Source organism: Paenibacillus vulneris (genome assembly GCF_039543185.1).
GTDB classification, from domain to species: domain Bacteria; phylum Bacillota; class Bacilli; order Paenibacillales; family NBRC-103111; genus Paenibacillus_S; species Paenibacillus_S vulneris.
Genome location: NZ_BAABJG010000002.1, coordinates 1 through 55117, shown reverse-complemented (window position 1 = coordinate 55117; position 55117 = coordinate 1). Strand labels below are relative to the sequence as shown.

Sequence of the window (55117 nt, the reverse complement as noted above, 5' to 3'; positions counted from 1 at the left end):
CCTTGCAAATCTTCTGTAGTGCCCCAACGACCAGCAGGAATACGAACCAAAATTTGCGAGCTGCGCTCTTCGTCTGCACGCAATGCAGCCGTGTTGTCTGTAGACATATATCCAGGTGCAATCGCGTTTACTTGAACGCCTTTGCTTGCCCATTCGTTTGCCAATGCTTTCGTAACACCTGCGATCGCATGCTTGGAAGCTGTATATCCAGGAACGTTGATACCGCCTTGGAAGCTCAACATGGAAGCGATGTTAATGATTTTACCGGAGCCTTGCTTGATCATCTCGCGGCCTACCAGTTGACACAAGAAGAACGATGCATTTAGGTTCAGGTTAATCACATCGTGCCAATCTTGAGCGGAATGATCTGCAGCAGGAGTACGACGAATAATCCCTGCATTGTTAACCAAAATATCAATTTTACCGAACGCGTTCAGCGCTTCGCTGACAACGCGCGGATATTCTTTTTCATCGGACAGGTTCGCAACGATAGTGTGTACTTTGCGGCCCATAGCCTCGATTTTTTGTTGAGTCTCTCTATTGCGGTCATTGCTTGTAACAATCACGATATCGGCGCCCGCTTGCGCTAATCCCAAAGAGATTCCGCCACCAAGACCTACGGCTCCACCCGTTACAATAGCAACTTTGCCGGTCAAATCAAATAAATTCATCTCTACACCTCGTTTAAACGTTTTATATAATAACAAAACCCCAGTTCCTAGGGTTGTCCACACTTCTTATTATAAGTGAAGTACCCCTAATGTGCCATAGCGCCTATGAAAATTTAAGACTCATTCTTTCATAATTGGCAATTTTGCAATAATTTGTTCACTAATAAAGATATCCCTAATTACAACGCGCATATCTCAATTTCAAACCCAAGATCTTCAATCATTCTATGATCTTCAGAAGCCTCCTGACCAGCGGTCGTCAAGTAATCTCCAACAAATATGGAATTCGCCGCATACAACCCGAGTGCCTGCAATGAGCGGAGGTTCAGCTCACGCCCCCCAGCAATTCGAATCTCCTTGGATGGATTCATAAATCGCATCAGAGCCAGCACCTTCAAGCATTGGCGAGGATTCAGCCCCTTCTGCCCCTCCAACGGGGTTCCGGGAATCGGATTCAAAAAGTTCACCGGAATCGAGTCCGCCTCCAATTCACGTAATGCATACGCCATTTCTACGATCTCCTCGTTCGTCTCTCCCATGCCGATGATACACCCTGAGCAAGGCGACATTCCTGCCGCTTTTGCCTTCTGTACCGTCTCCTGCCGGTCCTCATAGGTATGTGTCGTAGTAATGCTGGGAAAGTGGCGGCGGCTTGTATTCAAATTATGATTGTACCGGTCTACTCCTGCCTCCTTAAGCCGTACAGCCTGATCTTCCGTCAAAATCCCGAGACATGCGCATATTTTCAAAGGCATCTCTGCTTTTATCTCCCGTACAGCTTCGATGACCTGATCCAGCTCTTTGCTTGTCGGGCCCTTTCCGCTGGCTACAATGCAGTATGTTCCAACCTTCATCTCCAACGCTTTGCGTGCGCCTTCTATCAGCGTTTCCTTTTCAAGCAGCGGGTACTTGGATATGGGCGCCTTCGATACGATCGATTGCGAACAGTACCCGCAGTCCTCCGGACATAGCCCGCTCTTCGCGTTAATAATCAGGTTCAGCTTTACTTTGTTCCCGTAATGATGATGTCTTACTTTGTACGCGCTGTTCATGATGGCCAGTAGTTCCTTATCTTCAGCCTCCAACACGGACAGTCCTTCCTCCATCGTTAACGGCTGTCCCCTCAGTGCTTTCTCCGCCAGTTCGTTCCAATCTGTATGTATTGTTTTCATAGGGTTCTTCCTTTTATCGAATTCTTTTTTTATATAGGTCCAATACGGTTTGCCTCATACTCTATTTATTTTTAAATAGTCCAGGTAAATTGTCAACCATATTATTATGTTTTAGGTTTACAATTAATTTGTAAGTATACTCCAATCCCCAAAAGCTCTATTCAAGCCCCCGTTCTGAATCGCTCTAAACCTACTGAGAGGACCCTAGAAGGTCCTTTTAAATGCGGTGAATAACCCCTTTATATTGGCTTACTATACTCACCCTTATGAGCGCTTTAACGCCTCTTAGTCAGTACATAAAAGTCACAATGGTTATCAGATTGTAAACCATCCAACCAAACTATCCATATTACCCCATTCTATACACTAATGAAGGCTGAATGCGTCGGTGGATACTGGCTTTCGAAACCTTATCCGATCCTGTATAGGCTGGTAAGTTTATAACTGATTATAGATCATTCATAACCTCATGATGTTCCCCGTTTGATTTAACAGCATCCGGCCCCATAACTCCAGATTACCTATACAATATAAAAAAACAGCACTTAAATCTCGTCTCCCTAAATGAAAGGAAAAGAATTTAAGGCTGCTAAATGTTAAGCTAGAGGTTTATTAAGAGCTGCAAACAAAATAAAAAACCATCCGCAATGGATGGCTGTGGTTTTATAAGAAGCGTCCCAGGAGGACGTTATATATGGGTCAAAAATCATTGGTATATCAATGCTTTTCACATCCATTGTGTAAAATATGTGTAAAACGCTATGAACAAGTAAAAAGCCTCGGATCATTCTCCGGGGCTTTCCACTTTCATTATATCCATAAACGGTACCTTCGTTGTTTCCCCATGCCGCTGAATGTGAACCTTACCAGTACGCGAGTCCATTTCAGTGATCATGCCTCGCACGTGTTCATCTCGACCCCAGACAGTCAGCAGGACTTCTTCGCCTTCTTGTTTAGCTTCAACTAGTTGATTCCCTAATTCCTCTAATACGAATTCGTCTCGTGTCGGTCGTTTAGCTATTTTAGCCTTAGCCACCTATGTACCTCCTCAATTTTCCCCGTATGTATCATAAACAAAGGTGTACTTTTTTTGATATGTGGTTCTTTCCCAAGCCTCCAATATAACAATGCGATTTGGAGCCGAAGGACTCCACTCAATATATCGTTCTTGCACTAAGAGAGTCAACACTTCCATTATTCCTTCACGGCTGCGTCCAGTTTTAATCTCGAGCTCCTGAATGCTTGGAGTCCTTTTGTGCAGAATGAAATAGTTACCAATGATCCTCAGTATCTTACGTTCAATATCCTTGAGCATGCATCTCAACCCCGACGATATCCTTAAACTCAATTAGCTTCCAATCACCTAACCATTCCAGCTTTACAAGATAGTACCGTGGATCCAACCCTCCAACAATGCCGGTATATTTCTCGTAACCATTTTCTTTATAAACCGTTATTGTTACCTCGATTGTATTAACCAGAGATGCTTTTAACCGGCCAAAAAGCTCCTGCTGTTCTTCTTCGGTCAGTTCTGGTCTCGTCATCCTACTTGCCTGGTTATTCTGCTGAACGCTACGCTCCCGGTGCTGCGGTAGCATCATTCTGCTCGATTCCCAAAGACCATTTCCCGCGAGTTTTTTCATGATGCCCTCCTTACCGGCTGGACGGCAAGAATGTTCTCTATCCGGAATACCCGTGGCGCATTCCGTTGCAAACAACGCGCCCTTATAGTGTCATTAGAAACGGAATAAACCTCGATTTGCCGTTGCGTGATCTTGTCATCGCTACCTAGATAAATGATTTCAATGATGTGTCCAATGTATTTTTCCATTCTGCTCACCGCCTATATTTATATAGAAATTATTCGTCTCTTCTTGGTTTGAATAATCTCTCTTAATGCATCCCTCATATCTTCCAATTCCTCAGCAGTAGCTGTTCGACCGCCACAAATATGATAATTACTAACAACCACATCAGTACCTAGTAGCCTTTCTATTGTCACTTCATAATAAGCTGCAAACAATTCCAGATGTGCCCTAGTTGGTTCTACTCCTTCATTCTCATAACTCAGGATTGTTTCCCGAGGAATTCCTGTAGCACTAACGACCTTATCTACTGTTACCTTCTTGCGTTCTGTCCTGAGTTTACTTAATCGATACCCAACCATAAAAAATTCTGCCTCCACAATAAGAACGTTTGTTCCTATTTTATACGAACATAACACGAACATGCAAGAGTCCATTTTTTTGAATTGGAATAAAATGCTTGCAAAATGGTTCCATATATGGTATCATAAATATAGAAAGGAGGTGCACAATGGCAGGGGTTGAAAAACTCATTGAAAAAATGAGAAACCGCCCCAACGGAATTCGGTTCTCCGAGATAACAAAAGTCCTAAAACATAGCGGATACCGTGAGGTAAGAGTTGAAGGCTCCCATCATCAGTACCGAAATGAAAAAGGCGATGTTATCACCGTAAAATTCCGAAATCCAGTCAAGGCGGTTTGCGTAAAAGATGTACTAAGCAGGATTGGGGGTTAGGGCCCCCTCTCCTTACTAAACAGTATATCATATCAACCCTTTGCCAAAACATATGTCAAATGAAAAAAAGGATTTGGAGTACTATCTAAAACTCCCCTATACGCTGATCATTAAGGAAATGAATGACGAAAGCGGCCATTATTATTATGGCAAGTATTTGGAATTGGACGGCTGCCAATCTAATGGAGAAACCATACAAGAACTAATTGAGTGTATGGAGGAAGCCAAGCGAGGATGGCTAGGAGTCAAATTAGAGTATGGCGATCCTATCCCTGAACCACAAGAAGAATATAGCGGCAGCATTCGCTTACGTATGCCTAAGTCCCTTCATCGCGACTTGGCGGCAGCAGCCGAGCTTGAGGGAGTATCATTGAACCAGTATATGCTGTACAAATTAAGCAAGTGACCCATAGTGCCAAAGAAAGTACTGGCCTGATGTATCGTGCCGCAGAAACAAAAAAGCCCTCGATCCTATCGGAAAGAGGGCTAATTTAAATTAATTTATTACGCAGGCTTCATAATATGATTTTTTAACATTTCGATAAATGACGGTCCTTCATTTTCGCTTTTTGTTTTATCCTCTTCCAAGTAGAGGAGACCATACTTGCTTTTATCCGATACAATCTTATTAAATAAGTAATCTATATAGTCACATTTTACATGATCCGCATTGATATAATTTTGTGGAATTTCCCCAAAGTTTATACTTTTCTTTACTACATATAATTGTTGACCAAGTAATAGAATTGACATCTTCTTTAGACAGTATTCTAAAGTTTTACTATTAAAATTAAATGAAAAGTTCATTTTTGCGAACTTCTCTCTTTGCTTAAGGTAAGGGTTATTTACACCGCCATTTTTAATAAATACAGAATACGTCTGATTTACTAATGAACTCCGGAATGAAGTTACCATGAACTTAATAAGAAACCCAGTACAAGAATAGTGTGACAATTCTATACTTTTAAGAATTGCCTGCAGTAGAATAAATATTACACATTTCATAAACTGATCCGTTTTATCATTCTTAGGCCCAACAGTAATCCTGCTCTTTATTTGCAGTAGCTTTAGGCCTGGGTCCAGATTCAACTTGGTTTTATCAAAATGATCAACGCATTTAAACATAGAATAAGAAATTGAGGAGAGCATTTTGACATCATTCTTTTCAGTGGCTTTATTTAACAAACATTTGTAAATTAAATTTATTCCGTTTTGGTCTACTCCACCATCATCTGAAGCCAGATTTTCTAGTCCATCCAAAATAGGCTTTAGACCTATTGAATCGTTAGAGTACATAAGAAGAGATAATTCTTGAATCACATTTAAAAAAATAAATCGCAATTTCACTTCGCTCGGATTAAGTTCAAATAATAACTCAATAGCTTCTTGAGCTTCTTCGATTTTATGATTCTTTATTAGAACCATTATTAGGGACACCGTATTCTTCAGAATAGATGTATACAATTTTTCGGTTTCATCTTCGTTTTTTTCCAACAAATATTCTATTATGACCCTGCTGTCCATATCAATCAAGCGAGGAGACATCATTAAATCAGCTAATAGAGCGACCCACTTTTTATAACTTGATCTGTACGCCTCATCCATATTTTTTTCAACTATCATAAACAGAAGCTGATGCAGGCTTTCCACACTAGAATACAAATTCTCGAATATTTGCCTCCTATGTTTATTGATTACAGCAAATCTTAAGTAGAATATTTGATTTTGGATATGCGGAATTGTATCTCCAATCATGTTCCTAACATTCAAGTTTTTAATCAATTGTATTATCATGCGGATACCTGTCAGTAGTGATACAAAAAATAAAAAAGCCCAAAATAAAAATCGTCCAATATTTTCAGATGAATATTGAAGTGTAACACTTGCTTTTATTCCAAGAGTACTTGCATTAGAAAACAACTCAGTTATGTTCTGGTTTATAACTTTACTTACATGTACGCCGTAAGGTATTGTAAAAAAAGTTAATACTATAAACCAAAATAAGGAGCTGCTTTTACTTAAAATATTACTTATTGATGCTGATCTTTGCTCTCGATATATGAAGTAAAATAAAGTAAGAGTGGCTGTCAGTTGAAACGAAAGTACCTTTGTACCAGAACTGAGAAGGCCTAATGTAATATAATCATTTACTTGTGGAAAATCTGCCAGTTGATATATATCCTTTAACACTTGCTGTCCAGTGTCGTGAATTTGCCCGGTTATATTCCAAAACAGATAATAGAGCATTGCTAATACCAAAGAAAAAGAAACGGCACCAACAAAAGATCTTGTTAAAACTTTTGTAATAGTCAACCGGATAAACGTTACAATAAAAATGACCTGTACAGAAAGTACAAGCGACGCTAAAAAAATGCGATTTAAAAATGGGATATATTTAGTTACCATTCCGGCGATTCGTTTAAATCCTCGAACTATCCATCTTCTAAGAGGAGAATCATTTACTGTAATAAATAATATAAATGCAGCTGTAAGTAGAATTAGATCCCTTGTTAACAATCAGAGCACCTCTTCAAAAAAAAAATAGAGGACAAAAATTAATTTTTGTCCTCCAAAAGTCTTCTGTAGTAAGTTCTCATGCTGTCGTTAGTTATTACATTATTTGAAGGCGAGAAATCTGACAAGTTCCCCCTGGCCTGCTGCCAGGGCCGTTCCTTATGAGTCAAACTTTCTAAGGCTACTCCACTCAAGGCTCCATACACCTGCCAAACTTCATCCAAAAGATCTCTCGTATCTTTCGGAATATTTGTAGTTTGGTTCTTAGCTGGCCGGATCACCCCGAACCCATAAATTTTATATCTGCTATATAAGTCTGGGCAAACAGGTCCGTGTACCCAAGCTTCAATTTTTTCGTTAAACAATGAGTTACCGATTATTGCAAGATGCCATGCTTGTGCGTAGTAGACAAGCTTTTGTAACTTTAGGTGAGTGATAGAACGTTCTGAATTAGGGTCGCTCTTTTGCAAAAAATAATTCGCTACATCAAATACAGATACGATCATTGAAAATCACCTCCAAAGCTAGGTAGTACCAAAAAAGCGAACGTATGTTTCGTAGCTCCTTACCTCTTATTATTGCACAAAAGGTAACTTTTGTATACAGAACGATATTATTTTAATAAAATAGTCATATTCGTAAAACATATTGCCACATTAGATTCACAAGAACGGGAACTAATGTTCCTATCAAAAATAAAAATTATCATTATTTTTTTCTAGGAATCAACCTATACTTCGATTTTACGATCAATCCGGCCGTCAAGTACTGTATTAAGGAAAGCTAGTTCCGCGGCGGTCAGTGTTTTATCTACTATCTTTTGCATCCAGTTCCAATTGAGCTGGTCCGCATTATAAGCCTTTCCCATCACTTCATAAAGCATACCCCATTGCCACTGTTCCAACTTCATCGGCATATTGTCTGTTCCTTCTTTTTTAATCGCCATACCTATCTTCCACCCTCCTGCATCGCCATTTGATAGATCCTCATCAATCAACATGCCGTTTTTTTCAAATCCTAAGCCTGTTGCGCCTAAATCATGCTGATAGATATTATAATTTTCGATTACCCTTCCTTGACTCCACGCACGTGTTTGCCACACTTTGGAGACGACGCCGCGGTCCCTCATTGCCTTGCAAATTTCATACTCGCCATAGACCCCGAGTTCATATCCGTCGATCTGCGCGTCAAACGCCCGAAGATACGCTTCTACGGCCGCATAATGGGATGAGTTAACATCAGTGTCCACGGCAGCATAGATGACGCTCCCCTCCGGCTGGCCAATCTCCTTAGCATACTGCAAAGCCAACCTGCCATCCTCTGTTCCTTGTGCAGCTCCTGCAAGGGCGTTGTCTGCGCCGCGCTCAAATACAGACACAATCCACAAGCCGGCTTCAGTAATATTATTTGCTTCTACTGCCGTAAGACGTTTCCAGGACCCCGTTGGGGCTAGGTATCTGCAGACGAAAGTAAACCCGGAAGTAACAAACTCCCGGGCCTTGGCAAGCGTTAGTGGCGTAGCACAATCAAAGCCTTTTCCCATTTACCATCACCTGTCCTTCTTTTTCATCAGCTCCAGGAGAACCGTTTTTTACTACTGGGGGATTTACGGATTTATGTTGAATCTGTGCAGATTGTGCACCAACAAGAAACGAATTTGCAAAAGTCAGTGCATATAGTCGCCAATCAGTCCAATCTGCCCCTAAAGCAAGCTGCGTCAGTATTAAGACTCCAAAGGCTACACCCGCAGCATAGATGTCTGTAGGTAATTTTAGGTAGCTATCAATCAAGTTCTTTGTATACTGCACAATGAAAAACGTAAGCAAAGAAGCTCCCCCCATAGCGGAAAGAGCCTCCCATGTGAAAAATTGTCCTTCTTGCATCGATTTATCATACTCCTTTCATTTTCAAAAGAAGGTTTACTATGCCGACTATCATCGCTCCGACGACCGTCCTCCATAACCATTTCTGGTTATCCTCCATGGCATCTAAACGCTTATGAGCTGCCTTAGTTGATTGCAACGCATCGTTAGCTGTATCCCTGGCACTATTCATCATATCGAGCTTAGTTTCTACCCGTGTAAGCCTTTGTAAAATCTCCTGTGTTTCATCAGCTTGTGGTGACATACAGCGCAGCCCCTCTCTACCCAGTTTGGGCACAAAAATAACCCCCGATGTCTCGGGGGCCAACCTTTGTATTATTTATGACCGTCTTATACCTTCATCAGGAATAATGACCGTGTTTATTGGATAATTGCCTTTTTCATAATCTTCCCTGAGCACACAAAGTAATAAATCATTTTCAAGCACTGCAACAACTTTGTATTCTATTCCCTTATATGAACAGCTTCTGTCTAGGCTCAACAAATCCATCTTTATGGAAATTCCCCCTGTGTTGTTTTTCTCAATAGTAACACGAATTGGATGGAATATCCATATTTTATATGGTCAAGCATGCATCCAGTACCGTCTAATCGCACCTATAACAAGCGACGAAATGCGCCGTTTCCCCGCGTCGTTCGGGTGCAGCCCGTCTGACAAATAGGTGGATTGCGTCAGCCTATTAAGACCCATTTCGTTATAAAGGTCCACAACGGGCAGGCAATAGAATTTACCAATTTCCTTCACCATGTCGGCATAATCCTGCATCCCCGTCCGTTCCGTCTCCCCGGTGTTGTCCGTCCAGGCTCGGGACGGCGTGATAAGAATTATGATCATTTTAGGATTCTTTGCGAGCAATCCTTCGATAAGTACCTGATATGCCCCAACATAAGTGTTTGTGTCGAATGCAGAGCCAACAGGCTGAATAGCGCCCATTGCCACTTTACCGCCCTCATCATTCGTCCCACCCATGATCGTGCACAGCTCCGTAGTAGCCGTTACGATGTCCTTGTCCTTCCACATACCGGAGCCGCCAGACATGCGTTTTCCGTTAACAGCAAGGTTAGTCACAACCGGAACCGGGAAAACTTCAGTGACAAAAGCTTGGCCGCCGCCAAACGTAATGCTATCCCCTATTAACGTCCATTCCCCTATAGCAAGGTCTTTCCGATTAGGGAAAGAACCGCCCCGTATCCCAATTTGATTCAAGGGGTACGAGAATGGGTATACGGTTGTTCCACTTACCCCGAATACGACATACCCGGTATAAGCGCCTATGTTTGCTGCCGTCACAAGCTCTATGTTGTTGCTCTTGTAGCAGACGAAATAAAAGGTCCCCGATCCTAATTCAGTAGTGAACGTCTTGCTTCCCTGATTCAAAGTAAAAATACTTTTCGATGTAAACAGATTCCATGTTGTATACGAAATTGTTTTAGCTACAAAATCAACGGAGAATTTAACATCGCCGCCGATAATTAGGTTCGTTGATCCACTACCGGAACCACCGTTGCTAACCGGCATCCCTTTGTACCCGAGCACGCCGCCAATATCGCTCAAATCATTAAGAACTGTTTGGTTTTGGCTACTACCACCAATAGGTTTGCCGTTGAATGTTGGGGCCCCGTTCTCTTCTCCAAACTTGATAACTACATTTCTGTTTGGTAGATCCACGCTGCCGGACCCCGGCTTTTTAATTATCATAGTCCGGTGGCCCCCTTATTTTAGAGCATTATAGTTCTGGGTAAGCTCTGCTGCAGATAATGCACGATTGTAATAACCCATGTTTTTAAAGATCGGTGTATTATTCGTGGAGCCAAATAAGAGCGGCGATGTGCTATCATCAATAATAAAATCGCTTCCTACCCCTAAATTCGCAACCAAGTTATTGTTAACATACAAGTACAATTTACTGCTATCACGCACAATAACAACATGGTAATAAGCAGAGAAGTCACTGTACACAGTAGGATCAACGGCTTGAGGGAATGAAGTAGTCGCCCCGGTTTTCCCAGTCAAAGTGCATCTGAATTTATTTTGCCATGTAAAACCGAATAGAACTGCATTCGGTGTAGACCTCGAGAAGAACTCGGCAGCCGCATTTGACGCCCCAGGAACAAGTTTTACAGTAACAAAAGCCGTGAATTGCTCGTTCCCATGGAAGTAGATGTCCTTGTTGGCGATAGTTTGGTTGATCGCGGGTTTGTCTTGATATAAAAGCAGTGATGAATCATTGACATATCCGGGAACTGTTCCGATCGTATACACGGCACTTTGAACAGAACTGACATTCCCCGCGGTGTCTTTACCAATAAACTTAATTGTCTTACTTTCATTAATTTGAATCGGGGAACTGTATACAGCACTACTCATCGACGGGATGCTGCCATCGGTTGTGTAGTAAATGGCCGCTGGCTCATTAGCTAAGAGCGTGATCAATTGAGCATCTGGGTACGTTCCACCAGGAGGATTTGCCGTTATAATTGGCGGGGTCGTATCCGGAATGTTAATTAGATAATCTTGTGTTTGTACATTGCTTATGTTCCCAGCTGTATCCCGACCAAAGTATTTTAATGTAGCTGTCAAATTGATAGCGATCGGCGCAAGGTAAACTGCGCTGTCCATGGTTGGAGTACTGCCATCAATCGTATAGTAAATTGTCGTCGGCTCGTTGGCCGTCAATGTGACTGTTTGCGCTGCATTATAAGCTCCTCCAGCTGGTGATGCTGTAATAATTGGTGGGATCGTATCAACACTTTCTTCAGTTGTTACGGTTATAGATGTCCCTATTGAAATATTGTTTACAGCATCTTTTGCTTTGACCGTAAAGGTATACTGAGTGTTCTGGGTTAACCCTGTTACATTAAAGACCGTTCCTGCCACGCTGCCGATCAACGTTGAACCGCGATAGATATCATATCCGATGCAATCATTAGAAGCCGAAGCAACCCAACTTAGAGTAAGGCTGGTTGCAGTTACATTTGATGTTTTGAGTCCAGTTACATCATCCGGAGCTGTTGTATCTTCAGGTGGAGGAACGTCTATAGAGGCACCATAGTATGATTGCAACGCTTCAGCACGCCAAGGTACAGAACTCGTGATCGTAATCAAAGTGAACGGCTTAAATTTGCCTTCGTAGACCTCGCCAGCTTTCACAGTTCGTGACACACCATGAATTGTAAAAGATAGGCTAGCAGCCCCACCTGTACCAGGCTCAGAATCATTACTGATTACAAGTCCTATCATCTCCTTGGAAAATTCTTTGGTTAGATCACCGTTTCCCTCGAAGTATTCTTCTGAAACATCAATTGCATTTTGGACCCGATAGGCACCGCCAACTCCCTGTAAGACAACCCAGTCATTTGCTACTGAGTCCCATACTTGGGGTACAATCTGTCCATTCACCCTTTTCAATGGTTTACTTGGATCAAATTCCATTTACTTACCACCCAGTTCTTTTACAAATTTTATTGTAATGTAACCATCGTTGGGAAATCTTTCTTCTTTGCCATCAACATAAGTTACCTTAAATTCAGCAAGCATATAGCCGAGCTCGGAGGTTTCTTCGCGTTCAAATGGAAAGCATACTATCCCATTTTCGGGATCGATTATTGTTGCCTCTCGATTTGCCACTATCTTACTTTTATCAACGTACTTTACCATTGTGAATTGTACCTGTGCGTCTGTAAGGTTAACCGGTTTGCCTTTTGGTGTTTTTAATATGGCTTTGATAGCATTTCTGGTATCATATCGTTTCATTGTCAGTATCATGCTTATTCCACCTCTTTGTTCTCAGTAAGAACCTGAGCCGGTGTGATAAATTCAAAAATAGACTTGACTTTAACGATCGATACTTCGATTTTGTTTGCAGTCGGCTCGAGATCAATACTATTGTCCAAAAGTTTCTCCTCCCTACAAGGTCGCTGTCCACATATCATAAATGTGAGGAAAGTACGATTCCGGCATATAGAAATACCCTTTGTCGCCCCAGTTTTCACCCCAACTGTTTCTAACAATGAAGTACAATTTGCCATTGATTCGCTTGTAGCCTACTGCCATCACCGCATGACCACCTTGGCTTTTTGCACCAACTGGATAATCAGGCAACATACCTGTGCGGCCCATCTCCTCTGTTATGAAGTCAAAGAAGACATCCATGCCGAATATAACTGGATAGCCCTCAGCAAGTGCCGACATAAAACCATTCATATCACTGATTCGATGGTATTCCCTGATACGATGGTTCCCAGCATTATCATCTGCTTCTGCTGTGGGTTTATCGCGGAATGTGCTCTGGATGTATGGAAATCTCGACTCCGTACAAGTCCCACGGTCCGCTAAGATTTTCATCATGTCTCGAATAAATGCGCCGCTGTCTTCATTTTCCCATCCATGCATTTCTCGGGAATACCAGTAAAGATATAGCCGGGAAAGATTGAAGTAATACCCATCTTCTCTTTTACGAAGGTACTCTCTTATTGCGCAGCCGGCGTTAGCGGTACATGACCCTAAGCTATGCTGATCAAAGATCGGTACATCGTTGGGTCGCAAGTCTACCTCAACAGGCAATACGGACAACTTTGCAGCACGAATAAAGTCCCGAGGATCCTCAGGACTTTTCTTTAATAAAAATTTTCTATTCATTTTTTTAGGCTCCTTATTTGGATATTGCTCTTAACCCCTGTGGAGTACTAACTCTATAAGGGGAGGCACTTGGATCGGTTGTAGCAACTAACTCAAAGCAACCAATTGCTCCCGATTTTACACCCACCCGATATGCCTTGGAACCAAGAACTCCCGATGTAGGGTCATAAACAGGCAATGCAATCTTAGACCCGCTTTTACCACCTACAACAAACTCTCCAACTTTCTTTTTGGTCACGAACTCCCTATAAGCATAGGAGCTTTCATTCCCTGCTTTATCATGGTAAGTAACAGTATAGCGATACCGTGTGCCAGGCTTAAGTCCGTTAACATATTTACTTGTCACGTCACCGATGTCCTGACCATTGAACAACGGCGTTCCTACCCATCCACTACCATTCCACTCTCCGAGATAGAAATCTGTAGTAGCCCTACCTGATGACGGGGTTGGATCGCTGAATTCACTCCATGTAAATACTGCCTCTGTATCTCCCCATACAACAGAAGCGTTCGGATCGTTTGCTCTTTGACTATCGATGAAAAACTTTGAGTACACGGTCGCACTCAAGTTCCCTGCCCTATCTACTGCTTGAAAATAGACAACATATTCACCTTCTGCACTCAGCGGAACATCTACATAGTAATCACTTCCAGAAGCATACGCTGTTAACCCTGTGTTGGTCCCTGCTGGATTATTATAAGATGCATAGGTGCCACCAATTCCGCTTAGATCATCTGTTACACCATAAAACCATACGCGGCGCGTCCCTGTTTTCTGATTTGTATATCCATACCCTTGAACACTACTGATTGTTGGAGGAGAATTATCCACAACAATGCGTTTATTAGTTGCCTCGATTGGCCCCGATATGTTACCTGCTTGGTCTTTTACAGACATCCTCACATAGAAAGCAATATATGACCCCATATCAGGCAAAAGATAACTTCTTGCATTAGTATCATCAATCCAACCACTATTCCAAAGTGATGCACTGTAGGAATTATTAACAATCTCAATAAAATAACTCTTTTGAGGATTTGTATCGTTATAAGACCATGTAATTGACACTCTTCGGTCTTTTGTAGCATAGTTATCTACTGGGGAAGTTATAGAAACGGTTGGAGCCGTTCTATCGACAATTGTATCTACGCCGCCTAACATCTGATTGTTTCCAGCATTGTCATAGGCGTAGACATGGGTCGTATAGACTCCCTCGTTGTTCCAATAATTGTTTATTGAAATGTCGCAGTACCACGTGCCTCCACCAGCATTAACCCCATCATACCAAACAAAGTCTTTACCCGGACCTGCAGTAGGGAACTTTACAATCTGCACACCTGACCAATTATCTGTTACATTGTAGGCATGTACCCGAAACGTGCCATTAGGTTGAATTGCTTGGTACGTTTTTCCTTGAACTGTCCCTGTTGGAGGTTGTCTCTCAACACCGAACCATGGAACCCAAGACCAATCACTTATTGCATCGTATCTATCCCATGTTCTCATTCTCCAAAAGTATTGATTATCCCCTAAATTAGCATTCCAAGTCCAACTTTGATCACCATTTGAAACTTTCCCAGTATCACCAACTATGTTTGTAAATGCACCACCATCACCAGCTGATATTTGCATTTGCCAAGCTGTTTGATAATCTCCAGCATCGTTATCGGAAAAAGACCAAGAGAAATGAGGATTACCATTATTAGTTATACTTCCATTAGCTGGGCCATTTAAATTTGGTGGATTTGGTTTAGTATTAGCTGGAGTATAATCTATAACTAACCTTGGAGCATTAGCAGAGCCATAACTCCAGAAGTTGGCCCCTGCATATACCCTATAGCCATCTTTTACGAAAAACATTACTCCATATTTCCCATATGCTATACTATCTCTGACAATTCCAGTGATATCGATGTTGCTCCATTGCTTGGTATTTATGAGATTGCCGTCAAAAGCTTCGACCATGTTTGTAGTTGTACTTGATATGCCTGTACCGGCAGGTTCTGGCCACTGTGCTGTGACACGCATAATTTGCATTATCCAACCATTACTTGCTACGTGGCCGATGGATTCTGGGTAAACTTGTAGCTTGGCACTGTTGATTATAATGTTGGTTGGAAGTTGCGACCAATCAAAGTCAAAAAGAGGAAAGGTGAAGTAAGTACCGTTATCATCATCCTGTTGCTCTCCCATGAACAAATTATTACGGTTGACGACCTTATAGGGTCCACCCCAAGCCCAGCCCCAATACTCATACTGCCATGAACGTGTACAAGGTAGTGTAATCTGTGGCATTATGTTTCACCCCATTTTTATAGATCGCTTCGAAACCATATACGGCCCATTTCGGGATTTACTGGGTCTGAAGTTCTGACTTCAACAAGCAGTGATTTGGATGTGTCCAATCGAATGGCATCCACTTCTGCTTTTCTGGCAATGTCCGTAGCAGATGAAGGAGCTGCAACTTGAGCACGCCCGGATGCGTCTCGCTGCATGATGGTGTTGGCTGTTGGTGTAGAGGTTGCCCCTTGGAATATGGATTTCAAAGCGGTATCGACTTGGCCCGACAATGCGTTATAATCTTTCACTATGTCTGCAGTGTTATTTCCATCAATGAGAGGCAAATTGTAATTGGGTGTTCCCATTATTCAAGCCCTCCGTTCAGTAGCTGATGATAAGTAATGTTTCTATTCTTTATGTCATCATAAGTAATGTTTTTGCTCTTGATATCGTTATACAAGGTATATTTAAAGATATACACTATATCCAGATGCGCGGGTTTAATATCTTCAAGCGCTGCTTTTAAATTATCAATGTTTGGAGGCACTCCTATCGTACTTACAAAGCGAACTACAATCTGATATAGATTGGTTTTTTGAGTAACCTCTATCTCCCCTTTATCATAGGCCTGGGCAACTTTTTGGAAGAGCTTTACTGTTATTAGCCCTGTCCCTCTAATTTTTGAACGTACAACGGATCGTCTTTGTTCATATGGTTGCCCTAGAGACGGAACAATGCCAAATTCTTTTTCCCAGAGGGAGATCCCCCATGTAGCCTTTTCCACGAAGCGTTGATCTTCAATATCTGCCCCAGTATTATAAATGGATTCAAACTCAACACCCTCAGATTCAGCAATAGCTCGACTTTCCAGAATATCGGAATATAGTTTTGGCAAGCGACCGAGTAATCTCTCCCCAACCGGGGAGGTTATAGGAAAATCGCTCAACTTAACGTCACCGTCCCCATTACTGCAACTGAGTCTACCTCTATCGTTACGTTACCTTCGCCGCCATTTATTTTAAAAGCTGAGTAATCTTGTACACCTGGAACGTCTAGCAGAATCGCCCCTACACGAACGTATTTGACGTTCGGGTCTGGGCTAAATGCGATATCCTTCAAGTAAGTTACCAATGCCATTTCAAAATCTTCCGTTACTTGTGACAGCGTACGGTTTCCGCTCAGTTCAACCTTTGCTGCTACATTGACAGTTACTCCCATGGCCGAAGCTACGGTAACCGTAGCGCCGATAGGAGCCTTTCCCTCCCCAGTGCCGTCAGTAGGTGAAATATAAGCCTGTACTTCAGCTAGTAAAGATTCGGATGCAGGCTGCTTGTTGGCATCAAGGACAACCACTTTCACTGTTCCAGGACCATTCCACAAAGGAAGAACCTGGACATCTCCCACACCGTCAACCTCCAAAGCCCAATTACGATAATCCGCTTTATTCCCACTCGTTGACGGCGCTCTAACAGACTCCAGATACCGCTTACGGAAATCTTCATCCGATTCATCATCAGTACCAGGAATAAGCAAGCCGGATATTATTGCAGTCGTTAAACCATCAATGTAATTGATCGGAAGCAAATTACCTGATGCCGCATTACCAGAAACCCCAGAGCTCTCACATTCTAGCTGATATTGTCCTCTATCGATTCTGGCAATGGCCCTCAGGATCAAGTTACCAACGGCGAATCGGCTCCCAATCTCAATATCCATAGGTTGATTTGCTGCATTGAAAAAGGTTCCTTTATGAATCGCTTTTGTTGCTAGTTTACGAGTAATGCCATAATCAACTGCTCGGAGGTCTAGATATAGACCTGTTGCCGTTGTACCAAACGATTGCCTTAAACCAACATCCAATTGGTTATAAATCTCCGCTAGCTCCCATGCAGCTGGTGCCAAAGCGTCGTAAATGATGCTGCCCTCTCGTTTATCTATCTCTGAAGGAATACGATCGAGCATTCGTTGGAGAATTATCTTAAAGGATTGTGATTCGTACAAGCCCTACACCTCCTTCGTCATTTCGAACCTTCCGTATTGTGTAATCACAGTAAATTGGGCAAATGCTTCGTCACCATTAGTACTTATTTGCATATCCTGTACATCTTGTATACGGTCATCTTGAATCAGAGCAGCCCGGATACGTCGGCCTAATTCAGCTCGTACATAAGCTTCACCCTTCCCAGGAATATCCCCCAGCTCGCTACCGTGATTACCACTATAGATAAGAAAGTCGAATCGCTCCGTCTGCAGGATCTTCATTACTGCCTGCTTCACTGCCTCTAGACCATCAGTCATACCGATAATTCGCTTTGTTACTGGATCTATTCGATAGGTTCTGCTTGGCTGCTGTATCTGCTCGGCGTAACGACTGGATCCTAATACACCACCCTGCGGAATCACGGCTTCACCAACCGATCCAAAATGACAAACTGCAAACCTCCTTGGACGCGGAGTAATAACAGCATGTCCCCAACTTCAAGGCCTTTACGGATAAGAATTGGCTTAATAAGAGCTTCTTCGGTCACGCTACCAATTGACTCATGTGTGTGTCTCAAATTAACCTCGTATGAAGTCATTTGTTCGGGAACCAGTAAAAAATCCTCTGTAAGTGGCTCACTTTGTTGATCCAAGCTCACTTCAAGAGGATTTATTTTTACAACTGTTCCGTATAAGACCGTCACAGGTTTCGTAGCATCAACAGCACCAACGCCTGTCTGTTTTATTAGCTCAAGCATTTTTCTCATACTTTTTTATCTCCAATCCTGATATCAACCAAATCAAGTGTCATGGTATGTTCAGCACCATCAAACTTATGAACGCATTCATCGACCAGGAAATATTGATCGATTCCAAGTTCAGCAATATTAATTGAAATATAGCACCCGGCTCGAACGCGAATATCACCGATTGCGTCGATCGAAAAACTTTGACCGACCCGGTTCTTCAAGTGGATTAGGTTGCTTAAGAGCTCATTAATTTGAGCTTTATTCATATCATCATCTACGATTTGAAAGTATTGCAATAAGCCCCACTTTTTGATTGTGTCGCTGTCCCTATAGATGTATACCTCACGCTTACCAGCTTTCTTGTTATCCTGGGCAAGTATTACTTGGTTGTACGAATTATCGATTGTTCGCTTTTGCTTGTAATCGAAAACTAGACTCGTATCACCTAAGGAAAAATCCAGCACCATATCTTTGACATTACGAAGAGCCAGCTCCCCAAAATCATCATACAGAACAAAATTATTATTTGTTGCAATCAAAGTATCCGTGAGCGCCCTGCAGATGATATCGATAAGCTTGACATTATCCTCACGAATCTTAGGTATTTTGTACTTTGTATCGTCAAGACGACCCGTCTTAAGCTCATATTTACTTGCAATCTTTTTTACAACTTCCGTTGCTGTAACATTTGTATCACCTAGATATCCATTTGACATCAAATATCGTAACTGATCATACGCTGTGATTCTTACTTCCTCATCTCGCCCACTATCAATGGTGAAGATGTAGCCGTAAAATACATTCCGGCCATCCATCGTAACCCTTACAATATCACCGACATCATATTTAAATTCTTTCGCTTCGTACCACCCTCTCTTGATAAAAGTAAAATCAAAGGTAGAAGCTTTTCCGAGTCGACTTGTTTTATAAGTAGCCTCGGATACAATCCCGGATACGTTCCACACATACCCGTCTCTGTTATCAATGATAATTTCCAACATGAAGACCACCACTAATCTTGGGGAATTTTAAGTACCATACCTATGGGTAATTTTTTGAGCATGTGATCCGGTATGCCATTTAACTCCTGAATTTCTTTCCAACGGGAGTCGTCGCCAAAAACTCGTTTGGCTGCCGCCCTTAAACCTTCGTCTTTTTGTAGAGTATACGTCTCAGGCCTGACTCGTTCGTCTGGCCTATCCGGTGGTTCCTGTACAATAACTGTTTCACCACTCGGCAGTGTGACTGGTTTTGCGAGGCGAGCTGAATAGAAAACATACTCTTTTAGCCTTAGCGTATAATCTATGTCGCCAGGAGATCCGGCTACTTCTCTCCATTCGAAGGACTCAATAGAAGCAGGGAAGTTAAGGTCTTTTTCTTTGCTATCGCTTGCCGTTTCTAAAGCGGCATGATGACCAACAAAAATGAACCGAATAGGATGCTTCGTTTCCATCCACCGACGGATATCCTTCACATATTTCATGGGCTCAAAAAACAAATGTGGATCTATAACTGAAGGAAATACCTGCGCGGGGAATATGCTACTAAACGTTACTTCCTTTAGTTTAGGACTTTTAATTATATTAATTTCGCCTGCGCGAGTTTCGTCCGTTCCTCCGCCTTTGCCAACGATGTTGTATGTTTTGCTCTGACCTTCATCTTTAATTTCAATGGACTCAGGGTTCACAGGGATACGCCAACCCTCTGCCTGATTGTTGTATCCCAGATAAATGAAATATGGATCATCGGCCACTGTTATTACCTCCATAAATTAATTTTGGTAATAAAAAAGCACCCAGTTACGGGCGCTCCAATGTGAAAATTTATTTATTTTATTATTCCTGCTTTTTGTAGGTCTTCAATATTAAAGTAAGTGTATTTATTGTGTCTCTTGATTTTAATACTACCAGCAGTACCTTCGCCACTATCATTATTTCTCCATCCATCAGGCAACGTTAGCCTTAGATATTCAACTTGCTTAGTAACTGAAGGGGATGTTTTTAGGATCAAATCATTGCCTTCGTATTTAATATCGGCATCATTAAATATTTTACAAAGTATGTCTAACCCGATCCATCCTTCAGAAGTCTTTGGAGGTAGTACTGGGCGCTTTTCGATCAAAGCTATCGTCAGTTCAGCATCATCACTATCCGTAAACCGACCTTTAAAATTACCATCTCGATCATAAGCATAGAATACCGTTTCACCATTCTCTTTAACTAAACCGTGGGGATCAACAACCTTAGTATCTGGGGTCAAAGTCCCACCGCTCGGTGTCGCACCAGTGACGGAATCAGTAGCTTCGGGATGTTTATCATGCTCATAGACAACTTCTTCTTTCAATGGCATATCACCGTCAGCCACGGGTTCTCCAGATGTCAGGATCTCAACACGCTTTGCCTGGTCGTTCCACGTATAGTTAACACCTGTCAGATCGCCAAGCTTCGCCAATGGTACATATGTGCTGCCCTCATAATTCAAAATTGGCGCCGCTGCATCTTTGTACTCTTTTCCGTTAACAACAATTGGATAGGAAGCATCCGTTAAGATGTATTGCTTCACAGCTGCTGCGCCTGCTGTTGCAGAAATAGTTAGGACAGAGCCGATTAATGCCCCAATTATATATTTCTTCAAAGTGAAAACCTCCCATTAGATGATTAAATCTATTCTAGCAGGAGGTTTCCATGATTTCCAGACATTAACTTCAAGTTATCGATACGCCCCCTGAGCAGAGTTCTCTATTTCCGTTACCATAACTTCCTCGATGCGGCGAATCATTTCATCAACATCCGTAGGTTGGTTGATGTCTCCTGTCGTCACCTGTACCGTAGGCGTTAACGTCACGAAATTTTGGATGTTCTTCATCTCAGCAAGATCGCGCATTACCTTCAAGTCTTCGCTAGAGATATCAACCTTATTTTTAATTTTATCGACGGTGCCGACATCTAATTTGTTAGGTACCACCGCTTGATTATACTTTTTTAGGTAGTCCTCTACATCAAAATTCTCTCCTGCTGTGTCGCTCTTCAGGTTCAAAAGTTCCATTGCTTTTTGCTTGATATTCTCCGCGGTGAAGTTACTTATGCCAGATTGAACTTTTTTCTGCGCTTCCTGGTCGGCCTTTAGCTTATCTTCGGCAAGCTTCTTATAATAATCATTTGTAGGTAAATTGAATTTGATCATATTATCTTCTTTGCCAAAAAACTTTCCTACTTTATTCAAAAAATTGATAGTACCATTAATGCCCTCAGTCGTTTTATTCGTGAGCCAATCATTTGCTTTTAAAAGACTTTGGTCAAAAGCAGTACCCAAATTTAGTATTTCGGAAACAAGGTCCTTAAAGTGATCACGAGCCTCATCGCTTGTTGAGACAAGCGTAGCGAGGCCAAGAACAACGGTTACCAATCCTGCGACCACAATCCCCCACGGGTTCGCTAACATAGCGAGGTTCAACCCCATCTGGGCACCGGCAGCCAACGTTACAGCTGCACGGTAAACTCCCATAGCCGTAGTAAAAGCCCATTGTGCTAGCGTTACAATCTTTAGCGTCGTCCAGAAAACACCATAGGCGAAAGCTAATGACTTAATGGCAGTCACAGCTGCTTCGTTCTGGGTCAAGTAGGTGTAGAACAGCTTGGCTGCTTCAATCAAGCTGGTAAAAATGGCAACAACCACCCGAAGGATGAAAGCAAGTTCATTCGTCATTTTTTTATAGGTTGTACTCGAAAGAAATGCATTGAGTTTATCAATAAGCGGTATCAAGGCCTTCATCGCATAGGTTCCCGCATCGGCAAACCCGTTCTTTAGGTTTCCAATGGCCTGCTGCCATTTATATGCAGGTGATTCAAGCATTTTACTTAAGGCCTTCTCACCCATGCTCTGCATTTCGAGCAATTTATTGAATGCTGCAATGGTTTTATCAACGTCTCCACTCTTGCCCGCATCCTTTAGTCCGGAAGCAGCAATTGCAGCTTTGTTAATATTGAAACGCTCAGCAAGAGATACCATGTCCCCTGATAGTGCTTCTTTCGTACTAAACACCGCTCCAGACAGCCCTTGTCCTGTTGTGTCAAACATAGCCAGTCTTTTCGAAATGTTCATCAGCTTATCGATTTGGTCAGTGTTTCTAGTCATGGACATGAAAGAAAGAGCACCAGTCAGTGCATCCTTCACTTCGAAGCCCATTTTCAAGGCCATACTTTTATAGTGCTGGTAGAACGCCGTACCTGTTTGATTATCTCCAAGCCTTGCCTGGAACATGGATTCCATTTTCCCCTGTTCCATTGAGGCCCCGATCGTTGCCTCAAATAGTTTCTTTCCTGTTTCAATTCCCAGATAAGCAGCAGCAATCCCCTTTAGTTTGCCAACCAAACCATCAGCTGCATTTCCACCTTCATGAAGTTTATTATTAAACTTCTCTTGGTTTTGAATGTTATTCTGCTGTTGCTGATTAAGCTGACCCATTGCCTTTTCAACCGCATTGGTCCGTATCGTCAATCCTGGTTGTTGGACAACTCTGGTAGGCAATAAGACAGTGGTTCCGTCCATAGCCCTTAGCCGCTGCCTCATTCTCTCAATACGATTGGTAGCATTGTTCGTATCAACATCGACCGCAACACGTCCCCGGAGCCCTTGACGCAACCGTTCAGCCACGTATAGAACCGATTGCAACTTTTCATGAGCTCGGGTTAGCGTCTGAGAGAATTGGTCGAATAATTGCAGGCTTGCTCCTATCGTTGCCAAACCCTTTGCCCTCCTTTCGGGCAGAAAAAAGGCGCCTGCCTCGGCGCTACTTTTTATCTTTAAGCTTCTTTTCCTTCTCGATCCGGATATCGATCATGGCATAGATTGCAGCCTTTTCCCGGCGATTCATTTTCATCAAAACGTGCGGTAATATATTGAGTTCATGGAGGGCGTAGTAGGCGTAATTTGCCGCACCATCGCCCTCGCGAATTAGTTTTTTACTTCTTCCACCAACTCGTTAATATCCTTGTCAAAACCATTTATTTCTTGAACCTTCTCCACTAAAGCCGCATATTCGCCGGGCAGCAGCATCTTCCTTAACAGATTCTCTGCCCCAAGTACACCATACGATTTCTGTAGATCGGCATCCTTCAAATTCGGGAATATGACACTTGCTACGGCCAATTTAGTCAAGTACTCCGTCGGGTTCGTTTCAGGAACGCTGATGCCATTTTTCACTTTCAACCGTTTTGTTGCAGATTGACGAATAGCCTCGTTTTCGTCCTCAGTCATACTACGGAGCTTCCAAGGAATCGGCCTACCGTCCTTATCCTTAAATCGCTCCGATACAGCGAACTCCTCCGTTAAGTCACTGACGTTCTGTGCGTAAAATGCGCTTAAATCACTCATCGGTTATTAGTTCCTCCTCCAAAAATTAACCTAGTATTGGTTTGCCAAATTGATCAAAAATATCTACGCCTTCGAAAGTGAAGCTCACATCTTCTTCCAACGCATCTGAGCCTGTATCCAACAAGGCCATAATGACACTGTCCAAATTTACACCTTGAAGAATAATGGACTGCTTGCCGATGCTCGATGAAGGATCTTCATTGATGACCTGCACATCAAAATAGGTATCCTTACCGTTTTTGATATAATCCAGCATCATTTCTCTAAAGACCGAGGTGACATAATAAATTGTCATGCTGCCGGAGCCCTTCCAGCCTTTGGCCTTATGCTGCGTCCCGCGCCGGCCTAATGTCCTCACCTCGGACTTTTCTTTCTCAACTTTACCCTCTAATTTTTTGATATAAAACATTTCCTCGACCTGGCCGTTAATTGTTGCGTAAGCTCGGCCTTCTTGACCGGAAATGGTATCATTGGCCTTTAGAAAGGACATGTTACTCCACCGTCACTTTCATATAGATTTTCTCGATGGAATCGACCGGCTGCACACCGACTTCGACATACACGCTGTCGGTCTCGTTGCCCTTAAGCACGACCACATCTGTTTGTGAATCAAAGTTTTGAATCGCGTTTGTTCCTTGTAGGGCACTCATGTATGAATTACACTCGCCACGAAGTAAGCTTCTTCCATCGGTGTTGTTATCGACTTTTCCGACATAGAACGACTCAAAGATCCGCTTGAAATCATTGTTAATTCCATCAAGTACTCGGATCACTCGATTCTTTCTGAATTCCTTCCCTTTTGTTGGTGCGAAGCTGGTAAAGGTATTAATATCTACTTCGACTTTTGCCTTACCCTGGCTCGGTGTAAATAAAAATTCACCCTTTTTAATGGATGCAACGATTTGAGTATTTGTATATCTGGGCTCGACATCGATAGCGTCATCATAGGCATCATAAGTAAGAGACTCATTCATCTGCGCCGCGGCTGTTGCAGCGGCTACCCAAGCCGTAGCCTGCGCAGCTGTTAATTTTGTCCCGTCGGAGAGAACGACTCCGTTTTTAACACTGATGACCCCCTCATAATCCGCCGTAGGGTAATTTTCTACCACCACTTGTATCTTTTTGCCTTCCTCTTCTCTAAGTCGACGTACAAAGGCTGTGTAAATAGATTTCAGCGTGTTATCCGTGGATGGCAACGCAATTGTTTGAAAGTCGAATAGTTCTGCAGCCGCTAAATAATCCATATGGTCCTGATTTGTAACAGCCCCATCCGCTCCACCTGATAACTTTGTTCCGGCAGTTTCAGTCAATGCGCCCGCGCCACTAAAAACAATCCAATCATTAGCTTGTAAACCAGTGATGTCAGACACCGTCTGAATATCTGTGATCGTGGTAGACACCATTGTCTTTACATCATATTTCGTTACATCATCAATATTTTTTTGAACCACTATGGAAAGATCATTTCCTCGAACTCCGCTGTATTGAGCCGTTGAAGTTAAGGTGCCTACTGTAGCCTTGGCTTTAACACCGTCATTCAAACGGTAAAGTTGTAAAGTCTTAGCCCTTTTCAGCGATTCCTTAATCAACAATAGTTGCGGTGCCGTTAAGTCATACCCGAGCTGCTTAGACACGTCGTCTCCCGCATGAATCTCAAACATTTGCTTTGGTGGCCCCCAGCTAAGTGCTAATGGCATTGTCATAACACCTCGGTCACCAACTGTGCCTGCAGGTTTGCCTTGACCCACAAAATTAATGTATACCCCAGCTCGGTCTTTATTTTGGGTTGTCCATGTTCCTCCAGCCATCTAGTTTGCCACCTTCCCTGCAAATTCCTTTACCTTTTGCGTGACTTGCTCGATGGTGTACGTTTCCCCGTTTAGCAGTAGCGCATGCAATACATCTTTTTGTTGTGCAGTGAACACCGAAGATTCCAAAAACTGTTGCTTAGTATACTCCGGAGCTGCAGTTTCATTATTTTTTTCTTTAATACTCATATAAGCCGTTCCTCCTGTTTCAAATGCTGCATTTTCACTTCAACTGGTTTTTGTTTGATCATAAAAACCTCAAAGCTGATAAAGAAATGAAGCACGTCATCCACAATTTCATGATGCATATCGAAGCCGCGGTAACGGTTCCCATCCCATTCTATATACTCCAGAAACTCATACAGCTGCTCTGCCACCGAGTTGCATGCTACTTTTACAGGGCTAATGGGATCCGGAAAATAATGAATGTCGAAGAGCAGCTTGCGCCTATATCTTCGGTCTACCTCTCGTGTTTGATTGCTGTTCAGTAAAAGAACAAAAAAAGCAGGCTCCTGAAAGCCCTGCTTGATTCGTTCATCATATAGTGGAATGTCCAATCCTAATGCATCTAGCTGCTTAAGTATCCCGTTTTTTACATCCTCATTGGTCAACGTCACCACCCCAAATACCGCTTGATGAATTGTTCAAATTTACGTTCCATGATGGCGTTCATCTCTCGCCTCAATTCATTCTCAGAAATCGTAAGCATAAATCGGCCTTCTACCCAACCGGTATGATTCCTGGTCCGGTGTCCAAACTCAACATACTTTGAATATTCGACTGGATTAATAACTTCGATTTGATATTCAGACCCATTTTTTTGAATCGGACCTATGGTCCACCCCTTTCGGAGATTCCCGGTGTCCCCTACAGGAGTTCTAGCAATCGCCTTCGCTAAAAGCCGGCCAGCGAGTTCCTTTAGACAACCTTCATAAAATCCCGGAATAGCTTTCTTCATCTGCTGTAAATTATTTTGAAGGTCCTGCAATTCTTGGAAATTAAAATCGCCAAATTGACTCATGCCCGAGCTTTCCGTTTCAGCTTGATTTCTTGATGGGTAGGATATCGAAATGGTTCCCCGGTTTGTTCAAATTCATAATCCATGCCGTCTTGAACCACTCGAATGTTACTGCCTGCCTTGATCGTCACGTCAGAGGAAATGAACAATTTAGCATCATAGTCCAAAGCGTTGTCCGTATCTGTCTTATAGGCAGCTGGGAGTGATGACTGCGACAGCGCGCAGGGCTGATTCTCCAACACTACAACGCTCTGTTGCCGCATTGCGCCGTTCTTAGGGTCTTTCACAGGTTTAAACTCAGAAACAGTACAAAGACCGTCGTAGGTCCATTCAAGCGCAGCACGTTCGGCTGCCACGTTACCAAATGGCATGTCACCACCTCAGTTTCCGAAAGGCATTCAATTGTTTCGAATAAGCTTGTACAAACGATGCCCCAGGACCGCCGGACCCGGAGTTAAAAAAAGTGGTTTGTACATCCCCGCGTTTTACACTTTGCACCATTTGCGACGTCTCTTCCGGGTTCTGTGATTTGTCGTAATCCTTCGCTATAAGAACAACGGTATTTACCAAAGCTGGAGGAATCTCTGTGATATTACAGTAAGACATCACACCCTGGACGACCGTCTCGATCGCAAATAAGAGGCGGTCGTCCTTACTGATATCTCCTGGCCCAATACCCAGAAGCGACTTTAGTTTGATCAAATACGGGTCATACAGATCATTCGTCATCATCGTCGGACTCCGTCCGGATCACGCCATCTTTCATCAGGCTTTCGTAATCGTTTGGTTGAATATCAAGCACCGTTCCAGATGCGTAGTACTTGCCTCGATATTTGATATTCTCGATTAATTCAACCTGTTTGGTCGTTTCCTCTTCTGGGGTTTCCTCTTCTGGGGTTTCCTCTTCTGGGGTTTCTACTTTCGGGTTATCATTTTTTGAAATTTCGTCATTTTTTTTCTGAGTCAACCTAATCACCCTTCCTTAGTTAACCTTGGCGATGAAAATATTATCGATACGTTCAAAGCTTGGCATCGTAATTGCAGATACAACAGTCTCAACGTTAACCGGATGCGGCTCCTTAATGGTTGTGATGGCCACACCCGTATTTACGATAGACACTTCGGCTGCCGTGCTGCCGCTCATCAGGTCACTTTCCTCTGGAGTTGTTCCGAAATACGTATTGCCCAACGTTCCGTCAGGAATAAGAGTGAAATAATCATCTGGGAAGAACAAATTACTGCTGCCGTCCTGCAGCGCGAATTTTTTATTGTACACCGCAACTGATAGACCAAGTTTGTTTTGCAGATACTGTTTCATCAAAGCATCCGTCATGATAATGTTTTGACCGCCTAAAGGGTTCATATCCAGTTTAATTCCATTGTTAGCAAGGATGTAATTCCACGTTTTACGAGTACAAATTGCATTAACTGGCCTTACTCCTGTATCGTCCTCAACCGTATCCTGCCAGGTTTTAATGTCGCCCACGATATTTGCTGTTGGGTCGCTCCACTTATCCGTACCGGTTAGAGTAACCTTATGGTTGGCTGGCATTTTGTAATCGTAGTCGTAGTTCAGGCGGTTCGCCACGATGGAAATTTTTCCGGTAGACAACAATTGCATGATCATGCGCTCCGGGTTAACCAGTGCACCGTTGACCAGGTTAGTCACATCGTCATAGATGTTATTGATAAGCGGCATTAAATAACTTTCATTCTCTGAAGCAGCTAAACGGTTTAATTCTTGACGTTCCTTTTCGCCAATCCGCATGGCTTCACGGAAAAACGGCATTTCCGTCTCAACTTTTTTGAACCCGATGCGATCACGCAATGTCGCTTTAGCATCAAATTCAGAAGGCATCAAAGCAACGGGCAAGCCCTTAGAACCCTTGATCCATTTTAGGTCCAGCCCCAGTTGCTTCTTGGCAGGGAACAAGGTCGCTCCCAAATAGGGGATTGCATTCGAAGTGTTCGTGTCGTAATAGGTTGCAATGCTCTTAGCATTAACCAAATCAAAAATAGTAGGCATATTTTTCGTATCTCCTCTCTTACTTCAAAAATGTGATTTGTCTCAACGCTGCAATTTCTTCAGTAGCTGGAGCCGTTGGGATCTTATTCAAATCGATAAAACCGTGAATCACCATTGCGCCGGCTGCGGGACCATAGGTAACATCCGTATCATTCAGAAGCACGCCCTCAGCATTAGAAACTCCCGTCGTAGTGACTGCCTTTTTTGCCTTTTTCGTCGGGTCAGACAGAATGCTATTGCCCACAATAGTGCCAGCCGGCACAATCTTTTTACCTTCTGCATTAGCCGTGATACCCGCATCATCAACCGTAACTGCCAGCGCAACATAATGGTCGGGAAATTTCAGGATCTCTTTCTTGTTTGTATACGATGTTTCAATGAATTTACTCATTATGACTTGCCCTCCTTATTGGAAATATGACTCTCTGGCTTTATCCAAGCCCTCTCCTTGCTTCGCGTTCATATCGGCAAGGCGTTTACCAAAGTTATCCGTCTTGTCTTCATTTCCTGAACCCTTGCCTTTGCCGTCTATCGGGTTTGCGCCGAAGAACTTTTGCTTGCCATCCTGTTTTTCCGCAAACAAAAAAGCCTTGCTCTCGCGCAGGGCTTTTAATTGATCTTCCAAACCGGCTTTAACAGCTCCGCTATCGTCCAATTCGATTTTCGTTTTATCCAAGAGGCTAGTAACGATATCAGGGTCATGTACTTGTCCGGATAGGGACAACTTAATTGCGGTACCTAATCGAAGCTCCTTCATATCCGCTTCGTACTTATCTGATGCCGCTTTGTTATCGGCTTGAAGCTTCGTGATCTGCTCCTGTAGGACGGCGCTGTCGCCGGCAGTCTTCTTTAAATCCTCCAGCTGCTTGTCCCGATCCCTCAAGCTATCCTCGGCTTGCTTCTTAGCTTCATTCACCTCATCAAACCTAGTTTTCGGGATGTAACTTTTCAACTCATCCTGAGAAGCGGCTGCGGCTTTCGTTGCCTGCTCTTCGGTAAGGCCTAATGCCAGAAATTGCTCTTTATTCATGTTGGATGTCCTCCATTCATCTTCGTTTTTTATCCTGGTCTCGGCCAGTGATGTCCTGTTCTTTAACGCCGACAGTACCGAAACGGCTGTAAATAAAAAAGCACCATCCTTTTTACGGAAAGTGCTTTATTCTTTATCCTTTTTAGTTTCTTCGACAGGCCCTAGTACCTTCTCGAAATACTTCTTTAAAAAATCGGGATCATTTGGGTCCAAATCATCAAGATAGCTTTCGTCAAAACCGCCGATCTGATTTTGCTTCCCCGAATTCTTCTCCATATTCCCACCCCAATTCTTTTACTATGGCTTGCAAAAGCTGAAAATCAAAATATTCGCTTTTAGCTGTTGCAGACATCATAGCATACTCTTTACTATTTTGTAAGATATCCGTTACCTCTTTCCCTAAACGGAGCATAACCTCTTGGAATACCACTCTATCTACCATGTTCTCCGCTGTGGATACATAAGATACTCCCCCATCATGGCCAACAGCCAAAATGTTTTTTAAAGACGGGTAAAAAGAGAAGTTGCGAATATCCTTGACGTTAATTCTCGTTCCTCTAGGATGATTATGGGTTAAGGTTACCGAATGGTTTGGCGCTTCAAGCAATGTGTCATGGATTTCTTGAGTAAACTGGACTTTATTTATTTCACCAGTAGCTCTTCCAAGCTCAGTTCCTCTTGAATCTAAAATAACCATGATTTCCTTACCCTCTTTGTATCCTTGTCGAGCAATACTGCGATTCACTTCCGTAATGGTCTCAATAACCTGCTCAGGCATCTGGGGTAAATCAACATGATACGCTGCTTTCGGATTAAATCTACGATTGAAACCTCCCCCAGCAGGTTCTTCAACCGCGCCGTTAACATGTGTCTTTTCCCACTCTGTATACGTTATGTCACCAGGAACCTCGTAAGTCTTGCCGTCCTCATCACGCGCTGCCCGTTCCCCCACGTTACCTTCATAGTTCGGTATCGTGGTTGAGCGACAGTGCGCATGAAGCGGTGGGTAATTGACATTAACCTGCGCCTCACTGATCTGAAATACCTTACCGTCCATACCTCGGCATTTTGAAGAGGTCTTTAGGTCCAGCGTGGCCGTGAATTTGTATTCCTCCACGCTCATTTCTTTGTAAGCCTCTAGCCTGGACTGACCAGAAAAATACGCCGATTCCGTCATTACTAGGCGAGCTGCAGAGGAGCGGGAAACTCCCATACGTTCGGATAATGCTGAGATGATCTTATCTGACGAATCCCCACGGATAAGCCCTTGCACCAGATGAGTCCGGAGCTCAGCAACAAGTTTTGTCCGATCCTCCCATATCCGTGCACTAAAATTCTTGCCATCAGGCGCCCAGGGTGTCGCGAGCAAACTCTCTGTCTGACGAGTGTCTAACTTTGCGAATGAAGACCCAAGCCCTTTGCCCTTTTGTAACTCGAATATCGAACGGTAGTAGTTATCCTTGTAAATATCACCGAGAACGAGCTGCGTCCCCGTCTGGTGCTTTGCGGAGAGCAATTCGACCTGTTGCCTCATCTGCAGCAGTAGCGCCTCTAAACGGCTCATACGCACTCTGATGCTAGCGTTCTCCAATTCCTTCATCCAACGCTGGTCAATAGCGTTTTCTCTACCCTTTTGGATATACTCTTCAACGGACCACTTGAACTCTTTTAATTGACCTGCTGAAAGCATTTGGCGAGCTGTAGCGAGATCCACCTCATTATTTTTAGCGAATCGCTGATAAAACACTTGAATATCCTTCTGAATGGATGCCATGGCCTTTTCATATTCGGCATTCATGTTTTTGATATACGATTCACCTTTAGCCAGCTGCGCCTCGTTGAGGTTCTCCATCCGTTTTGCCCAGTATTCCGCTGACTTCATGTTGCACCGTCCGGTTGAGGCATGCCTCCATAATCCTGCTTGCCCTCAATCGGCGCTTCCTGTTCTTTCTGTCTTCGCTTAAGCTCTTCTTGTACATCTGTTACATATGGATGATTCGCCACTAGCGTTTCGTCAGATACGATTCCGACGCTATTCTTGATATCTGAGATGATCGATGACTCATTGATCATGATGTCCCGGTTAAAGATAAATTCTACAGCGTCTTTGGAAAAGTCCCCGGCACCGGTATTTAATAGGTGAATATCGATAAACCACAAAAGCTGCTCCAGGCTTGCCTGAAACTCTGTTTCAATGTCATTAGCATCCATATCCAGATCAGCGTAAAGAAATTTAAGAGCAATACCACTTGGGTCGCCGTTGAATTTATCGCTTTGGGTATCAACGCCCCGACCAAACTCGTAAATATCTTTCCGGTTCATTTCCATGTGCGTCTTATAAGCTTCGGTATCGATCGTTAAGGATATCGAATCAAGCCCACCATCTTCAGTTACTTTTACAGCACGGTAAACGGATAGATTGCGCCGGAATTCGCCTAAATCTTGACCGTCATAGTTTTTTATGACATAGATGCTATTAGGCAAGTCTTCAAGATTGTTCGAGTTGTCAGATTTTTTGTTGTCATAATCATCCACAAGCGGCTGAATAAACTTAAGTAATGGCAACTCATCCTCATGGTACTTGAAGCCGATGAACGGAACCCGTTCCCAATTAAGCGACACTTCCTTATTTTCCCCATCAATGACTTTAAAATGTGAGCTAAAGTCTCCAATTTCCACATCCGGCACTAATCCGCTGCCATCCTGGACGAATCGTTGCACCCCTGAAGTATCCCAGAACTCAACCTTGGTAATCGCCTTCTTGGTACGACCTTCATATGCCTCAACCTCATAAACCCTTATGAGCGCATCAAGTTCTGTATGGGCAGCATCTCGCCATAATGGGATGCACTCCTCCGAAGGGATTTTCTTAAAAGATAACTTTCCTTCAGGGTTATAGTAAATATGCAGCCAAGCGATACCTTTATTAATTGCTTCCCGTCCTAAACTCTGAAACAGACGCAAAAAAGACTTATTGAAAAAATCCCCTAACAAGTCTGAATACGTCTGATTTTTGGTTTGAATACTCATGGGCTTTGAAAGAAGATACCCCACCTTCTGATCAACCAGCTTTCGCACAAAACCATGTGGCAGCTTGTTGTTCGCCAGGTTCGTCGCTTCAATTTCCACTCCACCTTCGCCAATCGTCAGGCGCTTACGTTTCGAAATATCGTTTTCAAACTCATAGTATCTTTGCCCGGTAAGCATCAGTTTTCGTCGCTGTGACGCTTTCCAATCACCGATTTCCTGCTGGATGATTTCTTTTAGCCCCATAGCAGATGCAGCACCGGCTTTGATGATCTCTGTGATCGTCTGCATTTCTGATGTCAATATCGTACCCTCCTTCCTCACTCAAATGAAATCGCTCCACCTTTCAGATCAGACACCTCATAATCGTCCAAGGCATACCAAATAGCCGAGAACGTATGTGGATCCAAGCTGAATTCATCAGGGATGATGTTCCCCAGCTTATCCGTCTTGTATGTCAAATTCTTCAGTTCACGAATTGTATTCAAGCAGCGGTCAGAGCAAATGATCTTCTTAAACCGCTTCACTTTCTTGGTATATTGGAGGCGCGAACCCTGGAACTTTTTGGCTGGACGCATATTGAATCCTTTTTGCCGGAAGTATTTGATCGTCTTCGGCTCTGCACTATCCGCTCGGATCAGCTCGCCTGTATCCTTAAACTCCGTAATTTCTTCTGCCGTCCTGTCATCGGTCATCTTGTTTTTGTAATACTCCCAATGGATGTATAGGATTTTGGCATCATGATCGACTGCCAGCCGTAGCAGCGCATTGTAGGATTCCTCAAACCCAAAGTCCATGCCTGCTCGCCTAATCGGCTTGCGGATCCGTCCTATTGCCTCCATCACATCGGCATGAGGCCACTCTACAAACTGTGGCAGCACCTTAACCCCGTTCACGCCAAAACGACCTTTCCGCGCAATCCGGTAAAGGTCAGGGTCATATTCTTTCATTTCTTCAAGCTGCTTGATGTAACTCTCAGGAAGGAATAAATTGTCATCGGCCAAAGAATGGTGATAATAGGTGTCACCTACAACCATGGTCCGATTTCTATACAATTCCTCGTCATCCAAAATAAAACGCTTATTCAATTCGTCCTTGAAGAAATGTTTAAACGTCCAATTGTCCTCTCCTACTGGGTTCGTGGACAGTAGCATATGCAGCTGTAGTGTCGGATGTCGTAGGCGCCCCAGGAGCTCCTTGAACCCTTCATACTTTACCTCTGAACACTCTTCCACCCAAATGATCGATACATTGTTGATCGACTTGAGTTTAGCCGGCTTATCCATCCCTTTGAAAATAATCTTCGAGCCGTTAGGGAACCGAATCTGAATCGGGGATGTAACGGGCCGTACAACGCCTTCAAGCCCTAAATCAATGATGATCTCTTCCAAGAGCGAGTATGTCGAATCTCGGTGGGTGTCATATACCTCCCGGACGACAAGTGCTGTCCGCTTTTCCTCCAGCAGCTTGAGGATGAGCTTCAGACCAACATGATAACTTTTAGAGGAACCGTAACCGCCTACCAGGAAATAAAATTTTTGATTCCAGTCGAACAAAAAATCTTCGAAATGCGGGTTTACCTCTTTTTCGATCATGGCCGCTCACCTTTTCGGACAATGCGGATCTCGATCGGCTTATTGTCGTCTTTATTAGCCTTCTGATCCAGCAGGGCAACCTCGCCTTTGATCTTGGCGATACGAAGTTTTTGCTCCTTCGTGGCTAGATCTGTTTTCAGCAGCTCATCATATTGCTTGATCAGGCCCTGCAGCGTCGTCATTGCCCGGCTCTGAGCCTGCAGGAAGTTAGACTGTTTGTCCCAAGCCTGCTGCACTTCCCAGCGCTCTCCGATGACATTGCCCGATTTCTCTTCAATCTTTGTCGTCGTCTTATCGTCCTGGTCCCGGACGTACATAATTTGCTGGGCCCGTATGATTGCCGTATATTGAATCACTATGTTATCCCAGAGAATGTCCAGCGGGGAGCTTGTTTCGATCTGCTCCATGATCTCGACTGTTTCTGGAGGGAAATATCTTTGAAAGAAGCCGTGTTTTACAGCATTGCTATTCTTTGGCGGCCCGCCTTTGCCGCCTCGATTACCCAAAGCGTTTTTACTGCCAAGGGGAGCGCCACGTTTCTTCGGCGGATTGGTAACGTTACTATTGCCAGCAACGGTAACGTTACCTGTAAGCTTATCGTCCCATCGATCAATGCTTTTCCATTTCCGGATCTGGGTATCACCTAGACCAAGCTCGGAGGCGATGTCTCTTAGCTTCATGCTGCCGCCACTATCGATATACATTTTCTCCGCTGTCTCACGCGCTGGACTACGTTCCCTAGCCACTACATATCACCCACCTCCGGAATAAGTCTATGCATCATTTATGCAAAGACTTATGTACAAAATCCCTTATTTTATGAATATGTACTTTTCAGTCGCCGTGCTGAAAGCCGCACCATTAAGCCATTTTCAAGCTATTTATTAATCAAGCATTTATTCATCATTTATGCATATACCTCGAAAACCGCATAAATACGCCATTTCTGTAAAAAGCGATTTTTACGTTGTTTGCGATTGTAAACACATTTTCTGATAAATTATACATCGTTTATGCAAAGGGAAAGCCTGCAGCAAGCGCCACAGGCCGAATCGATCAATAACCGGTTTCATTGGTTGCGGTATCCACCGCTACCGGAGTCGAAATTTACTCCCCTATATATACTGCCATTTCGTACGGCAATCGTACGGCAAGAACGCTCAAATCGCTTGTGCCACCTTGGATTTGGCCCTGTCTACGTAATCTTGAACGGATCGCTTTTTCAGCTTCAATTCTTTAGCGATCTCTGTTAAACTCAGCCCCTGAGCCATATGCAGCAGGTAACATTGGCGTTCCCGGGGTGAGAGCTTCAACATGATATTAACCAAAGCCTTTTTCTCCTCCAGGGTTACAGACAGTTCTCTCTCAGGCTCCGGCTCCTCCTTCGGCAGCAGATCCATATCCATCAAGATCGATCGGCTATAAGCGTCCTTGATATCAACACCTCTGCGTGCATATGGCCGCCGGCCTTTCCGCATCCATTCGATAGCGAAACGCATGTCGGAAATCATTTCTTCGACCACTTTATGTTCGTTTTGCTGCTCTAAGTCATCCTCATCAAGTGTGTCGCGATACTTCTCCAGCTCCCTCATGCTGTTCGAATATTGTTTAATCAGTCCCTCAGTCCACATTTCCACATGATGCACCTCCTGCTGCTCAATGCTTTTCCAAGGTAGAAATATCGGTTAGATCAACGGATACTTCATGAAGGCCATCCCAGGTCTCGCGAATTTCATCCGCTTTAGCATCGACCTCTTCAGCCATTCGCTTACTGATCTTCGGATGACACTCTATTGCTTCTCTTGCATGCTTCCGTCCTAACTGGTAGGCCTGGTTATGAATAAAGTTCATCGTGTCCCAAAACTTTTCGTCTGTGGTTCTTTGCATGAACTGCCGCAATTTACGTTTGAAAATTGGATTCATGATGATCTCCTCACTTTCTCTATCCGGGCTTTCACCGCATCCATCAGCGCATCCTGTCCAGCCGCTTTCCGCTCTAGCGCCGCCACTGCCTCCTCATCCATGGTACCCTCGGCCACAAGCCGCATGACAACAATCCGTCGTGTCTGCCCCTGCCGATGAACCCGGGCATTCGCCTGTTGGTCCTCCTCAAGGCTCCAGATCTGGTCGTACCATACAACCGTTTGGCAGCTCGACTCCTGAAGATTAAGTCCATGACCGGCGCTTTTCGGATGCAGCAACAGAAGCGGTATTTCGTCATTGTTCCATGCCCGGATGTCCTCGTTCCCGTCTCTACCTTTTCGCAGGATACGTGCTTGTGGGAATCGTTTCTGGATCCGCTCCAAGGAATGCTTGAAATTATAAAACACCATAACTGGCTTCCCTTGTGCCGCCTCAATGATATCCTCCAACGCATCCAGCTTAGCTTCATGAATTTCCTTGACTCCTCGCTCCTCGTCATAGACAGCTCCGGATGCCATTTGTAGCAGCTTATTAGACAATACCGCTACAGTATTAGCTACAACGTCCGCATCTGCATAAGGCAGAAGCAAGTCCCTTTCAAGCTTTTTGTACAGCTGCTGGGCCTGAGGCGTTAGCCTAATGGCAATAGAACGATCAATCCGTTCAGGCAGCTCGAGCCAATCCTCTGCTTTCATGCTCACGGCAATATCACTAATCGCCTCGTAAATTCGCTCCTCAGCCTCTTTTTTCTCTTTCCACTCGTAAACGACATGTCCACTTCGAGCCCCTGGATTAAAGTATCGATCCCGGAAGCCAGTTATTGTTTTTCCCAGCCGTTCACCTTGATCCAGGAGGTAGATTTGCGGCCAAAGGTCCATAAGACTGTTCGGCGCCGGCGTGCCGGTCAAACCGATCACCCGTTTCATCATCGGCCTTACTCTCCGAAGTGCCCGGAACCGTTTTGCTTGTGGGTTTTTAAAGCTGCTCAGCTCGTCGATAACGACAGTGTCAAAAGGCCACTTGCTACCATACTCCCCCACCAGCCATTCAACGTTCTCCCGGTTAATGATATAGATGTCGGCGTCAGCCTTCAGTGCCTTTCGCCGGACGTCCACACTTCCCAGCACTTTCGATATCCGTAAATGCTGCAGGTGATCCCATTTCTCAACCTCTCGAGCCCAAGTATCATCTGCCACCCGCAGCGGGGCGATGACCAGCACCCGCTGGGCGTCAAAGTAGTCGTTCAGCAATTTGTCGATAGCCGTCAGAGTTGATACTGTTTTGCCCAAACCCATTTCTAGCAAGAGGGCTATGAAATTCGTATCCAGGATCCGCTCCGTCGCGTATTCCTGATATTGGTGCGGCTTATAATCCACTCTTGCTCACCTCGGCAATAAAACGATCTATATCATCGTTTGAATCGATTTTATATACTTGATGCCCTAACCCCTGAAGGGAATGGGCCCATTTTTCTTGCAAAGGCTGTAGTGGTTTTCCCGGTGCCTTCATCTCGACATACAGCGTCCGGCCACGAGGAAGGATGACAAGTCGGTCAGGCACACCCCGGTTTCCAGGAGAGACCCATTTCAACGCCAGACCGCCAATTGCTTTGACTTCCCGGACCAGACGTCGTTCCAGTGTAGATTCTCGCATATTAAACTCCTTTCTCTATGTTGCCGTTGTTCCTCTCTCACGCACGTACTGCTAGGAACGCTATTTAACCTATATTACCGTTACCCATATATAGGTTAATTATTATTACTACTACTACTAAGGAATTAACGGCAACATTGGCAACATAGGCCTTAATCCCTTGGTATAATTGGCTTTTTATGTTGCCGTGGCTCGGCAACGGTCGGCAACATCGGCAACACTTTACGGCAACATCGGCAACGGGTCGGCAACACCTTACTTCAACCTTTCAAATACCTTTTGGACACCGTATTCCGCCACCCTAGCCTTGCCCTTTCTCTCTACCCACCCCGGGATGCGACGCAAAATATCCGTAATTTCCTTAGCCTCCCAGGTCCGCATGTCGCCCTTCTTCTTGCCAAGGCATTCGGTCCATATCTGGGCCGCACAGACCCGCTGCCGCAGCTGCTCATCCTGCTCATCTGCCCATTCATCCTCTATAGGCGTTTCAAGCCATTCCATGATCAAGCCTTCCCGCGGGTCGCTCTCCATATGTGCAGCTTGTTGCTGCTCCGCTGCTTCCCGTGCCTTGCGATCCAGCTCCAAGGTTTCCCCCGCCCTAAACCAGCACAAAACCTCGGCCCAGATTTGCCGCACAACCGATTCATTAAGATGGTCCCAGTGACTTAGCTTCGCTCGTTCCGGCATAACCTCTATTGGCCAAAAGCGGCGGTTTCCGGTGGCGTCCCTCAAAAACTCCTTAGTATTCGTCGTTCCGAAGAAAACGCACTTCCGCGGAAACTCCGAGACCTGCCGGTCATATGCCACCCGGTAGCGGTCCTCGGTCTTGGACAAGAACGCCTTGACCTCTTCGACCTCCGTCTTCTTCATAGCTGAAAGCTCCCCGATCTCGAATATCCAGCCGCTCTGCAGATGCTCCCCGGCCTCTTTATTCTCAAACGTTCGCAGCGAATCTGAAAACCATTCACGACCAAGCTTTGCAAGCAGTGAGCTCTTCCCGGCCCCCTGCGGTCCAACAAGGACCAGCATCTGATCAAATTTGCAGCCTGGCTGATACAGCCGGGCGACGGCTGCCAGCAGCATCTTCCGTGTCGCCTGACGTGTATAGAAAGAATCCATCGCGCCCAGGTAGTCGATAAATAGGCTCTCAGCTCGCTGCACGCCGTCCCATTCAGTACTCTCGACAAACGCCTTAATCGGATGAAACGTGTTTCGATGAACTACCTCCGTGAAGGCATTCTGAATGGTCTTTGCTGAATTGATGCCGTGAACCTTTGCAAACCAGTGCTGCAGGCGTTTATCATCGGCACCGAGCCATGGCTCATAACTGCGCCCCGGCCTCTCCCGTTCACGCCATGGCAGCGTCCTCCGGATGACCTCCGTATTCCCAAACGCATCGTATGCGAGCACACCGCGCCATACGCCGTGTTCCAGGATCAGCTCCACATTGCCGGCAGTTGGCAGCACGGCGCCGCTCTTATGATGGAGCTCAAGCTTCTCCTGCCAGCCATCACTCTCTGGCTCAGGGTCCTCCTCATCGTCAAACGCTTCGGCCATCTCCGCAAAATCCGCCTGCCGTTCAACCATGGCAAGCTTTTTAACCTCTGGCCGTGATGCAGCAAAGTGCTCCATCGCCACATGACTCGGCTTTTTGGCGTCCGGGGTGAACTCTTTGACGTGATCGTCCAGATGGCCAAATTTATGAACACGGACCAGGTCGAACAGGTTGTACGTCCGGCCGTCTGCAATTGGGTCACTGTCTTGATGCGAATAAGCAAGGTCCTGATCCGGATATATCTCGAGCCCGTTTCCGCTAGTGCCCCCGGTATAGGTGTAACGGTTAGGCATCGTCCCTGGGACGTAGATATCACTCAGGAAGGTATCGATACCCTCCTCGATGGTGTATGCCCGGCAGAACAAACCTATCGTCCCATGCTTCTCTCGCGGATCCTGCGCCTTCTTCCCAGTAAGCACAGGCTCGCCTTTGTCGTCAGCATGCCGGGGCCACTGCATGACGTCCTGCCAATCCTCATACTCAGCAAGCACACTGTCCACACCGAGCGGATCGCCTTCGTAGACTTCCAGCACCGGCTCCGCGTCCTTGCTGCAGCTCGGCAAGTACATGAGGCGGTGGACATCGAACGTCGTCTTGTCGAAGTACTGCATCCCGACCTGCTCCGCCAGCTTCCGGCTCACAGCTGCATACTCATCGGGGTTCATGGACCGATCGGTGGGCACAATCAGCCGATATTTCGGCTTTTGAGGCCTGTAACTGTGCGTTGAGTAAATGACAAAAGCGCAGCCACCCAGAACAAGCTCGACGGTAAATAGGAAATCAGCGTCGCCCCGATCTACGTCCAAGGTGATCAAGCTGCGGGTATCAACATTCTCCTTCTTACGCCGTCCGCCTCGGACAAGCCCACCAACGAATGCAGGACCGTCCTTGACCTTCCCTTTGCCGGCAACAGGCATCGCGTCATACTGAGCCATCGTTTCGGCTGTCCGCCGCACCTTTCGCAGCCGGTCAACGAACTCTTCCCAGGTCAAATATTCAGGCTTCCAATTCGTGTCGGCCCGGTGCTTGCCGAAGCTAATATCCAGCTCGATGTCGTGCATATCTTCACTTCCTTATTTTCAAAAGACTCCCATTTTGATACTATAAGTGCGAGGTGATTATAATGTTGTCTAATAAACTTTTTCATCTAGCAATTGTGCTAACATTAGTAGGCAGCGTGCTTGCTTGGGCTAATAACCACTAATTTAAGAGGTGCATGGTGTTTAAATCCGGATTTCTTCTTGAATCCCCTGAACAAATCGCAGCAGCCATTTTCAACAAGAGCAATGTTACCGTTTGGCAGAATGGCAGCATACTTGATTATGGCGGCCTTATCGAGGCTCAGACTGAGCTTTCAGTTACCATAAATGGTGAACGATATTTAAAAGCGACTTGCGAATTTCGTATACGATGAATTTTAATATTTTGTTAGAACAGGCGGCTTCTATGGCTAAAAAGAAAACACAGCGTCAAAGGTCAGTTACAATACCCCAATACCTTTTCCTTTTAGCATTGTTCGTGGTCCTCATGATCGGAATCTTCTTTTATCTTGACTTCGCCATGGACCATACTGCTGAGAGAGCTAAGAATTTTAAAGTCGGCACATAGCCCCCCCTGCATTAGGTATTCCTGCATTTACCTATTTATAGTAAGATACTGGTAGAAAGGGGTGATTATCATGGCTGATAAAATTAATGTAGAACCTACACCGATCCAGAGAAATGCATTTGATGTTGCAATGGAACTAACTTCCTTATACTGGAGAAACAAACAAGAAGCAGACATTGAGAAACTAGACTCCATATTCGCTCGTTTTTACTCAATGGCTAGGTTACTGGAATATTCGAATGGTGATACCTTAAGAAAACATTTGTCTAACGAATTGAATTTGTAAAAAAGGAATGTAAAGTCGCTTTCGAACTAACTTTGGAAGCGACTTTTCGTTTACTGCGCAACTGAATATTCAAACTTGTCCGTTGCATGTGGTATAATTTCATCTAAAAACAACGCTGAGGTATACCATGACAAAATCAGAGACAACTACCAGCTTCAGATTCGATAATGACTTTATTGACTTGCTTAATACTTGGTCATTTGTAACCAACAAAGAAAAAGGTGTTCTGCTGCAGGAGGCATTCAGGGAATACATCAAGTTGAATCAGAACGCGAACATTGCACAAAAAGTGGACCGTGTTTCAAAAATATTGAAAACGGAATGAGATTGCTCATGTCCTTCGTTATTCAGTCTTGACCATGGCATTTTTCATATTTTTTTGCTCTGTACTCAGAATCACGTTTAACTCCAGGGCTAAGTCCATGCCGTTTCCCAGTTACTCCGCACCGTTCACAACGCATCTTATCGTAAGCCCGATTACCTCTGACGATGGTGAAACTGTTTAGTTTTCGCCATACGTGCTCGGACATATTCTCATCCAACACTTTTACCGACACAAGCTCACGCGGATTTTCGTTTATCCTCAATGTATCGTTAAATCTGTCGATCATAGACTGTGCAAATTCATGTGGATCGACTGAACAATCATATTTTTCCTTCCATGCGATTGTCGAACCTACTTGCCGTACTTCAATTTCAATTCTCGGCATATTTAGACCTCCCATGTATTTCCGTATTCAAATGGTGTTCATCAATTCGTTATAAGCGTGCTTCCATCCAAAATAGTGAACTTTCTTACCGTCAGGGAATTTAGCATCAATTCCGCTGTAAGGGTGCCGACGAATTTTTATTCCTCGCTCTTTTGCTACTTCTCGGACCTTCTTTTCGGTTAAACGAATATCAATCAGGAGAACGTCTAATTGGTTCATTTAATGCCTCCCATGTATTTCCCTATTCAGGATTGTTCTTTGATTTCTTCAACTTCTAGACGTTCAATTTCGGGGTCTTCAACCTGCTTTGAGCAGTGATAGCATACAGACGAATATGCCTCGTCGCTGTCCCATGCCAGCTGCTCAGCAGCTTCTTTTGTTTCTGCTTCAAATTCCCCAATATATTTAGTGGCTCTTACAACACCATAAACTCTGTATTTTGCCATCTCGTTATCCTCCCAAGTTCCTTAATATTCAATATGTTGTATGAGAACAATCTCATACGGATAAAGCTGATTGATCTCTGAATTGTCGCTTTCTAAAATTAAAGCCCATCCGTTCAAGTTTTCCACGAACCCCATTAGCGCTTCTACCTTGCCCCAGAGCTTCAGCAATAGATTCATAACCAAAGCCAGCTGTGGCCATTTCGATAAGAGTTGATAATTGTTCGGCTGTATATTTCACATGATTATTAAGACGTACTGGACGAAACTTGACGTTCAAATCGTAGAGACGTCGGCGAATAGAGCTCTCCGTTCGGTTCAATTGTTTAGCAAGGTCAGGATAGGTGGTATCAGGTAATTTGACTAATTGAAGCAGCCGCTGATCTTCCCAAGCTTCCCAGGCTGTTGATTGCCATGTACGTTGTGAGCGCTGATTATCAGCCTTTCTCTTTATCTTCACCCAAGCAGGCTCAGGACCCAGGGTATTAGGCTCCATCTTGGCAAAATTCATCAATTCTTTATGCTGCTCTGCCCATTTCCAAAATTCGTCATAACCAATCACTAACACCCTAGACTCCTGACAAAATATCTTTTTCCTCGCCGGCATGTTATATCGTTTTATCCACGATTTAACAACACTATATTCTCGATTTAGAGCCTTACCTAATTGGCAAACTGTGATACCATCAAAATTCATACGCGGGTCACCTAACCCAATTTTTGAGGCTTTCAGCTTGACTGAATTAATATTTCTCCCAAGCTGTTTAGCTATCGCTTTGATGCTGAGAGTACCCCAGCGGTCCTGGAGAAACTCGGTTTCCTGTGGAGTCCACGATTTACCTCTTCCCAACTGATTCTCCCCCTTTGTGTAAAGTGATGTGGGATAACGTAAACCTCACCGATCACCTTTCCGTTGTTGTCATATACGATTTCCCACGGAATGTCGTTAAAATACGGGTCTATTTCTAAAACTGGCTTCACCTTCATAAATGAATCAGTCCTTCTGATAGAATTCACACTCAAAGCCTGCTGCCGATAACGGCAGTCCTGGCGCCCAACTGATCGGCCGGCTCATGATCTCTGTTACATCCTCTACAGAGCCGGCCCCGATCGGTACATCCAGCACTGTCTCGTCATGAACGTGCATTACGATCTTGTAGCCTTCCGCATCAAGCCGTATCAGGCTTTCCGCTAAGCAATCCCGAGCAATAGCCTGCACCAGGTTCTCCACGAGCCGTCCGCCGTATGTCCGGTGCGACATCCATTTCTTTTTGACCTGATCCATCCCATCAAATACAAGTCCATCCTTATCAAAATTCGGGTCCGGCTTAATCCGAGGATTCACATATGCCAGGCTTCGGCCACTTGGCAGGTCAGCAAACAGCATGCCTGCTTCGTATCGGTACTGTACACCGTGCTTTAGCTTAACCGTTGTCTTCTCTCTTACTGCAGTCAATGCAGCTTCCTCTGCGGCATACCAGAGCTTAACGATGTTAGGGTTAGCTTGCCGCCATTGCTTCACCAAGCGAGGGTAATCATCCGGATCGATCTCTTTTTTGGTGTCCATTGCCGCCATCGCATTAGGCCCACCTTGGTATCCGCAGGCTAATACAGCTACTTTCCCCCGAGCCCGCAGCTCATAATTCTCATGCCCTTTAACGATCGTCTCGAAAAGAACACCGAACATGTTAGCTGCCGTCGCTTCGTATATTTTTCCATGCCCCCTGAATACATCTAGAACCCAGTGTTCATCTGCCAACCAAGCAATAACGCGCGCCTCAATCGCAGAGAAGTCAGATACGATGAACCGGCAGCCCTCCGACGGAATGAATGCGGTGCGGATCAGCTGGGAGAGGACAAACGGTGGAGGTCCGAACAGCATTTCAAGCATTTCGAAATCACCTTTACGAAGGATATCCCGGGCTAAAGCCAAGTCCTCGATCTTATTCTGCGGGAGGTTCTGCACTTGGATTAGCCTCCCAGCCCATCGCCATGTTCGGTTAGCGCCGCAGAACTGCAGCAGCCCATGTGCCCGTTCATCTTCGCAAATCGTTCTGGCCATCGCATTGTACTTGTCGACGCTGGTCTTTCCCATCTCCTGCCGCAGCTCCAACACTCGGCGGGTCTCATCATCCGGAGCTGCATCCAGAAGCGCCGGCATAAACTCCTTGGACAGCCCGTCAGGCGTCTCCAGCCCTCGTTCTGCGAGCCACTCTTTAAGCTGTGTCAGGCTGTTTGGGTTATCGAGCCCAGTAATCTCCCTGGCCTCTGCGACAAGTCGAGCCTCATATTGTTCATCACAGGCAATCGCAGCTTGATACAGCACCGAATCCAGCCGGACACCCCGGTCATTTATTTGCTGATCAATCGCCCACAGTTGCCATTCATGATCTGGCACCGGGAACCGCTCAAGCTTCCGGCGGATCTCTCGTTCGACAACAACGTCCTGAAGGTTATAAGCCTTGTATTCTTCCCACTTCTCCGGGGCATGGTGCGGGTAGTTCCTGGTCCGCCCACCATTCGCCTTCGTTGGTTTGCACGGAACGCTGAAATATTTGATAAGGGCTTTACCTTTGGTGTCCTTCTGCGCTTCAAGCTTCAGCACTTCCGCAACACCTTCCAAATAACCTGGTAAGCCTAAAGCTAGCGCATGAACCGCTGTACAACGCCACTGCGAAGGGTCGCAGTTGATGCCGAAATGCTTTGTAATACAAGTCCGTTCAAATGCAGCGTTAAAAGCGGTCTTGATTACTTTCGGGTCAGTCAAGTCATGTACGATAAAGTCCGGCAAATCTTCAAAAGCCGTGAGATCAATCACTGTAACCGGCTCATCGTCGTAAGCATAAGCAAAGAGCAGAATTTCAAAATCTGGTGCCTCAACGTAGCGGTATACTCCTGATTTCAGTAAATCAACACTACTATAGGTTTCGAGGTCAATCTGGAGAACAGTCATAACATCTTCCCGCCGTGCCTTTTTGGCCGTGTTGCATTATAGGCCATCTTAATTCGAATGGCTGACTCTAAATCAATTCCCAGATGCCCGCATGTATCAAATATCCGGATTACCGTGTCCGCCAGCTCCACGGGGATGCCGCACGGCTTTTCACCTTCATAATAAATCTCACGATAACCGTACCCGTTCCGATGGTCTTCCAGCGCCTCCGAAAGCTCTGAATGCATAAGAGCGATCATTTCGCCGAATGTACGAGGCTCCTCGTACCACCCTTTGTCTATAGCATTCTGATGTGCAAACTTTACCATTTCAGTAATACTTGGCATGTTTAAACCCTCCTGATTTGGATAGGAAAAGGGACCCGTTGCCGAATCCCTTTCTATATGATTAATTCAAGAAATCTTCCTCATCGTCGCCGTCCAGATCCGTGTCAAAATCCTCATCAGCAAAATCATCGCTAACACTGGAACGACCACCAAGGAAATCACCATCTTGGACCTTAACGATATTGTTTAAGCCGGCTGCGATGCCTTTATTGCCTTTTGTGTCGAAAAGATAGAAATTGACAGAAACCTTAGCATAACACCCAGAGTAAACTTCTGTTGTGTCTGTGATTTCAGCGAACTTGGTCTTTCCGTCGACCTTGCCGATCGGTTTTGCAATACCAGGTCTGTTTTTGCTCTTGGCATTGAAGAAATAGTGACCTGCATAGGCTTCACCCTTTTCTTCTACCTCCTCGTCCCCATCACGCAACGGCGTATGAAAGTCTTTTGGAAGCTTTCCGCCGTATTTGGCCTTGGCTTGCTCTTTGAGAACCTCGATGATTGCCTTGTACTTAGTCAGTGTTGCCTTATCGTCTTTAGGAATCAAAATTGCTGTGCTATACCAAAGATTGCCGAAATCATCTTCCTCCGCTTCCCACACTTTCGCGTAGCTAAGACGAGCTTTACCAGTCACCAGTTTAGTAGATTGATTATCGATTGCCATGAATATCAGTCCTCCATATCAAAATTTTCGTTTGCAAATTCATTCTCAACGCTGTTCAGCTCTGGTCGCTTATCCGTCTCTGGTACGAGAACCGGTTTACCCTGTGGCTTGATGATCAAATCACCGATTAGCGACGCCAGTTCCTTCTTGCCAACCAGCTTCTCCAAATCTCCAAGAGGCAGCAGCTTCGTCTTTAAGAACTGCATTATGCCTGCGCTACCGAGACGTTTCCCTGCTTCTTCTTCATCCGTAATCTTGCGGTTGCTCCGGCCTTCGACCAGCTTCCAATGCGGGATGCGTTTGCCCGCCTTGGCCTGTTCGAAGGCATAATCCTCAACATCGGCAGCCCATGTTTTAAGCTGCTGCGCGATATGTAGAATGGAACCAATCTCATCCAAGGTCAGCAGTGCCGGGTCTTGGAACTCGTGTGCCAGCGCCGCCATATTGGCGTCCGCGCGGGCCCGGCAGTTCCCTTTTACCTTGCACCAACGGCAATGATCGCCTGACTTAAACTCACCTTCGCCGGCATCAGCCAATGCAGCTGCAGGCTTAACGACTGTCTCGGCCCATTCCAGCAGTTCATCGACCGGCAGCGTATCCATGCTGACGCTATCAAGCCGGGGCTGAACGATGGTCATATGGATTTCTTGGATGTCGTATAAGTAGCTGTAAGCTGACCATGCTCCTAAGCCATAGAGTCGCATTTGTGCATTGCCTATCGCACTGACTGGAACGCCTTTACCGTATTTCAAGTCAATGATCTCCATAAAACCATCAGCGATCAGAACAACATCACCCGTTCCATAACCGTCCGGTACCCACTCTGAGAAATCCAGACGTTCCTCTAAGAGGGCAACCGCATCAGACGATCTTGCTTTGGCAGCCATAAATCGTTCTTCCACGATTTCGACGTAAAAGTCAGTCGCCTGCTCCATTTCAGGTCCGTAGAACTTATTGCCTTTGATTTTCTCCAAGGCAGCATCAAGCCGCTTTCGTTCTTTGGAATCACAAGGGAACAGCCGACGACGAAGCTTGATCTCTGATAGCTCGTGGGCCAGTGTACCCTCATCGGCGTACTCGCTCCGTTTATCTGGGATGTTTTCCTGCAGCCGGGCACTCGGTGGGCAATTAATCCACCGAGACGCCCCGGACGCTCCTAGTAAGGCATGGGCTCTTTCAGCATGTGCTTGCGTCAATCCCAGTACCTCCTTTTTTCTGGAGTACGTTCCGTTTCGATCTGCACCCATTTAACATCAGATTCAAAGCCCTCGGGCTCGTTCTCTTGAATCTGAATGATAGCCCCGTTGCTATCCCGCTTTACAAATAGGACTTCTTGGCTCCACTCCGCTTTGATAGCAGTCTTTGTTTCCGTCATACCAAACCTGCCAATCTGGACATAAACGCCCGCCGCTTATCTTCTGGCAAATCAGAAATCGATTTACTGTCGAATTCGTCCAGTAATGTCTTGATTGCCTTCTTGGCTTCAGGGGTTGAACCTACTTCCTGCGCTTTTGCCCTCAGCTCAACGATAGTAGGAATCGGCCTTTCATCGTTGTTGTCATCCTGACCGGATTGAGCCTCAGATGTGCCCATCGGGTCCTGGCCGCCCTTTTGTTCATCTGCTGCCGCAGCAGCCGGTTTCTCAGCAACAGTGCGTTTGCGGGGTGGTTTAATCTCCTCTTGTACAGGAGCAGCTGAGAACCCGTTAATACCAGCCGCCAGAGCCGAGAGCTCCTTAATCGCTTCCCCTGCGTTCTCGCCGTTAATTTGAATAAGTACTGCCATATATGAGTCCTCCCAGATGATTAAAGTAAAATGCCGTCTTGCTCTTTACGCTGCCATTGTGGTACCATTGGCGTAACTAAAATGTTTTGCAATATTGGATGGCCGCTGCTCGCAACAGTGGTCATCTTTGCGTTTGTGGACCGATGTGCCTCCGCAATTTCCATTTCCAAACATTCAATTTCTGAAGCAATGTACCAGTCCCAGGAACCATCCTTCTCTTGCGTCCTGGCAAGCTGCCGGTATTGGGCTGTTAGAAATTCGATTCGATCTCTTGTAGCTTTGAAGTTATAACCTTGATTCAAGTCCCTTGCCTCCCTTCTTAGATCCAATCCCCTTGAATCCCTAACGAACGTTCAATTTCAATCATTTCAGCTTTTAATTGCTCGCGTTGATCCGGCGTGACGTCATCCGATAAATAAGTGTTGTATAATACCAGGTACCGATTATATGCCTTTTTCTGATCGCTGCTCATGCTCTGTCTCACCTCCTTCATCAAGCTTTTCATTGGATGATTCAGATGGAAACAAGCCGTGGCCTTAACAACCGCATGATTCGTTCGTAACGACGGCGGGCATAACGCTGGACCGCTGGTTCATGAGCTACTTCCTCGACCTGCATCCAGTACGCTGCTTCTTTGATCAAATCGTATCTCATTGTTGGTTCCTCACCTCCCTTCGTTCTTGCACTTAAGATCTGATGCTAACCTGATTGCAACCCATTGCCATATCAACCGCTCTACACTACTCAAGAAAGGATCGTCTCCTTCACGTTTTGACGCCTCAAAAGCATGCTTGTACGCCTGAACGTCGGATTCACATAAGGACTGCAATATGGATTTTCGAACACGGACGATTCGGAGAATTTCCTTTTTTAATAAACGCGAGTCAAGCGGATCCAATGCCCCAAGTGTGTTGCGTGAAATCTGATGTTCCACCTTGTGATTCACATCATCTTCTGGGCTGGTATTTTTTGTTGGATCGACACCTTTAAGAACGTGATTTAACGATACCTTAAAGTACTTGGCGACCTTCTGTACTTTGTCGACAGAAGGTGAGTTTTTATCCCAGTTATAGATGGAGCCTCTTCCGAACCTTAATTCCTTTTCTAATTTCAGAACGGACAATCCATTTTGCGAACAAAGAGCCTTGATATTTTCAACCAATGCCACGGCTATCTCACCTCCCTTCAAGTAGCGCATCAATGCGGGCACAGATCTCGTGTTGCCACTCCACATCGTTTACATAAGAGGCTTGCAGTGATAATTCGTGCAGATCATCCAATCGTTCAATCAGCCTTGCATTTGCCATCAAACAGTGATGCAAGTCCTGTTGCTCAATTTCAGGAAGTTTGTTATAACCTCCAAGCTTATTGGCCATGATGTATATGTCATGTAAGCGTCGATAGATGGGATGGATTTTCATAGGATCATCCTCCTGTCCGCTATGACTCATGCTTTTGTTTTGAATATGTCACCAAAATGCTTGTCAAGAAATTCAGCCATCTTAATGGCATGGAATGACCAATTTTGCCCTTTGGCCTTGGGGTAAAATACGAATCCACCTTGCTCAACATCCAGATTCTTTTTGAATCGTGGCTGGAAGAGGATGTTTTCTTTTATCCATACTTGACCCTTATTTACACGTTCCTCAAGGTCTTGCATCGACCAGTAAACGCCCAACAATTCCTGTCTTTTTAATTCTTCCAACTCAACCCGACTGATCAACACGCTGTCAGCCGGGATCGGAATAGAGAGTTGTACGGTCAGTTGTTGCACGGTAAACTCACCTCCTCCGTTCAAATAGTTATGCACTAGACGCACAAGTCTCGTCCCTAGCAGAGGATACAATATCTTTATCCTGTTTCGTTTTCGAAACCTCAGGGTATAAAAAAAATTCGTCTGAACTTATACCGTATTTTATACAAATAGTCCTCACCTCTGAAACTGAGAAATCACCTCCGGTACCATTTAGATTTTGGTTAATTGCAGAAGTAGATTTGTTAAGAAGTGAAGCCAATTCCTTTTGGTTAATGCCATTCTCATCAAGAAAAGCTTTAAGCTTCGTATAAGGTTTATGACGGCGTTTAATATTCTTCATTGCCCCGCCTCCTTTCAGTTTCGTTTTCGAAACCCATGAGCAGAGTATATATCTTCATGGTTTCGAAGTCAATAACATTTATGCGATTTTTCTAAAAAATATATTGCGGTTTCGAAACCGATGATGTAAAATTAGATACATCTAAATTGCTATTATTAGGGAGAATCGTTATGGAATATTCATTCGGAGAAAAATTAAGAAAATTGCGGACTCATCGTGGTTTGTCACAAGAAGAATTAGCGGATAATCTGAACAAAAAATTTGGTACATCTTATAATAAAGGCATGATCTCGAAGTGGGAAAATGACCGTGAAGAGCCTCGCATGGAAGCTGTTAGAAATATTGCAATTTATTTTAATCTTGATTCTTTGGATGACCTTCTAGGATTAAATCCCATAAACATAGAAGGTTTCTCGGCTAGGGAAGAAAAAGATATCGCTGCAGACCTAGAAAGAATTATGGCTGATTTGGAAAGTAGGGAGGCCCTGGCGTTTCACGGTGAGCCAATGGATGATGAAGATCGCGAGTTACTTCGAATCTCCTTGGAGAACTCCATGCGTTTGGCAGCGCAAATAGCAAAACAAAAGTTTACACCTAAAAAGTACCGCAAATAGAGAGAAGAGGGTGCGGCAGCTGATGCAATCAGTCAGAGAAGTCACTTTGCAACTTTGCACACTTTATGGGACCAATGATCCTTTTTTAATTGCCAAGCGCAAAGGAATTTATGTATTATTCGAACCTTTAGGAAATATAATGGGTTTCTTTAGCTCATATAAACGTACCAGGTTTATTCACATTAATTGCAACAGTGACCAAGCCGAACAACGATTTACTTGTGCACACGAAATTGGACATGTTATCCTGCATCCAAAAGTAAACGTTCCTTTTTTGAAGAGGAATACGCTGCAATCTATAGATCGTATCGAACGTGAAGCCAATCGGTTTGCAGTTGAGCTACTAATTCCGGATGAATTACTACTTAATGGCATGACGATATATCAGGCAGCTGCAGCCAGTGGGGTTCCTGAAGAAATAGCTCATTTAAAATCCCTACCTTCTTGATAGGACTGATTTCTCCTTTTCTCCCTAATAAATGAAATAATTTATCTTTACGCTTTCCAGCCGGAAGGCTGTTTATTATAAACAAAAACAGAATATATGTTTGTTTGGAGGTGATGTATGGAATCATTTTCGAAGTGAAGTAAACGTTGGTTTTTTTTAGTTAATCGAGCGATCGATGGAAAGCGTGTCCGTGTCAGCAAAGGCTTTTTTCAAACAAGAGTGGAAGCTATGATAGCAGCCTTCGAAAATAAAATATGTAAGGAGAACTGAAAGTGGCATCTTTTCAGAAACGGGGAAAGACATGGCAGTATACGATAAGTCGTATGGTTAATGGAAAACCGGATCCAATCAGAAAAGGGGGATTTGCGACCAAGGCAGAGGCAAAGGCAGCAGCAACAGAAATAGAGAGTAGTCTTAATAAAGGGATTGTTCCTCATCTTAAGCCCGAACCCTTTGATAAATATTTTGCTAACTGGGTTAAGGTCTATAAAAAAGGGATCGGCAAAAACACTCTCGCAAGGTACTTAACTACACAACAAACCATTGATGAACACTTTGCCGGTATCCCTATTCAGAATATTACAAAACGGGCTTACCAAGAGTTTTTGAACAAATACGCCGAGAACCATGCGAAAGATACTACACGAAAGCTTAATACCCACATTCGTGCTTGTATTCGTGATGCAATTGACGAAGGGATTATACAAGTGGATTTTACCCGCGGTGCTGTCCTATCAGGTAGCAAGGCAGCTAAACGGCCAGAAGAAAAACACCTGAATTATTTTGACAGTAAGCGGCTGCTCCGGGCCTTGGATCAACCTACTGAAAGGTCACATTACCTTATACTCTTAGGTTTGACTTCAGGGATGCGATACGCAGAAATGGTCGGGCTTACACGAGATGACTTTAATTTTGAAAAGAACGAAATTACGGTAAATAAATCGTGGGGATATACCAGTAAGATGCATGAAGGGCATGGGCCAACAAAAAATGAGCAATCTGTCCGAAAAATAAAAATGGACAACAAGACCATGGAGAAATTTAAGACTTGGTTTGATTCAGCCCCGGACAACATTCACCGGCTTGTCTTTTACAGCCCTGAATCAAAATACAAAGTCCTCAGCAACGGTGGCGCAAACAAGACATTAGCGGCTTTGTTAAATAGGCTTAACATTGAATCAATTTCTATTCATGGTTTACGTCATACCCATGCTAGCATACTGCTTTATAAAAAAGTGTCCATCTACTATGTGTCGGAACGTCTTGGTCACGGCGATATTGATACTACAATGAAGCACTATGCGCACATCATCAAAGAGTTAAGGGAGCAAGATGAAAAAGCGACAGTAGCAGTATTCGGGGAACTAACGGCGGTGTAAAATATGTGTAAAATAATTTATTTTTCTATGCTATTCAAAGACATTCTACGTATAGCAAAAACCGCTGAAATCCCTTATGGAACAAGGGTTTCAACGGTTTCCAAAGCGTTCTTTATTATACTAGATACGTCCCAGGAGGGATTCGAACCCCCGACCAACGGCTTAGAAGGCCGTTGCTCTATCCAGCTGAGCTACTGGAACATAAATATGGAGCGGGTGATGGGAATCGAACCCACGCTACCAGCTTGGAAGGCTGGAGTTCTACCATTGAACTACACCCGCTCAACACTATAGAAAACATTATGGTCGGGATGACACGATTCGAACATGCGACCCCCTGGTCCCAAACCAGGTGCTCTACCAAGCTGAGCTACATCCCGTTAATTATGGTGCCGGTAGAGGGACTTGAACCCCCACGGTTTCCCTCACGATTTTGAGTCGCGCGCGTCTGCCAATTCCGCCATACCGGCATTTCTGGAGCGGAAGACGGGAATCGAACCCGCGACCCTCGCCTTGGCAAGGCGATGCTCTACCGCTGAGCCACTTCCGCACATTTCAGAAAGAACAAGAACAATTATAAGATAATGTTTTCTAAAAAGCAAGTGTTTTTTTTGAGAGATTGGAGCGGAAGACGGGAATCGAACCCGCGACCCTCGCCTTGGCAAGGCGATGCTCTACCGCTGAACCACTTCCGCAAAAGCAATGCGCGTAGAGGGACTTGAACCCCCACGGTCTCCCGCTAGATCCTAAGTCTAGTGCGTCTGCCAATTCCGCCATACGCGCGCTTGAGAAAAACATGGTGAGCCATGAAGGACTCGAACCTTCGACACCCTGATTAAAAGTCAGGTGCTCTACCAACTGAGCTAATGGCTCATGATACATGCCCGGAAAGTAATCGGACTTCTCAACGAAGCTTTACGTCACTTTTGGGAATATAAAACTGGGGATCTAGGATTCGAACCTAGGCATGACGGAGTCAAAGTCCGTTGCCTTACCGCTTGGCTAATCCCCAACGTTGTAATAATGGGGCGATCGATGGGACTTGAACCCACGAGTGCTGGAGCCACAATCCAGTGCGTTAACCCCTTCGCCACGACCGCCATATTAAATTGGAACAATGGTGCCGTCGAGAGGACTTGAACCCCCAACCTACTGATTACGATTCAGTTGCTCTACCGATTGAGCTACGACGGCAAAATAATATACTAATGCCGATGTCACAGTCTCTTCGATTACCTCTGATCTAGCTACCATAACATAAATGGCGGAGCCGACGGGATTCGAACCCGCGGTCTCCTGCGTGACAGGCAGGCATGTTAGGCCTCTACACCACGGCTCCACACTAAGAATTGGGGTCCCCGGAAAGTAATAGGAATAAGCTACTTAGAACTACTTCACTTTTTGGGGATTTGTTTGGTTGCGGGGGCAGGATTTGAACCTGCGGCCTTCGGGTTATGAGCCCGACGAGCTACCGGGCTGCTCCACCCCGCGTCGTTAGATTACATATGGTGGAGGCTGACGGGATCGAACCGCCGACCCTCTGCTTGTAAGGCAGATGCTCTCCCAGCTGAGCTAAGCCTCCATATGTTTTTTTAGGTTGAAATGGTGACCCGTAGGGGATTCGAACCCCTGTTACCTCCGTGAAAGGGAGGTGTCTTAACCCCTTGACCAACGGGCCTTGATAAAAATTATGGCGGAGAGAGAGGGATTCGAACCCTCGAGACGCTTGTGACGCCTACACGATTTCCAATCGTGCTCCTTCGGCCAACTCGGACACCTCTCCATTATCTAAGAATCGAAATGGAATATACATTCCCGCTGTTGTTGGAGAAATGGCTCCCCGAACAGGACTCGAACCTGTGACAACTCGATTAACAGTCGAGTGCTCTACCAACTGAGCTATCAGGGAACGATGTTCATTAGGGTTGTAGCAACCCGCTTGGCGACGTTCTACTCTCCCAGGACCCTTCGGTCCAAGTACCATCGACGCTGGAAGGCTTAACGTTCGTGTTCGGTATGGGTACGCGTGGTTCCCTTCCGCCATCATCACCAAACTAAGAGCTTTCGTCAGAAAGCTTACTTCGTAAGCATGTTTCTGCCAAGAAACATCATACTTTATTTCAAAGTGGCTTGCACCCTGAAAACTAGATACGAAATGCATGCGTAAAGTTCGTGAATTAGTTTCCCGTTTTTTTACGGGCCTGCGACGCTTACGCATCGCAGCTCTCTGACCATACTTCGTATGGCAGATAATAGGTTAAGCCCTCGACCGATTAGTATTCGTCAGCTCCACACGTTACCGTGCTTCCACCCCGAACCTATCTACCTCGTCGTCTTCAAGGGGTCTTACATACTGGGAAATCTCATCTT

70 protein-coding genes, 17 tRNA genes and 2 rRNA genes (1 of these 89 cut by a window edge) are annotated in these 55117 nt (G+C 44.7%); 6 read left to right on the top strand and 83 right to left on the bottom strand.

All coding sequences use genetic code 11. The features are described 5' to 3' along the window. The 5 genes from kduD to ABEA66_RS00730 form a co-directional block, all read right to left on the bottom strand. A protein-coding gene (gene kduD, locus ABEA66_RS00750; RefSeq protein WP_079913795.1) for a 2-dehydro-3-deoxy-D-gluconate 5-dehydrogenase KduD crosses the window boundary here: on the bottom strand, positions 1–671 show its 5' portion. Its footprint begins 85 nt before the window's first position; only the first 671 of its 756 coding nucleotides appear in the window; the start codon lies at positions 669–671; its stop codon lies off the left edge, out of view. A 179-nt stretch (positions 672–850) separates the two neighbouring features. Further along, positions 851–1843 (bottom strand): biotin synthase BioB, encoded by a 993-nt coding sequence (bioB, locus tag ABEA66_RS00745; RefSeq protein WP_345585112.1) that lies wholly within the window; start codon positions 1841–1843, stop codon positions 851–853. 784 nt (positions 1844–2627) lie between these two features. After that, the gene (locus ABEA66_RS00740; RefSeq protein ID WP_345585110.1) at positions 2628–2879 is read right to left on the bottom strand and encodes a YolD-like family protein; all 252 of its coding nucleotides are present in this window, start codon (positions 2877–2879) and stop codon (positions 2628–2630) included. 262 nt (positions 2880–3141) lie between these two features. Further along, positions 3142–3486: a YolD-like family protein gene (locus ABEA66_RS00735; protein ID WP_345585108.1), complete on the bottom strand. Its 345-nt coding sequence runs from the start codon at positions 3484–3486 to the stop codon at positions 3142–3144. A 206-nt stretch (positions 3487–3692) separates the two neighbouring features. Continuing rightward, on the bottom strand, positions 3693–4010 hold the full coding sequence (locus ABEA66_RS00730) for a helix-turn-helix domain-containing protein (protein ID WP_345585106.1): 318 nt from the start codon (positions 4008–4010) through the stop codon (positions 3693–3695). A 149-nt stretch (positions 4011–4159) separates the two neighbouring features. On the opposite strand from ABEA66_RS00730, the gene ABEA66_RS00725 reads away from it, so the two are divergent. Together ABEA66_RS00725 and ABEA66_RS00720 are read left to right on the top strand one after the other, a co-directional pair. Next, positions 4160–4384 (top strand): type II toxin-antitoxin system HicA family toxin, encoded by a 225-nt coding sequence (locus ABEA66_RS00725; RefSeq protein ID WP_345585104.1) that lies wholly within the window; start codon positions 4160–4162, stop codon positions 4382–4384. Positions 4385–4457: 73 nt separating this feature from the next. Next, complete coding sequence (locus tag ABEA66_RS00720) at positions 4458–4790, top strand: toxin-antitoxin system HicB family antitoxin (protein ID WP_345585101.1); 333 nt, start codon at positions 4458–4460, stop codon at positions 4788–4790. Between the two features lie 98 nt (positions 4791–4888). Here ABEA66_RS00720 and ABEA66_RS00715 read toward each other — a convergent pair whose 3' ends face one another. The 42 genes from ABEA66_RS00715 to ABEA66_RS00510 all read right to left on the bottom strand — a co-directional run bounded on the left by ABEA66_RS00715 (position 4889) and on the right by ABEA66_RS00510 (position 40499). Next, the gene (locus ABEA66_RS00715; RefSeq protein ID WP_345585099.1) at positions 4889–6901 is read right to left on the bottom strand and encodes a hypothetical protein; all 2013 of its coding nucleotides are present in this window, start codon (positions 6899–6901) and stop codon (positions 4889–4891) included. Positions 6902–6939: 38 nt separating this feature from the next. Continuing rightward, a complete protein-coding gene (locus ABEA66_RS00710; RefSeq protein ID WP_345585097.1) occupies positions 6940–7404 on the bottom strand; it encodes a Panacea domain-containing protein in 465 nt (154 codons plus the stop codon). 224 nt (positions 7405–7628) lie between these two features. After that, the gene (locus ABEA66_RS00705; RefSeq protein ID WP_345585095.1) at positions 7629–8441 is read right to left on the bottom strand and encodes a glycoside hydrolase domain-containing protein; all 813 of its coding nucleotides are present in this window, start codon (positions 8439–8441) and stop codon (positions 7629–7631) included. After that, positions 8425–8781 (bottom strand): hypothetical protein, encoded by a 357-nt coding sequence (locus ABEA66_RS00700; RefSeq protein WP_345585093.1) that lies wholly within the window; start codon positions 8779–8781, stop codon positions 8425–8427. The genes ABEA66_RS00705 and ABEA66_RS00700 overlap by 17 nt, the downstream gene beginning before the upstream one ends. A gap of 7 nt (positions 8782–8788) precedes the next feature. Further along, entirely contained in the window at positions 8789–9025 is a 237-nt protein-coding gene (locus ABEA66_RS00695; RefSeq protein ID WP_345585091.1) for a hemolysin XhlA family protein, read from the bottom strand. Positions 9026–9100: 75 nt separating this feature from the next. Continuing rightward, positions 9101–9271, bottom strand: coding sequence for a hypothetical protein (locus ABEA66_RS00690; protein ID WP_345585088.1), 171 nt, complete (start codon positions 9269–9271; stop codon positions 9101–9103). A gap of 75 nt (positions 9272–9346) precedes the next feature. Further along, positions 9347–10480, bottom strand: a complete 1134-nt coding sequence (locus ABEA66_RS00685) for an SGNH/GDSL hydrolase family protein (RefSeq protein ID WP_345585086.1) — start codon at positions 10478–10480, stop codon at positions 9347–9349. 15 nt (positions 10481–10495) lie between these two features. Next, a complete protein-coding gene (locus ABEA66_RS00680) occupies positions 10496–12214 on the bottom strand; it encodes a chitobiase/beta-hexosaminidase C-terminal domain-containing protein (protein ID WP_345585084.1) in 1719 nt (572 codons plus the stop codon). Beyond that, a complete protein-coding gene (locus ABEA66_RS00675; RefSeq protein WP_345585082.1) occupies positions 12215–12547 on the bottom strand; it encodes a BppU family phage baseplate upper protein in 333 nt (110 codons plus the stop codon). It abuts the gene before it with no gap. A 2-nt stretch (positions 12548–12549) separates the two neighbouring features. After that, positions 12550–12675: a hypothetical protein gene (locus ABEA66_RS00670; RefSeq protein WP_345585080.1), complete on the bottom strand. Its 126-nt coding sequence runs from the start codon at positions 12673–12675 to the stop codon at positions 12550–12552. A 13-nt stretch (positions 12676–12688) separates the two neighbouring features. Next, a complete protein-coding gene (locus tag ABEA66_RS00665) occupies positions 12689–13420 on the bottom strand; it encodes a C1 family peptidase (protein WP_345585078.1) in 732 nt (243 codons plus the stop codon). A gap of 13 nt (positions 13421–13433) precedes the next feature. Beyond that, positions 13434–15716: a glycoside hydrolase family 78 protein gene (locus tag ABEA66_RS00660; RefSeq protein WP_345585076.1), complete on the bottom strand. Its 2283-nt coding sequence runs from the start codon at positions 15714–15716 to the stop codon at positions 13434–13436. A 17-nt stretch (positions 15717–15733) separates the two neighbouring features. Further along, entirely contained in the window at positions 15734–16066 is a 333-nt protein-coding gene (locus ABEA66_RS00655; RefSeq protein WP_345585074.1) for a hypothetical protein, read from the bottom strand. Further along, positions 16066–16647: a putative phage tail protein gene (locus ABEA66_RS00650; protein ID WP_345585072.1), complete on the bottom strand. Its 582-nt coding sequence runs from the start codon at positions 16645–16647 to the stop codon at positions 16066–16068. The genes ABEA66_RS00655 and ABEA66_RS00650 overlap by 1 nt, the downstream gene beginning before the upstream one ends. Beyond that, entirely contained in the window at positions 16644–17702 is a 1059-nt protein-coding gene (locus ABEA66_RS00645) for a baseplate J/gp47 family protein (protein WP_345585070.1), read from the bottom strand. The genes ABEA66_RS00650 and ABEA66_RS00645 overlap by 4 nt, the downstream gene beginning before the upstream one ends. A 3-nt stretch (positions 17703–17705) precedes the next feature. Then, the gene (locus tag ABEA66_RS00640) at positions 17706–18104 is read right to left on the bottom strand and encodes a DUF2634 domain-containing protein (protein ID WP_345585068.1); all 399 of its coding nucleotides are present in this window, start codon (positions 18102–18104) and stop codon (positions 17706–17708) included. Further along, entirely contained in the window at positions 18101–18448 is a 348-nt protein-coding gene (locus tag ABEA66_RS00635; protein WP_345585066.1) for a DUF2577 domain-containing protein, read from the bottom strand. The genes ABEA66_RS00640 and ABEA66_RS00635 overlap by 4 nt, the downstream gene beginning before the upstream one ends. After that, positions 18445–19431: an XkdQ/YqbQ family protein gene (locus ABEA66_RS00630; protein ID WP_345585064.1), complete on the bottom strand. Its 987-nt coding sequence runs from the start codon at positions 19429–19431 to the stop codon at positions 18445–18447. Before ABEA66_RS00630 ends, ABEA66_RS00635 begins: the two co-directional genes overlap by 4 nt. Before the next feature lie 11 nt (positions 19432–19442). Beyond that, positions 19443–20183, bottom strand: a complete 741-nt coding sequence (locus ABEA66_RS00625) for a LysM peptidoglycan-binding domain-containing protein (protein ID WP_345585062.1) — start codon at positions 20181–20183, stop codon at positions 19443–19445. Positions 20184–20257: 74 nt separating this feature from the next. Beyond that, positions 20258–21064, bottom strand: coding sequence for a stalk domain-containing protein (locus ABEA66_RS00620; protein ID WP_345585060.1), 807 nt, complete (start codon positions 21062–21064; stop codon positions 20258–20260). A 75-nt stretch (positions 21065–21139) separates the two neighbouring features. Then, complete coding sequence (locus ABEA66_RS00615) at positions 21140–23173, bottom strand: phage tail tape measure protein (protein ID WP_345585058.1); 2034 nt, start codon at positions 23171–23173, stop codon at positions 21140–21142. A 210-nt stretch (positions 23174–23383) separates the two neighbouring features. Continuing rightward, positions 23384–23803: a phage tail assembly chaperone gene (locus ABEA66_RS00610; RefSeq protein ID WP_345585056.1), complete on the bottom strand. Its 420-nt coding sequence runs from the start codon at positions 23801–23803 to the stop codon at positions 23384–23386. Positions 23804–23828: 25 nt separating this feature from the next. Next, positions 23829–24293, bottom strand: coding sequence for a phage tail tube protein (locus ABEA66_RS00605; protein ID WP_345585054.1), 465 nt, complete (start codon positions 24291–24293; stop codon positions 23829–23831). Position 24294: 1 nt separating this feature from the next. Further along, complete coding sequence (locus tag ABEA66_RS00600; protein ID WP_345585052.1) at positions 24295–25611, bottom strand: phage tail sheath family protein; 1317 nt, start codon at positions 25609–25611, stop codon at positions 24295–24297. Then, the gene (locus tag ABEA66_RS00595) at positions 25612–25800 is read right to left on the bottom strand and encodes a hypothetical protein (RefSeq protein WP_345585050.1); all 189 of its coding nucleotides are present in this window, start codon (positions 25798–25800) and stop codon (positions 25612–25614) included. Continuing rightward, a complete protein-coding gene (locus ABEA66_RS00590) occupies positions 25797–26222 on the bottom strand; it encodes a phage tail terminator family protein (protein WP_345585048.1) in 426 nt (141 codons plus the stop codon). The genes ABEA66_RS00595 and ABEA66_RS00590 overlap by 4 nt, the downstream gene beginning before the upstream one ends. A gap of 2 nt (positions 26223–26224) precedes the next feature. Next, positions 26225–26632: an HK97 gp10 family phage protein gene (locus ABEA66_RS00585; RefSeq protein ID WP_345585046.1), complete on the bottom strand. Its 408-nt coding sequence runs from the start codon at positions 26630–26632 to the stop codon at positions 26225–26227. Continuing rightward, positions 26629–27000 carry a hypothetical protein gene (locus ABEA66_RS00580; RefSeq protein WP_345585044.1) on the bottom strand — a complete coding sequence of 124 codons (372 nt, stop codon included), beginning with the start codon at positions 26998–27000 and terminating at the stop codon, positions 26629–26631. Before ABEA66_RS00580 ends, ABEA66_RS00585 begins: the two co-directional genes overlap by 4 nt. 1 nt (position 27001) lies before the next feature. After that, positions 27002–27361: a phage head-tail connector protein gene (locus ABEA66_RS00575; RefSeq protein ID WP_345585042.1), complete on the bottom strand. Its 360-nt coding sequence runs from the start codon at positions 27359–27361 to the stop codon at positions 27002–27004. After that, complete coding sequence (locus ABEA66_RS00570) at positions 27348–27596, bottom strand: hypothetical protein (protein WP_345585040.1); 249 nt, start codon at positions 27594–27596, stop codon at positions 27348–27350. Before ABEA66_RS00570 ends, ABEA66_RS00575 begins: the two co-directional genes overlap by 14 nt. A gap of 15 nt (positions 27597–27611) precedes the next feature. Then, positions 27612–28655 (bottom strand): major capsid protein, encoded by a 1044-nt coding sequence (locus tag ABEA66_RS00565; protein ID WP_345585038.1) that lies wholly within the window; start codon positions 28653–28655, stop codon positions 27612–27614. Positions 28656–28674: 19 nt separating this feature from the next. Further along, positions 28675–29046: a hypothetical protein gene (locus ABEA66_RS00560; RefSeq protein ID WP_345585036.1), complete on the bottom strand. Its 372-nt coding sequence runs from the start codon at positions 29044–29046 to the stop codon at positions 28675–28677. A gap of 15 nt (positions 29047–29061) precedes the next feature. Next, positions 29062–29685, bottom strand: coding sequence for a phage scaffolding protein (locus tag ABEA66_RS00555; protein WP_345585034.1), 624 nt, complete (start codon positions 29683–29685; stop codon positions 29062–29064). 232 nt (positions 29686–29917) lie between these two features. Next, complete coding sequence (locus ABEA66_RS00550) at positions 29918–31567, bottom strand: minor capsid protein (protein WP_345585032.1); 1650 nt, start codon at positions 31565–31567, stop codon at positions 29918–29920. Then, entirely contained in the window at positions 31564–33015 is a 1452-nt protein-coding gene (locus ABEA66_RS00545; RefSeq protein ID WP_345585030.1) for a phage portal protein, read from the bottom strand. The genes ABEA66_RS00550 and ABEA66_RS00545 overlap by 4 nt, the downstream gene beginning before the upstream one ends. A 17-nt stretch (positions 33016–33032) precedes the next feature. Next, the gene (locus ABEA66_RS00540) at positions 33033–34307 is read right to left on the bottom strand and encodes a PBSX family phage terminase large subunit (RefSeq protein ID WP_345585028.1); all 1275 of its coding nucleotides are present in this window, start codon (positions 34305–34307) and stop codon (positions 33033–33035) included. Beyond that, positions 34304–35053: a phage terminase small subunit gene (gene terS / locus ABEA66_RS00535; RefSeq protein ID WP_345585026.1), complete on the bottom strand. Its 750-nt coding sequence runs from the start codon at positions 35051–35053 to the stop codon at positions 34304–34306. The genes ABEA66_RS00540 and terS overlap by 4 nt, the downstream gene beginning before the upstream one ends. 414 nt (positions 35054–35467) lie before the next feature. Continuing rightward, positions 35468–35938 (bottom strand): sigma factor-like helix-turn-helix DNA-binding protein, encoded by a 471-nt coding sequence (locus ABEA66_RS00530; RefSeq protein ID WP_345585363.1) that lies wholly within the window; start codon positions 35936–35938, stop codon positions 35468–35470. 25 nt (positions 35939–35963) lie between these two features. Next, a complete protein-coding gene (locus ABEA66_RS00525; RefSeq protein ID WP_345585024.1) occupies positions 35964–36230 on the bottom strand; it encodes a hypothetical protein in 267 nt (88 codons plus the stop codon). Beyond that, the gene (locus ABEA66_RS00520; RefSeq protein WP_345585022.1) at positions 36227–37606 is read right to left on the bottom strand and encodes a DEAD/DEAH box helicase; all 1380 of its coding nucleotides are present in this window, start codon (positions 37604–37606) and stop codon (positions 36227–36229) included. Before ABEA66_RS00520 ends, ABEA66_RS00525 begins: the two co-directional genes overlap by 4 nt. Beyond that, complete coding sequence (locus ABEA66_RS00515) at positions 37596–37883, bottom strand: VRR-NUC domain-containing protein (RefSeq protein ID WP_345585020.1); 288 nt, start codon at positions 37881–37883, stop codon at positions 37596–37598. The genes ABEA66_RS00520 and ABEA66_RS00515 overlap by 11 nt, the downstream gene beginning before the upstream one ends. 255 nt (positions 37884–38138) lie before the next feature. Next, positions 38139–40499 carry a virulence-associated E family protein gene (locus ABEA66_RS00510; RefSeq protein WP_345585018.1) on the bottom strand — a complete coding sequence of 787 codons (2361 nt, stop codon included), beginning with the start codon at positions 40497–40499 and terminating at the stop codon, positions 38139–38141. A gap of 617 nt (positions 40500–41116) precedes the next feature. Here ABEA66_RS00510 and ABEA66_RS00505 point away from each other — a divergent pair. Further along, entirely contained in the window at positions 41117–41332 is a 216-nt protein-coding gene (locus ABEA66_RS00505; protein WP_345585016.1) for a hypothetical protein, read from the top strand. Positions 41333–41679: 347 nt separating this feature from the next. Here ABEA66_RS00505 and ABEA66_RS00500 read toward each other — a convergent pair whose 3' ends face one another. From ABEA66_RS00500 to ABEA66_RS00420, 17 genes are all read right to left on the bottom strand, one after another. After that, the gene (locus ABEA66_RS00500; protein ID WP_345585014.1) at positions 41680–42042 is read right to left on the bottom strand and encodes a hypothetical protein; all 363 of its coding nucleotides are present in this window, start codon (positions 42040–42042) and stop codon (positions 41680–41682) included. Between the two features lie 27 nt (positions 42043–42069). After that, positions 42070–42261, bottom strand: a complete 192-nt coding sequence (locus ABEA66_RS00495; protein ID WP_345585012.1) for a hypothetical protein — start codon at positions 42259–42261, stop codon at positions 42070–42072. Between the two features lie 26 nt (positions 42262–42287). Next, positions 42288–42488: a hypothetical protein gene (locus ABEA66_RS00490; RefSeq protein ID WP_345585010.1), complete on the bottom strand. Its 201-nt coding sequence runs from the start codon at positions 42486–42488 to the stop codon at positions 42288–42290. 52 nt (positions 42489–42540) lie between these two features. After that, positions 42541–43335, bottom strand: a complete 795-nt coding sequence (locus ABEA66_RS00485; RefSeq protein WP_345585008.1) for a type 2 periplasmic-binding domain-containing protein — start codon at positions 43333–43335, stop codon at positions 42541–42543. 144 nt (positions 43336–43479) lie between these two features. Then, on the bottom strand, positions 43480–45438 hold the full coding sequence (locus ABEA66_RS00480; protein ID WP_345585006.1) for a DNA polymerase: 1959 nt from the start codon (positions 45436–45438) through the stop codon (positions 43480–43482). After that, positions 45435–45764, bottom strand: coding sequence for a nucleoside triphosphate pyrophosphohydrolase family protein (locus ABEA66_RS00475; protein ID WP_345585004.1), 330 nt, complete (start codon positions 45762–45764; stop codon positions 45435–45437). Before ABEA66_RS00475 ends, ABEA66_RS00480 begins: the two co-directional genes overlap by 4 nt. Before the next feature lie 61 nt (positions 45765–45825). Continuing rightward, positions 45826–46425 (bottom strand): DUF2815 family protein, encoded by a 600-nt coding sequence (locus tag ABEA66_RS00470; protein WP_345585002.1) that lies wholly within the window; start codon positions 46423–46425, stop codon positions 45826–45828. Between the two features lie 5 nt (positions 46426–46430). Further along, entirely contained in the window at positions 46431–47621 is a 1191-nt protein-coding gene (locus tag ABEA66_RS00465; RefSeq protein ID WP_345585000.1) for a DUF2800 domain-containing protein, read from the bottom strand. Beyond that, the gene (locus tag ABEA66_RS00460) at positions 47618–47800 is read right to left on the bottom strand and encodes a hypothetical protein (protein ID WP_345584998.1); all 183 of its coding nucleotides are present in this window, start codon (positions 47798–47800) and stop codon (positions 47618–47620) included. The genes ABEA66_RS00465 and ABEA66_RS00460 overlap by 4 nt, the downstream gene beginning before the upstream one ends. After that, positions 47797–48210 (bottom strand): hypothetical protein, encoded by a 414-nt coding sequence (locus ABEA66_RS00455; RefSeq protein WP_345584996.1) that lies wholly within the window; start codon positions 48208–48210, stop codon positions 47797–47799. The genes ABEA66_RS00460 and ABEA66_RS00455 overlap by 4 nt, the downstream gene beginning before the upstream one ends. Before the next feature lie 20 nt (positions 48211–48230). After that, positions 48231–48512: a hypothetical protein gene (locus ABEA66_RS00450; RefSeq protein ID WP_345584994.1), complete on the bottom strand. Its 282-nt coding sequence runs from the start codon at positions 48510–48512 to the stop codon at positions 48231–48233. 17 nt (positions 48513–48529) lie between these two features. Next, entirely contained in the window at positions 48530–48682 is a 153-nt protein-coding gene (locus ABEA66_RS00445; RefSeq protein ID WP_345584992.1) for a hypothetical protein, read from the bottom strand. A gap of 41 nt (positions 48683–48723) precedes the next feature. Further along, the gene (locus ABEA66_RS00440) at positions 48724–48864 is read right to left on the bottom strand and encodes a hypothetical protein (RefSeq protein ID WP_345584990.1); all 141 of its coding nucleotides are present in this window, start codon (positions 48862–48864) and stop codon (positions 48724–48726) included. 10 nt (positions 48865–48874) lie between these two features. After that, positions 48875–49378, bottom strand: coding sequence for a helix-turn-helix domain-containing protein (locus tag ABEA66_RS00435; RefSeq protein ID WP_345584988.1), 504 nt, complete (start codon positions 49376–49378; stop codon positions 48875–48877). Positions 49379–49385: 7 nt separating this feature from the next. Then, positions 49386–49631 carry a DUF7667 family protein gene (locus ABEA66_RS00430; protein ID WP_345584986.1) on the bottom strand — a complete coding sequence of 82 codons (246 nt, stop codon included), beginning with the start codon at positions 49629–49631 and terminating at the stop codon, positions 49386–49388. 26 nt (positions 49632–49657) lie between these two features. Further along, complete coding sequence (locus ABEA66_RS00425) at positions 49658–49984, bottom strand: DUF771 domain-containing protein (RefSeq protein ID WP_345584984.1); 327 nt, start codon at positions 49982–49984, stop codon at positions 49658–49660. A 28-nt stretch (positions 49985–50012) separates the two neighbouring features. Beyond that, complete coding sequence (locus tag ABEA66_RS00420; RefSeq protein ID WP_345584982.1) at positions 50013–50306, bottom strand: helix-turn-helix domain-containing protein; 294 nt, start codon at positions 50304–50306, stop codon at positions 50013–50015. 170 nt (positions 50307–50476) lie between these two features. On the opposite strand from ABEA66_RS00420, the gene ABEA66_RS00415 reads away from it, so the two are divergent. The 3 genes from ABEA66_RS00415 (at position 50477) to ABEA66_RS00405 (ending at position 52747) form a co-directional block, all read left to right on the top strand. Beyond that, positions 50477–50920: a helix-turn-helix domain-containing protein gene (locus tag ABEA66_RS00415; RefSeq protein ID WP_345584980.1), complete on the top strand. Its 444-nt coding sequence runs from the start codon at positions 50477–50479 to the stop codon at positions 50918–50920. Between the two features lie 22 nt (positions 50921–50942). Continuing rightward, positions 50943–51368: an ImmA/IrrE family metallo-endopeptidase gene (locus ABEA66_RS00410; protein WP_345584978.1), complete on the top strand. Its 426-nt coding sequence runs from the start codon at positions 50943–50945 to the stop codon at positions 51366–51368. 272 nt (positions 51369–51640) lie between these two features. Continuing rightward, positions 51641–52747: a tyrosine-type recombinase/integrase gene (locus tag ABEA66_RS00405; RefSeq protein WP_345584976.1), complete on the top strand. Its 1107-nt coding sequence runs from the start codon at positions 51641–51643 to the stop codon at positions 52745–52747. Positions 52748–52874: 127 nt separating this feature from the next. Here ABEA66_RS00405 and ABEA66_RS00400 read toward each other — a convergent pair. From ABEA66_RS00400 to ABEA66_RS00310, 19 genes are all read right to left on the bottom strand, one after another. Beyond that, positions 52875–52948: transfer RNA gene (locus ABEA66_RS00400), tRNA-Arg, on the bottom strand. A gap of 7 nt (positions 52949–52955) precedes the next feature. Beyond that, positions 52956–53029: transfer RNA gene (locus ABEA66_RS00395), tRNA-Gly, on the bottom strand. A gap of 21 nt (positions 53030–53050) precedes the next feature. After that, positions 53051–53127, bottom strand: a tRNA-Pro gene (locus tag ABEA66_RS00390). A gap of 7 nt (positions 53128–53134) precedes the next feature. Then, positions 53135–53217 (bottom strand) — tRNA-Leu (locus ABEA66_RS00385). Positions 53218–53222: 5 nt separating this feature from the next. Continuing rightward, a tRNA-Gly gene (locus tag ABEA66_RS00380) sits at positions 53223–53297 on the bottom strand. A 70-nt stretch (positions 53298–53367) separates the two neighbouring features. Then, positions 53368–53442 (bottom strand) — tRNA-Gly (locus tag ABEA66_RS00375). 8 nt (positions 53443–53450) lie between these two features. Beyond that, positions 53451–53530: transfer RNA gene (locus ABEA66_RS00370), tRNA-Leu, on the bottom strand. A 14-nt stretch (positions 53531–53544) separates the two neighbouring features. After that, positions 53545–53620 (bottom strand) — tRNA-Lys (locus tag ABEA66_RS00365). Positions 53621–53687: 67 nt separating this feature from the next. Further along, positions 53688–53759, bottom strand: a tRNA-Gln gene (locus tag ABEA66_RS00360). A 12-nt stretch (positions 53760–53771) separates the two neighbouring features. Beyond that, positions 53772–53847, bottom strand: a tRNA-His gene (locus ABEA66_RS00355). A gap of 18 nt (positions 53848–53865) precedes the next feature. Beyond that, positions 53866–53941, bottom strand: a tRNA-Thr gene (locus ABEA66_RS00350). A 68-nt stretch (positions 53942–54009) separates the two neighbouring features. After that, positions 54010–54086: transfer RNA gene (locus ABEA66_RS00345), tRNA-Asp, on the bottom strand. Positions 54087–54161: 75 nt separating this feature from the next. After that, positions 54162–54238, bottom strand: a tRNA-Met gene (locus tag ABEA66_RS00340). A 15-nt stretch (positions 54239–54253) separates the two neighbouring features. After that, positions 54254–54329: transfer RNA gene (locus ABEA66_RS00335), tRNA-Val, on the bottom strand. Positions 54330–54350: 21 nt separating this feature from the next. Then, positions 54351–54425 (bottom strand) — tRNA-Glu (locus ABEA66_RS00330). Positions 54426–54438: 13 nt separating this feature from the next. After that, positions 54439–54530 (bottom strand) — tRNA-Ser (locus ABEA66_RS00325). A 50-nt stretch (positions 54531–54580) separates the two neighbouring features. Beyond that, positions 54581–54656 (bottom strand) — tRNA-Asn (locus ABEA66_RS00320). Between the two features lie 28 nt (positions 54657–54684). Beyond that, positions 54685–54801, bottom strand: a 5S ribosomal RNA gene (rrf, locus tag ABEA66_RS00315). Positions 54802–55000: 199 nt separating this feature from the next. Next, a 23S ribosomal RNA gene (locus ABEA66_RS00310) occupies positions 55001–55117 on the bottom strand; the annotation flags it as partial.

Bases quoted from the DNA above. Each gene is read 5' to 3' on its own strand.
- bioB (WP_345585112.1), bottom strand. From the start codon at position 1,843: ATGAAAACAATACATACAGATTGGAACGAACTGGCGGAGAAAGCACTG.
- ABEA66_RS00735 (WP_345585108.1), bottom strand. From the start codon at position 3,486: ATGAAAAAACTCGCGGGAAATGGTCTTTGGGAATCGAGCAGAATGATG.
- ABEA66_RS00730 (WP_345585106.1), bottom strand. From the start codon at position 4,010: ATGGTTGGGTATCGATTAAGTAAACTCAGGACAGAACGCAAGAAGGTA.
- ABEA66_RS00725 (WP_345585104.1), top strand. From the start codon at position 4,160: ATGGCAGGGGTTGAAAAACTCATTGAAAAAATGAGAAACCGCCCCAAC.
- ABEA66_RS00710 (WP_345585097.1), bottom strand. From the start codon at position 7,404: ATGATCGTATCTGTATTTGATGTAGCGAATTATTTTTTGCAAAAGAGC.
- ABEA66_RS00705 (WP_345585095.1), bottom strand. From the start codon at position 8,441: ATGGGAAAAGGCTTTGATTGTGCTACGCCACTAACGCTTGCCAAGGCC.
- ABEA66_RS00700 (WP_345585093.1), bottom strand. From the start codon at position 8,781: ATGCAAGAAGGACAATTTTTCACATGGGAGGCTCTTTCCGCTATGGGG.
- ABEA66_RS00695 (WP_345585091.1), bottom strand. From the start codon at position 9,025: ATGTCACCACAAGCTGATGAAACACAGGAGATTTTACAAAGGCTTACA.
- ABEA66_RS00690 (WP_345585088.1), bottom strand. From the start codon at position 9,271: ATGGATTTGTTGAGCCTAGACAGAAGCTGTTCATATAAGGGAATAGAA.
- ABEA66_RS00685 (WP_345585086.1), bottom strand. From the start codon at position 10,480: ATGATAATTAAAAAGCCGGGGTCCGGCAGCGTGGATCTACCAAACAGA.
- ABEA66_RS00680 (WP_345585084.1), bottom strand. From the start codon at position 12,214: ATGGAATTTGATCCAAGTAAACCATTGAAAAGGGTGAATGGACAGATT.
- ABEA66_RS00675 (WP_345585082.1), bottom strand. From the start codon at position 12,547: ATGATACTGACAATGAAACGATATGATACCAGAAATGCTATCAAAGCC.
- ABEA66_RS00665 (WP_345585078.1), bottom strand. From the start codon at position 13,420: ATGAATAGAAAATTTTTATTAAAGAAAAGTCCTGAGGATCCTCGGGAC.
- ABEA66_RS00660 (WP_345585076.1), bottom strand. From the start codon at position 15,716: ATGCCACAGATTACACTACCTTGTACACGTTCATGGCAGTATGAGTAT.
- ABEA66_RS00655 (WP_345585074.1), bottom strand. From the start codon at position 16,066: ATGGGAACACCCAATTACAATTTGCCTCTCATTGATGGAAATAACACT.
- ABEA66_RS00635 (WP_345585066.1), bottom strand. From the start codon at position 18,448: ATGAGAAAAATGCTTGAGCTAATAAAACAGACAGGCGTTGGTGCTGTT.
- ABEA66_RS00630 (WP_345585064.1), bottom strand. From the start codon at position 19,431: ATGTTGGAAATTATCATTGATAACAGAGACGGGTATGTGTGGAACGTA.
- ABEA66_RS00610 (WP_345585056.1), bottom strand. From the start codon at position 23,803: ATGAGTGATTTAAGCGCATTTTACGCACAGAACGTCAGTGACTTAACG.
- ABEA66_RS00605 (WP_345585054.1), bottom strand. From the start codon at position 24,293: ATGTCCTTTCTAAAGGCCAATGATACCATTTCCGGTCAAGAAGGCCGA.
- ABEA66_RS00600 (WP_345585052.1), bottom strand. From the start codon at position 25,611: ATGGCTGGAGGAACATGGACAACCCAAAATAAAGACCGAGCTGGGGTA.
- ABEA66_RS00595 (WP_345585050.1), bottom strand. From the start codon at position 25,800: ATGAGTATTAAAGAAAAAAATAATGAAACTGCAGCTCCGGAGTATACT.
- ABEA66_RS00585 (WP_345585046.1), bottom strand. From the start codon at position 26,632: ATGAGTCAATTTGGCGATTTTAATTTCCAAGAATTGCAGGACCTTCAA.
- ABEA66_RS00580 (WP_345585044.1), bottom strand. From the start codon at position 27,000: ATGCCATTTGGTAACGTGGCAGCCGAACGTGCTGCGCTTGAATGGACC.
- ABEA66_RS00575 (WP_345585042.1), bottom strand. From the start codon at position 27,361: ATGATGACGAATGATCTGTATGACCCGTATTTGATCAAACTAAAGTCG.
- ABEA66_RS00565 (WP_345585038.1), bottom strand. From the start codon at position 28,655: ATGCCTACTATTTTTGATTTGGTTAATGCTAAGAGCATTGCAACCTAT.
- ABEA66_RS00560 (WP_345585036.1), bottom strand. From the start codon at position 29,046: ATGAGTAAATTCATTGAAACATCGTATACAAACAAGAAAGAGATCCTG.
- ABEA66_RS00555 (WP_345585034.1), bottom strand. From the start codon at position 29,685: ATGAATAAAGAGCAATTTCTGGCATTAGGCCTTACCGAAGAGCAGGCA.
- ABEA66_RS00550 (WP_345585032.1), bottom strand. From the start codon at position 31,567: ATGAAGTCAGCGGAATACTGGGCAAAACGGATGGAGAACCTCAACGAG.
- ABEA66_RS00540 (WP_345585028.1), bottom strand. From the start codon at position 34,307: ATGATCGAAAAAGAGGTAAACCCGCATTTCGAAGATTTTTTGTTCGAC.
- ABEA66_RS00530 (WP_345585363.1), bottom strand. From the start codon at position 35,938: ATGTGGACTGAGGGACTGATTAAACAATATTCGAACAGCATGAGGGAG.
- ABEA66_RS00525 (WP_345585024.1), bottom strand. From the start codon at position 36,230: ATGAATCCAATTTTCAAACGTAAATTGCGGCAGTTCATGCAAAGAACC.
- ABEA66_RS00515 (WP_345585020.1), bottom strand. From the start codon at position 37,883: ATGCGAGAATCTACACTGGAACGACGTCTGGTCCGGGAAGTCAAAGCA.
- ABEA66_RS00510 (WP_345585018.1), bottom strand. From the start codon at position 40,499: ATGCACGACATCGAGCTGGATATTAGCTTCGGCAAGCACCGGGCCGAC.
- ABEA66_RS00505 (WP_345585016.1), top strand. From the start codon at position 41,117: ATGGCTGATAAAATTAATGTAGAACCTACACCGATCCAGAGAAATGCA.
- ABEA66_RS00500 (WP_345585014.1), bottom strand. From the start codon at position 42,042: ATGCCGAGAATTGAAATTGAAGTACGGCAAGTAGGTTCGACAATCGCA.
- ABEA66_RS00495 (WP_345585012.1), bottom strand. From the start codon at position 42,261: ATGAACCAATTAGACGTTCTCCTGATTGATATTCGTTTAACCGAAAAG.
- ABEA66_RS00490 (WP_345585010.1), bottom strand. From the start codon at position 42,488: ATGGCAAAATACAGAGTTTATGGTGTTGTAAGAGCCACTAAATATATT.
- ABEA66_RS00480 (WP_345585006.1), bottom strand. From the start codon at position 45,438: ATGACTGTTCTCCAGATTGACCTCGAAACCTATAGTAGTGTTGATTTA.
- ABEA66_RS00475 (WP_345585004.1), bottom strand. From the start codon at position 45,764: ATGCCAAGTATTACTGAAATGGTAAAGTTTGCACATCAGAATGCTATA.
- ABEA66_RS00470 (WP_345585002.1), bottom strand. From the start codon at position 46,425: ATGGCAATCGATAATCAATCTACTAAACTGGTGACTGGTAAAGCTCGT.
- ABEA66_RS00460 (WP_345584998.1), bottom strand. From the start codon at position 47,800: ATGACGGAAACAAAGACTGCTATCAAAGCGGAGTGGAGCCAAGAAGTC.
- ABEA66_RS00455 (WP_345584996.1), bottom strand. From the start codon at position 48,210: ATGGCAGTACTTATTCAAATTAACGGCGAGAACGCAGGGGAAGCGATT.
- ABEA66_RS00445 (WP_345584992.1), bottom strand. From the start codon at position 48,682: ATGAGCAGCGATCAGAAAAAGGCATATAATCGGTACCTGGTATTATAC.
- ABEA66_RS00440 (WP_345584990.1), bottom strand. From the start codon at position 48,864: ATGAGATACGATTTGATCAAAGAAGCAGCGTACTGGATGCAGGTCGAG.
- ABEA66_RS00430 (WP_345584986.1), bottom strand. From the start codon at position 49,631: ATGAAAATCCATCCCATCTATCGACGCTTACATGACATATACATCATG.
- ABEA66_RS00420 (WP_345584982.1), bottom strand. From the start codon at position 50,306: ATGAAGAATATTAAACGCCGTCATAAACCTTATACGAAGCTTAAAGCT.
- ABEA66_RS00415 (WP_345584980.1), top strand. From the start codon at position 50,477: ATGGAATATTCATTCGGAGAAAAATTAAGAAAATTGCGGACTCATCGT.
- ABEA66_RS00410 (WP_345584978.1), top strand. From the start codon at position 50,943: ATGCAATCAGTCAGAGAAGTCACTTTGCAACTTTGCACACTTTATGGG.